Annotated in this window: 60 protein-coding genes and 1 tRNA gene (1 of these 61 cut by a window edge); 24 read left to right on the top strand and 37 right to left on the bottom strand. The window is 61.7% G+C overall.

What is annotated here, in order from left to right:
• The 4 genes from VLJ37_10740 to VLJ37_10725 form a co-directional block, all read left to right on the top strand.
• Positions 1-1,968, top strand: the 3' portion of a protein-coding gene (locus VLJ37_10740; protein HSA60148.1) for a copper-translocating P-type ATPase. The gene continues 165 nt to the left of window position 1, outside the view; 1,968 of the gene's 2,133 nt are visible here — the last part of the coding sequence; the start codon falls outside the window, past its left edge; the stop codon is at positions 1,966-1,968.
• A 63-nt stretch (positions 1,969-2,031) separates the two neighbouring features.
• Entirely contained in the window at positions 2,032-2,790 is a 759-nt protein-coding gene (locus VLJ37_10735) for a class I SAM-dependent methyltransferase (protein HSA60147.1), read from the top strand.
• Positions 2,787-3,278, top strand: a complete 492-nt coding sequence (locus VLJ37_10730; GenBank protein ID HSA60146.1) for a GyrI-like domain-containing protein — start codon at positions 2,787-2,789, stop codon at positions 3,276-3,278. Before VLJ37_10735 ends, VLJ37_10730 begins: the two co-directional genes overlap by 4 nt.
• Before the next feature lie 9 nt (positions 3,279-3,287).
• Positions 3,288-4,445, top strand: coding sequence for a C45 family peptidase (locus VLJ37_10725; GenBank protein HSA60145.1), 1,158 nt, complete (start codon positions 3,288-3,290; stop codon positions 4,443-4,445).
• Here VLJ37_10725 and VLJ37_10720 read toward each other — a convergent pair.
• Both VLJ37_10720 and VLJ37_10715 read right to left on the bottom strand, forming a co-directional pair.
• Positions 4,360-4,962 carry a hypothetical protein gene (locus VLJ37_10720; protein HSA60144.1) on the bottom strand — a complete coding sequence of 201 codons (603 nt, stop codon included), beginning with the start codon at positions 4,960-4,962 and terminating at the stop codon, positions 4,360-4,362. The genes VLJ37_10725 and VLJ37_10720 overlap by 86 nt on opposite strands.
• Positions 4,963-5,121: 159 nt before the next feature.
• Entirely contained in the window at positions 5,122-5,298 is a 177-nt protein-coding gene (locus VLJ37_10715; protein HSA60143.1) for a CPXCG motif-containing cysteine-rich protein, read from the bottom strand.
• A gap of 152 nt (positions 5,299-5,450) precedes the next feature.
• On the opposite strand from VLJ37_10715, the gene VLJ37_10710 reads away from it, so the two are divergent.
• A complete protein-coding gene (locus tag VLJ37_10710) occupies positions 5,451-7,208 on the top strand; it encodes an acyl-CoA dehydrogenase (protein HSA60142.1) in 1,758 nt (585 codons plus the stop codon).
• 1 nt (position 7,209) lies between these two features.
• Here the strand turns inward: VLJ37_10710 and VLJ37_10705 are convergent, their stop codons facing one another.
• Complete coding sequence (locus tag VLJ37_10705) at positions 7,210-7,980, bottom strand: exodeoxyribonuclease III (protein HSA60141.1); 771 nt, start codon at positions 7,978-7,980, stop codon at positions 7,210-7,212.
• A 91-nt stretch (positions 7,981-8,071) separates the two neighbouring features.
• Here VLJ37_10705 and VLJ37_10700 point away from each other — a divergent pair, with 91 nt between their 5' ends.
• Positions 8,072-9,532 carry a hypothetical protein gene (locus tag VLJ37_10700; GenBank protein HSA60140.1) on the top strand — a complete coding sequence of 487 codons (1,461 nt, stop codon included), beginning with the start codon at positions 8,072-8,074 and terminating at the stop codon, positions 9,530-9,532.
• A 5-nt stretch (positions 9,533-9,537) separates the two neighbouring features.
• Here the strand turns inward: VLJ37_10700 and VLJ37_10695 are convergent, their stop codons facing one another.
• The gene (locus VLJ37_10695; GenBank protein ID HSA60139.1) at positions 9,538-10,749 is read right to left on the bottom strand and encodes a patatin-like phospholipase family protein; all 1,212 of its coding nucleotides are present in this window, start codon (positions 10,747-10,749) and stop codon (positions 9,538-9,540) included.
• A 225-nt stretch (positions 10,750-10,974) separates the two neighbouring features.
• Between VLJ37_10695 and VLJ37_10690 the strand changes: the two genes are divergently transcribed.
• Entirely contained in the window at positions 10,975-11,325 is a 351-nt protein-coding gene (locus VLJ37_10690; protein ID HSA60138.1) for a hypothetical protein, read from the top strand.
• A 24-nt stretch (positions 11,326-11,349) separates the two neighbouring features.
• Here VLJ37_10690 and hpnH read toward each other — a convergent pair whose 3' ends face one another.
• A complete protein-coding gene (gene hpnH / locus VLJ37_10685; protein HSA60137.1) occupies positions 11,350-12,417 on the bottom strand; it encodes an adenosyl-hopene transferase HpnH in 1,068 nt (355 codons plus the stop codon).
• A gap of 193 nt (positions 12,418-12,610) precedes the next feature.
• Here hpnH and VLJ37_10680 point away from each other — a divergent pair, with 193 nt between their 5' ends.
• Complete coding sequence (locus VLJ37_10680) at positions 12,611-12,997, top strand: hypothetical protein (protein HSA60136.1); 387 nt, start codon at positions 12,611-12,613, stop codon at positions 12,995-12,997.
• On the opposite strand, the gene VLJ37_10675 is transcribed toward VLJ37_10680, so the two are convergent.
• Positions 12,994-13,761, bottom strand: a complete 768-nt coding sequence (locus VLJ37_10675) for a hypothetical protein (protein HSA60135.1) — start codon at positions 13,759-13,761, stop codon at positions 12,994-12,996. The genes VLJ37_10680 and VLJ37_10675 overlap by 4 nt on opposite strands.
• Positions 13,762-13,794: 33 nt before the next feature.
• On the opposite strand from VLJ37_10675, the gene hemL reads away from it, so the two are divergent.
• From hemL to atpE, 5 genes are all read left to right on the top strand, one after another.
• On the top strand, positions 13,795-15,087 hold the full coding sequence (gene hemL / locus VLJ37_10670) for a glutamate-1-semialdehyde 2,1-aminomutase (GenBank protein ID HSA60134.1): 1,293 nt from the start codon (positions 13,795-13,797) through the stop codon (positions 15,085-15,087).
• A complete protein-coding gene (locus VLJ37_10665) occupies positions 15,065-15,334 on the top strand; it encodes an AtpZ/AtpI family protein (GenBank protein ID HSA60133.1) in 270 nt (89 codons plus the stop codon). The genes hemL and VLJ37_10665 overlap by 23 nt, the downstream gene beginning before the upstream one ends.
• Positions 15,331-15,630: an ATP synthase subunit I gene (locus VLJ37_10660; GenBank protein ID HSA60132.1), complete on the top strand. Its 300-nt coding sequence runs from the start codon at positions 15,331-15,333 to the stop codon at positions 15,628-15,630. The genes VLJ37_10665 and VLJ37_10660 overlap by 4 nt, the downstream gene beginning before the upstream one ends.
• A gap of 18 nt (positions 15,631-15,648) precedes the next feature.
• On the top strand, positions 15,649-16,383 hold the full coding sequence (gene atpB / locus VLJ37_10655) for a F0F1 ATP synthase subunit A (GenBank protein HSA60131.1): 735 nt from the start codon (positions 15,649-15,651) through the stop codon (positions 16,381-16,383).
• 94 nt (positions 16,384-16,477) lie between these two features.
• Positions 16,478-16,804, top strand: a complete 327-nt coding sequence (atpE, locus tag VLJ37_10650; protein HSA60130.1) for an ATP synthase F0 subunit C — start codon at positions 16,478-16,480, stop codon at positions 16,802-16,804.
• 57 nt (positions 16,805-16,861) lie between these two features.
• Here atpE and VLJ37_10645 read toward each other — a convergent pair whose 3' ends face one another.
• The 14 genes from VLJ37_10645 to VLJ37_10580 all read right to left on the bottom strand — a co-directional run bounded on the left by VLJ37_10645 (position 16,862) and on the right by VLJ37_10580 (position 30,944).
• Positions 16,862-18,328, bottom strand: a complete 1,467-nt coding sequence (locus VLJ37_10645; GenBank protein ID HSA60129.1) for an NADH-quinone oxidoreductase subunit N — start codon at positions 18,326-18,328, stop codon at positions 16,862-16,864.
• Positions 18,301-19,782, bottom strand: coding sequence for an NADH-quinone oxidoreductase subunit M (locus VLJ37_10640; GenBank protein ID HSA60128.1), 1,482 nt, complete (start codon positions 19,780-19,782; stop codon positions 18,301-18,303). Before VLJ37_10640 ends, VLJ37_10645 begins: the two co-directional genes overlap by 28 nt.
• A 34-nt stretch (positions 19,783-19,816) precedes the next feature.
• The gene (gene nuoL, locus VLJ37_10635) at positions 19,817-21,790 is read right to left on the bottom strand and encodes an NADH-quinone oxidoreductase subunit L (protein ID HSA60127.1); all 1,974 of its coding nucleotides are present in this window, start codon (positions 21,788-21,790) and stop codon (positions 19,817-19,819) included.
• Entirely contained in the window at positions 21,790-22,092 is a 303-nt protein-coding gene (gene nuoK, locus VLJ37_10630) for an NADH-quinone oxidoreductase subunit NuoK (GenBank protein ID HSA60126.1), read from the bottom strand. The genes nuoL (VLJ37_10635) and nuoK (VLJ37_10630) overlap by 1 nt, the downstream gene beginning before the upstream one ends.
• Positions 22,089-22,580, bottom strand: coding sequence for an NADH-quinone oxidoreductase subunit J (locus tag VLJ37_10625; GenBank protein ID HSA60125.1), 492 nt, complete (start codon positions 22,578-22,580; stop codon positions 22,089-22,091). Before VLJ37_10625 ends, nuoK (VLJ37_10630) begins: the two co-directional genes overlap by 4 nt.
• A 43-nt stretch (positions 22,581-22,623) precedes the next feature.
• Positions 22,624-23,373, bottom strand: a complete 750-nt coding sequence (locus VLJ37_10620) for a 1-acyl-sn-glycerol-3-phosphate acyltransferase (GenBank protein HSA60124.1) — start codon at positions 23,371-23,373, stop codon at positions 22,624-22,626.
• Positions 23,374-23,487: 114 nt separating this feature from the next.
• Positions 23,488-24,759: a complex I subunit 1 family protein gene (locus VLJ37_10615; GenBank protein ID HSA60123.1), complete on the bottom strand. Its 1,272-nt coding sequence runs from the start codon at positions 24,757-24,759 to the stop codon at positions 23,488-23,490.
• On the bottom strand, positions 24,756-26,192 hold the full coding sequence (locus tag VLJ37_10610) for a 2Fe-2S iron-sulfur cluster-binding protein (GenBank protein HSA60122.1): 1,437 nt from the start codon (positions 26,190-26,192) through the stop codon (positions 24,756-24,758). Before VLJ37_10610 ends, VLJ37_10615 begins: the two co-directional genes overlap by 4 nt.
• The gene (gene nuoF, locus VLJ37_10605; protein ID HSA60121.1) at positions 26,174-27,445 is read right to left on the bottom strand and encodes an NADH-quinone oxidoreductase subunit NuoF; all 1,272 of its coding nucleotides are present in this window, start codon (positions 27,443-27,445) and stop codon (positions 26,174-26,176) included. Before nuoF ends, VLJ37_10610 begins: the two co-directional genes overlap by 19 nt.
• A 29-nt stretch (positions 27,446-27,474) precedes the next feature.
• Positions 27,475-27,954 (bottom strand): NAD(P)H-dependent oxidoreductase subunit E, encoded by a 480-nt coding sequence (locus VLJ37_10600; protein HSA60120.1) that lies wholly within the window; start codon positions 27,952-27,954, stop codon positions 27,475-27,477.
• Positions 27,951-29,132, bottom strand: coding sequence for an NADH dehydrogenase (quinone) subunit D (gene nuoD / locus VLJ37_10595; protein ID HSA60119.1), 1,182 nt, complete (start codon positions 29,130-29,132; stop codon positions 27,951-27,953). The genes VLJ37_10600 and nuoD overlap by 4 nt, the downstream gene beginning before the upstream one ends.
• Entirely contained in the window at positions 29,129-29,614 is a 486-nt protein-coding gene (locus tag VLJ37_10590) for an NADH-quinone oxidoreductase subunit C (GenBank protein HSA60118.1), read from the bottom strand. Before VLJ37_10590 ends, nuoD begins: the two co-directional genes overlap by 4 nt.
• A gap of 36 nt (positions 29,615-29,650) precedes the next feature.
• Positions 29,651-30,469, bottom strand: a complete 819-nt coding sequence (locus tag VLJ37_10585) for a hypothetical protein (GenBank protein ID HSA60117.1) — start codon at positions 30,467-30,469, stop codon at positions 29,651-29,653.
• On the bottom strand, positions 30,444-30,944 hold the full coding sequence (locus VLJ37_10580) for an NADH-quinone oxidoreductase subunit B (GenBank protein HSA60116.1): 501 nt from the start codon (positions 30,942-30,944) through the stop codon (positions 30,444-30,446). The genes VLJ37_10585 and VLJ37_10580 overlap by 26 nt, the downstream gene beginning before the upstream one ends.
• 72 nt (positions 30,945-31,016) lie before the next feature.
• Between VLJ37_10580 and VLJ37_10575 the strand changes: the two genes are divergently transcribed.
• The 3 genes from VLJ37_10575 (at position 31,017) to VLJ37_10565 (ending at position 33,826) form a co-directional block, all read left to right on the top strand.
• A complete protein-coding gene (locus VLJ37_10575; protein HSA60115.1) occupies positions 31,017-31,529 on the top strand; it encodes a LemA family protein in 513 nt (170 codons plus the stop codon).
• The gene (locus tag VLJ37_10570) at positions 31,516-33,459 is read left to right on the top strand and encodes a DUF2207 domain-containing protein (GenBank protein ID HSA60114.1); all 1,944 of its coding nucleotides are present in this window, start codon (positions 31,516-31,518) and stop codon (positions 33,457-33,459) included. The genes VLJ37_10575 and VLJ37_10570 overlap by 14 nt, the downstream gene beginning before the upstream one ends.
• Before the next feature lie 91 nt (positions 33,460-33,550).
• Entirely contained in the window at positions 33,551-33,826 is a 276-nt protein-coding gene (locus VLJ37_10565) for a translation initiation factor (GenBank protein HSA60113.1), read from the top strand.
• Between the two features lie 110 nt (positions 33,827-33,936).
• On the opposite strand, the gene VLJ37_10560 is transcribed toward VLJ37_10565, so the two are convergent.
• A complete protein-coding gene (locus VLJ37_10560; GenBank protein HSA60112.1) occupies positions 33,937-35,028 on the bottom strand; it encodes a hypothetical protein in 1,092 nt (363 codons plus the stop codon).
• Between the two features lie 259 nt (positions 35,029-35,287).
• On the opposite strand from VLJ37_10560, the gene VLJ37_10555 reads away from it, so the two are divergent.
• Together VLJ37_10555 and VLJ37_10550 are read left to right on the top strand one after the other, a co-directional pair.
• Positions 35,288-35,638: a hypothetical protein gene (locus tag VLJ37_10555; GenBank protein ID HSA60111.1), complete on the top strand. Its 351-nt coding sequence runs from the start codon at positions 35,288-35,290 to the stop codon at positions 35,636-35,638.
• 108 nt (positions 35,639-35,746) lie between these two features.
• On the top strand, positions 35,747-36,106 hold the full coding sequence (locus VLJ37_10550; protein HSA60110.1) for a DUF1428 domain-containing protein: 360 nt from the start codon (positions 35,747-35,749) through the stop codon (positions 36,104-36,106).
• Between the two features lie 15 nt (positions 36,107-36,121).
• Here the strand turns inward: VLJ37_10550 and VLJ37_10545 are convergent, their stop codons facing one another.
• Genes VLJ37_10545 through VLJ37_10490 form a run of 12 tightly spaced genes read right to left on the bottom strand, consistent with a single transcriptional unit; the run spans position 36,122 to position 46,802 of the window.
• A complete protein-coding gene (locus tag VLJ37_10545; GenBank protein HSA60109.1) occupies positions 36,122-36,490 on the bottom strand; it encodes an NADH-quinone oxidoreductase subunit A in 369 nt (122 codons plus the stop codon).
• Complete coding sequence (locus VLJ37_10540; GenBank protein HSA60108.1) at positions 36,487-38,070, bottom strand: NADH-quinone oxidoreductase subunit N; 1,584 nt, start codon at positions 38,068-38,070, stop codon at positions 36,487-36,489. Before VLJ37_10540 ends, VLJ37_10545 begins: the two co-directional genes overlap by 4 nt.
• A 2-nt stretch (positions 38,071-38,072) precedes the next feature.
• Entirely contained in the window at positions 38,073-39,572 is a 1,500-nt protein-coding gene (locus VLJ37_10535; GenBank protein ID HSA60107.1) for an NADH-quinone oxidoreductase subunit M, read from the bottom strand.
• Between the two features lie 18 nt (positions 39,573-39,590).
• Positions 39,591-41,666: an NADH-quinone oxidoreductase subunit L gene (gene nuoL, locus VLJ37_10530; protein ID HSA60106.1), complete on the bottom strand. Its 2,076-nt coding sequence runs from the start codon at positions 41,664-41,666 to the stop codon at positions 39,591-39,593.
• A gap of 8 nt (positions 41,667-41,674) precedes the next feature.
• Positions 41,675-41,980: an NADH-quinone oxidoreductase subunit NuoK gene (nuoK, locus tag VLJ37_10525; GenBank protein ID HSA60105.1), complete on the bottom strand. Its 306-nt coding sequence runs from the start codon at positions 41,978-41,980 to the stop codon at positions 41,675-41,677.
• Positions 41,977-42,489, bottom strand: coding sequence for an NADH-quinone oxidoreductase subunit J (locus tag VLJ37_10520; GenBank protein ID HSA60104.1), 513 nt, complete (start codon positions 42,487-42,489; stop codon positions 41,977-41,979). The genes nuoK (VLJ37_10525) and VLJ37_10520 overlap by 4 nt, the downstream gene beginning before the upstream one ends.
• On the bottom strand, positions 42,486-42,989 hold the full coding sequence (locus tag VLJ37_10515) for an NADH-quinone oxidoreductase subunit I (GenBank protein HSA60103.1): 504 nt from the start codon (positions 42,987-42,989) through the stop codon (positions 42,486-42,488). Before VLJ37_10515 ends, VLJ37_10520 begins: the two co-directional genes overlap by 4 nt.
• Positions 42,986-44,206, bottom strand: a complete 1,221-nt coding sequence (gene nuoH / locus VLJ37_10510) for an NADH-quinone oxidoreductase subunit NuoH (GenBank protein ID HSA60102.1) — start codon at positions 44,204-44,206, stop codon at positions 42,986-42,988. Before nuoH ends, VLJ37_10515 begins: the two co-directional genes overlap by 4 nt.
• 7 nt (positions 44,207-44,213) lie before the next feature.
• Positions 44,214-45,329 carry an NADH-quinone oxidoreductase subunit D gene (locus VLJ37_10505; GenBank protein ID HSA60101.1) on the bottom strand — a complete coding sequence of 372 codons (1,116 nt, stop codon included), beginning with the start codon at positions 45,327-45,329 and terminating at the stop codon, positions 44,214-44,216.
• Positions 45,330-45,331: 2 nt separating this feature from the next.
• Positions 45,332-45,853, bottom strand: coding sequence for an NADH-quinone oxidoreductase subunit C (locus tag VLJ37_10500; protein ID HSA60100.1), 522 nt, complete (start codon positions 45,851-45,853; stop codon positions 45,332-45,334).
• Positions 45,854-45,867: 14 nt separating this feature from the next.
• Positions 45,868-46,365, bottom strand: a complete 498-nt coding sequence (locus tag VLJ37_10495; protein HSA60099.1) for an NADH-quinone oxidoreductase subunit B family protein — start codon at positions 46,363-46,365, stop codon at positions 45,868-45,870.
• Positions 46,366-46,367: 2 nt separating this feature from the next.
• Positions 46,368-46,802 carry an NADH-quinone oxidoreductase subunit A gene (locus VLJ37_10490; protein HSA60098.1) on the bottom strand — a complete coding sequence of 145 codons (435 nt, stop codon included), beginning with the start codon at positions 46,800-46,802 and terminating at the stop codon, positions 46,368-46,370.
• A 104-nt stretch (positions 46,803-46,906) separates the two neighbouring features.
• Between VLJ37_10490 and VLJ37_10485 the strand changes: the two genes are divergently transcribed.
• The 5 genes from VLJ37_10485 (at position 46,907) to VLJ37_10465 (ending at position 48,921) form a co-directional block, all read left to right on the top strand.
• Positions 46,907-47,104, top strand: a complete 198-nt coding sequence (locus tag VLJ37_10485; protein ID HSA60097.1) for a hypothetical protein — start codon at positions 46,907-46,909, stop codon at positions 47,102-47,104.
• Positions 47,105-47,174: 70 nt separating this feature from the next.
• Positions 47,175-47,456, top strand: coding sequence for a hypothetical protein (locus tag VLJ37_10480; GenBank protein ID HSA60096.1), 282 nt, complete (start codon positions 47,175-47,177; stop codon positions 47,454-47,456).
• Between the two features lie 71 nt (positions 47,457-47,527).
• Positions 47,528-48,085, top strand: a complete 558-nt coding sequence (locus VLJ37_10475) for a hypothetical protein (protein ID HSA60095.1) — start codon at positions 47,528-47,530, stop codon at positions 48,083-48,085.
• Positions 48,086-48,205: 120 nt separating this feature from the next.
• Positions 48,206-48,279: transfer RNA gene (locus VLJ37_10470), tRNA-Arg, on the top strand.
• Between the two features lie 6 nt (positions 48,280-48,285).
• Entirely contained in the window at positions 48,286-48,921 is a 636-nt protein-coding gene (locus VLJ37_10465) for a hypothetical protein (GenBank protein HSA60094.1), read from the top strand.
• Here VLJ37_10465 and VLJ37_10460 read toward each other — a convergent pair whose 3' ends face one another.
• Genes VLJ37_10460 through tmk form a run of 4 tightly spaced genes read right to left on the bottom strand, consistent with a single transcriptional unit; the run spans position 48,922 to position 53,993 of the window.
• On the bottom strand, positions 48,922-50,637 hold the full coding sequence (locus VLJ37_10460; protein HSA60093.1) for a protein phosphatase 2C domain-containing protein: 1,716 nt from the start codon (positions 50,635-50,637) through the stop codon (positions 48,922-48,924).
• A gap of 41 nt (positions 50,638-50,678) precedes the next feature.
• The gene (metG, locus tag VLJ37_10455) at positions 50,679-52,613 is read right to left on the bottom strand and encodes a methionine--tRNA ligase (GenBank protein HSA60092.1); all 1,935 of its coding nucleotides are present in this window, start codon (positions 52,611-52,613) and stop codon (positions 50,679-50,681) included.
• A 2-nt stretch (positions 52,614-52,615) separates the two neighbouring features.
• Complete coding sequence (locus VLJ37_10450; GenBank protein ID HSA60091.1) at positions 52,616-53,356, bottom strand: AAA family ATPase; 741 nt, start codon at positions 53,354-53,356, stop codon at positions 52,616-52,618.
• Entirely contained in the window at positions 53,292-53,993 is a 702-nt protein-coding gene (gene tmk / locus VLJ37_10445) for a dTMP kinase (GenBank protein ID HSA60090.1), read from the bottom strand. Before tmk ends, VLJ37_10450 begins: the two co-directional genes overlap by 65 nt.
• A gap of 208 nt (positions 53,994-54,201) precedes the next feature.
• Between tmk and VLJ37_10440 the strand changes: the two genes are divergently transcribed.
• Positions 54,202-54,420 (top strand): hypothetical protein, encoded by a 219-nt coding sequence (locus VLJ37_10440; protein ID HSA60089.1) that lies wholly within the window; start codon positions 54,202-54,204, stop codon positions 54,418-54,420.
• Positions 54,421-54,673 lie beyond the last annotated feature (253 nt).

Below are 54,673 nucleotides of genomic sequence, written 5' to 3'. Positions count from 1 at the left end.
CCGGAGGAACGGCCGGATCACGACCGGATGGGCCTGCGTTTCTGGATCTCGCTCGCCCTGACGGTTCCCGTTTTTCTCTTGGCGATGGTTGGGATGACGCTCCGCATCCCCCATCCCATTTCCATCGTCGCTCAACTCATTCTCTCGACCCCCGTCGTCCTCTGGTGTGGATTTCCGATCTTCGAACGCGCCTTTGATTCCATCCGTCATCGGAGTCCCAACATGTTCACGCTGATCGGCATCGGAACGGGGACGGCCTATTTCTACAGCGTGGCCGCGATGATCCTGAAGCGGCACGACGTGTATTTCGAATCCGCCGCCGTCATCACGACCTTGGTGCTCTTGGGGCAAGTCCTGGAGCTCAAGGCCCGGAGCAAGACCTCGAGCGCGATCCGGGCCTTGTTGGAGCTGGCCCCCAAGACGGCGCGCCGCGTGAGAGCGGATGGTTCCGAGGAGGATGTGCCCCTGGACCGCGTTCAACCGGGAGACCGCTTGCGCGTGCGTCCCGGCGAGAAGGTGCCGGTGGACGGGATGGTTGCGGAGGGGGAGAGCACCGTCGACGAATCGATGGTGACGGGCGAGCCGATCCCCGTGGAGAAAGTCGCGGAAAGCCGGGTCACCGGAGGAACGATCAACGGGACCGGAACCTTCGTGATGAAGGCCGAAAGGGTCGGGAGCGAGACCCTACTGGCCCAGATCGTGAGGATGGTCGCCGAGGCCCAGCGGACCCGCGCGCCGATCCAAAGTTTGGCCGACGTCGTCTCGAGCTGGTTTGTTCCCGCCGTCGTTGTCGTGGCCCTGCTTGCGTTCGCCGCCTGGTCCCTCTGGGGACCCGACCCGAGGTTGACCCACGCCCTGGTCAACGCCGTGGCCGTTCTCATCATCGCGTGCCCGTGCGCCCTGGGGTTGGCCACGCCCATGTCGATCATGGTGGGGACGGGACGGGGCGCCATGGCCGGAGTCCTGATCAAGGACGCCGAGGCGCTCGAAACCCTCGAGAAGATCGACACGCTGGTGGTCGACAAGACCGGCACCTTGACCCAAGGCAAGCCGGTCCTCGACGCGATCCTGCCCAACTCGGGATTCACCAAAGAGGGGCTCTTGAAACTCGCCGCATCGTTGGAGGCCGGCAGCGAGCATCCCCTGGCGGCCGCCATCGCCCAAGCCGCGCGGCGCGACGGCATCGTCCCGGACGAGGTGGAAAAGTTTAAGTCGTATACGGGGCAGGGAGTGACGGGCGAGATCGGCGGGAAATTCGCGGCCCTCGGCAACGACCGGCTCTTGGCCACGCTCAAGATCGATTTCTTTGTGAATGAGATGTTTCAGAAGTGCATGCAGTCGCTGCGTGAGGACGGGTACACGGCCGTGTATGTGGTGCACGACAATAAGTTGGCCGGTCTCATGGGCGTGAAGGATCCCATCAAGGAGGGCGCGCGCGAGGCGTTGGCGGACTTGAAGGCGATGGGCCTGCGCATCGTGATGCTCACCGGCGATAATCCCGTGACCGCGAAGGCCGTGGCGAAGGAGCTGGCCCTCGATGACGTGATAGCGGGGGTGCTCCCCGATCAAAAAGGACGCGCCATCGAGCATCTCCAGGACATGGGGTGCCGCGTGGCCATGGCGGGCGACGGCGTCAACGACGCCCCGGCGCTGGCGGAAGCCGACGTGGGCATCGCCATGGGCACGGGCGCCGACATCGCGATGGAAAGCGCGGGTGTCACGCTGGTGAAGGGCGACTTGCGCGGCATCGTGCGGGCGATTCACCTGAGCCGTTCGGTGATGAGCAACATCCGGCAGAACCTCTTCTTTGCCTTCGTCTACAACGCCTTGGGCGTGCCGGTCGCCGCGGGCGTTCTGTATCCCTTCTTCGGCATTCTGCTCTCGCCGATGATCGCCGCCGCGGCGATGAGCTTGAGCTCGGTGTCCGTGATCGGAAACGCCCTCCGGCTGCGCAATGTGCGGTTGTGAGAGCCGTCGAATCCCCGTAGGATGTGGCCATGTCGCACCCGATGGTGAAGAGTGTGCTCTGACATGGCCCAAGACCATTTTTCCAAACTGGCCGCCGCTTACGCCAAGAGCCGGCCGACGTATCCCGAAGCCCTCTACGATTTTTTGGCGTCGTTGCCCGCGCGCCGCGAGGTTGTCTGGGACTGCGCCTGCGGAAACGGCCAGGCGTCGGTCTCGCTGGCCATGCGGTTTCAAAAAGTGATTGCGACGGACCTGAGCGCGTCGCAGATTGCCCAGGCGGTGCCCCGCGACACGATCACCTACCGTGTGGCCGCCGCCGAGAACTCCGGCCTTCCCGGGGCAAGCGTCGACATGATTGCGGTGGCCCAGGCCTTTCATTGGCTGGATTTCGACAAATTCTTCGCCGAGGTGAGACGCGTGAGCCGCCCGGGGGCGGTCCTGGCGGTGTGGGGCTACGGCCGGCATTCCGTTTCGCCGGAAATCGATCCGGTGTTGGAAAAATATTTCGCGGGCATCGTGGGCCCTTACTGGCCGCCGGACGCGAAATGGCTGGTGGAAAAATACCAGACCATTCCCTTCCCGTTCGAGGAGATCGCGGCGCCCCGTTTTCGGATGGAGTTGGAGTGGAACCTCAATCAAATGTTGGCCTATTGGGAATCGTGGTCGGCAACGCAACGCTATCGGGAGGCGACGGGAAATGACCCGATGGATTTGATCTTGCCCGAGCTCAAGAAGGTTTGGGGACCTTCGGAAACGACGAAGACGGTTGTTTGGCCCCTCTATTTGAGGGTAGGACGCGTGCAAGAGGAGCGATCTTCATGAAAGAACCGGTCTTGGTCGAACTGGACGAGTTTTTCGTGATGGGAATCGAAGTCACCACCTCGGAGGCTTTGGAAGCGGGGTTGGGGACGGCGCGCATCCCGCTTCTATGGCGCACTTTTTTTGCCGAGAAGGTCGAGGAAAAAATTGCCAACCGGAGGGATCCGAACGAGCATGTCGGCGTCTGCACCGATTACAATCGCGATCCCAAGAGCCGGGAATACGGATCCTATGCGGCCCTGGCCGGATGCGAGGTCACCGAAGTGGGCGACGACGTGCCGGAGGGCCTGGTCGCGATGTCGGTTCCCGCCGGTTCCTACCTTCTCTTTGAGGCCCGCGGCCCGATGCCGGACGCCGTGATGCGCACGTGGGACGAGATCAAGAGATACTTTGAAACAGGCTCACCCTATGAGCGCGCGTTCACGGCCGACTTCGACCTCTACCGGAATGATCAGCCGGAGGCGGTCGATATCTTCGTTTCCGTCAAGTAGGGGCCATCCATGGGCAGGCGAAATTCGGCATTCCAGAGGGCGCCCTTGGAGGTCGTCGAACTGTCGGGCGACCCCTTTGAAGTCGCCCATCAGCTCGGCAAGAAACGCTCGGCCGTGATCGCCCGCCGGGTGGACTACTGGAACCGCCTGCTGGCGCGCGTCTATCGGGGCAAGAAGGACCGGCTCCGGTCGCTCGAAAGGGGATTCCTCGCCGCCGCGCGCGCCGTGCCCCGTTATCTCGGGGAGGTTCGCGCCCTGGCGGAAGGGGCCGGTCTTCCGTTCGCCGATCTCTTCCGTCTCAATCTGACCGAGCTGCAGGCCTACGCGGACAAATGCACGACGCTCGTTCTTCCTTTTGAAACGCCGCGAGGCCCCGGGATCTTGATCGCGCACAACGAGGACTGGGACCCGAGGCGGAACGACGTCTTCGTGCTCAAGGCGAGGCTTCCCGAATGCGCCTACGCCATCCTCGCGTACGACGGCTACCTCCCGGGGCTTTCCTCGGGCGTCAATTCCTTCGGGCTTGGGCACGCGATCAACTACCTCGCGCCCCCCGACCGTCGAGTCGGCGTCCCGCGGATCTTCATCACGCGGCATCTGGTGACCGCGCGGAATTTCGAGGACGTCGTGAACTGGGCCAAGAGGCACGCCCGCGCCTTTGGCCAGGGGATCCATCTGGCCCAGGGCTCGCAATATTTGGGGCTGGAGCTCACCTCCAAGAAGGTTGCCTTCTGGCGGCCGAGGCTTCCCGCCGTCCACGCCAATCACTACCTGGACGCGGGCTTGAGACGATCCGCCCCTCCGCCGGGCATCTCCTCGCTGGCGCGTTACCATGCGGCGAAGGCCCTGTTGGATGAGGAGGCGCGGCGACGGCGGGAAGCCTGGACAAGAACGGAGGCCGTCCGCGCGGCGCGAAGGATCCTCTCGGACCGCTCCGGCCTCCCTTACGCCGTCTGGAGGGAGGCGGACTCGACGGATGAGACCGGGGCGACGGTCGCCTGCGCCTTGATCGACACCGGGCATCTGACGTTGGAGGTCTTTCGCAAGAGGCCCGACGAGACTTCGCCTGGGATGAGTCTTCTTACGCAAACACGCTGGCGATCGACTTCCAGGCGGAGGTCATCGCGTGGGGGGCCGTGTTCGAGAAGAAATTCTGGACCCCGCTGACCATGGAATCCCAAGCCTCGCCGATGGGATCGGGCTGTGGGGCCCCCGGTGCCGCCGGCGGCGTTGACGCGTAGGGAGGGACCGTGCCCGGATAGATCGTCACCCGGCCGTGTTCCCATCGGAGGGTCACTTCGACGTCGCGCACGGCCGTCGCTGTCTCTTGAAAGAACAAGAAACCCGCCGGTCGACTGTAGCTTTCCTCCAGGTGGAGGGTGACCCGGCGGGTCGTCCCATCGGGGACGTCGTAACGGTCCACGCCGTCCAGGCGCCAGGGCTGGAGATAGACCTCGTTGATTCCTCCCAGCCCGCCCAGGCCGAGGGGGCCGCCTTCGCCGTGAATCTGGCTATTGATGCCATCTTGGAGTTGCGCAAGGGCGTGATCGCGCTCGGTATTGGTGATCTCGCCGTCATTTGAGAAGGGACCGGCCCAGCCGTTCTCGAATCCTTCCCCGAAATGCGCCTCGGCCAGGGGGCTCCCTTCCGGATTCTTGGGATCGGTGATGAAGACTCGGCTCATGGTCGCTCGAGTCATTATTTTCGCCTGAATTCAGGAGGGTGTAAAGAGCATCATAATAATGCATTTGTTTGATAATAATGATTCTTAATTTTAATTAGTATTTATGAATTAGCATGTTAAAAGACAAACATATCTGTCCGCCACGAAGCACCTCAGCCGTCATTCCCGAGCCACCACGACGTCGCTTCCCTCCTCGGAATACGTGACGGTGATGAGGATGGGCCGGCAACAGACGTGGCAATCCTCCACGTACTCAACCGGGTCGTCGGAGGGCTCCGGTTCGATGACAAAGGTCTCGCTGCAATAGGGGCAGGCGACGGTGATTTCCTCGTTCATAGGAGGATGTTCAGCCAAACGGCCGCGAGGGTCAAGGTGAGCAGCGTGACACGAGGGTCGGCCCTGTCAAAGAGAGCGGATCGAGGCTTCGCCCTTGCCAGGAGCGGATTGGGCCGATAATGGAAGGGTTCTTTTCAGATGAGGAGGATTCGATGGAATACAAAGTCGATTTTGAAGACGTCCTTTTCACCCTTTTTGATTTTCTCAAGCCCGACCAGCTCGCGAATTTTCCCCGCTTTCAGGGACAGACCTCCGACATGTACCGGCAGATCCTGGAGGAAGGCCTCAAATTCGCCAAGAACGAGCTCGCGCCCTTGAACGAAAAGGGCGATCGCATCGGCGCCAAGGTCGTCGACGGGCGCGTGAGGATGCCGGAAGGGTTCAAGGAGGCGCTGGCCCGGTTCGGACAGAACGGATTCATGTCGATCGACCTGAATCCCGAATACGGCGGCATGGGACTCCCGACCCTCATCAATACGGCCCTGTCCGAATTCATCATGGGGGCGTGCACGAGCTTCGCCTTCTTTCACCTCCTGACCCGCGGGGATTGCAACATGATGCAGGCCTTCGCCTCGCCGGAGTTGACTCGGATCTACCTGCCCAAGATGACGTCGGGCGAATGGTGCGGCACGATGTGTCTGACCGAGCCGCAGGCCGGATCCGCGGTCGGCGACCTGACGACGACGGCTAGGAAGAACGCCGACGGTTCGTATTCGATTCAGGGCACGAAGATCTTCATCACCTCCGGCGATCATGACCTCACGCCGAACATCGTTCATCTCGTCCTCGCGCGGATCGAAGGCGACCCGGCGGGCACCAAGGGCATCTCGCTCTTCGTCGTGCCGGCCAGGCGCGTGAACGCCGACGGCGGCCTGGACGCCGACAACGACGTCAAGCTCGTCTCGATCGAGCACAAGATGGGCATCAAGGCCTCGCCCACGTGTCTCCTCGAATTCGGCGACAAGGGCCAATGCCAGGGCTTCCTCGTCGGAAAACCCATGGAGGGCATGAAGTACATGTTCCAGCTGATGAACGAGGCGAGGCTCGCCGTCGGCCAACAGGGCGTGTCGATCGCCGGGCCCGCCTACGAGCACGCGCTCGGTTACGCCAAGGAGCGCACGCAGGGCGGCAAAACGCTCATCGTCGAATACCCGGACGTTCGCCGGATGCTCATGACGATGAAGGCTTACGTGGAAGGTTTGCGATGCCTGATCTTGGAGGCCGGTCTCTTCGTCGACATCGGCTGGCACCATCCGGATGCGCATGTGCGCGAAGAATATGAAAGCTACCTGGGCCTCATGACCCCCGTGTGCAAGGCCTTCGGGTCCGACATGGGCTTCCGGGTGACCGAGCTCGCGATCCAGACGTACGGCGGTTACGGCTATGTTTCCGATTATCCGGTCGAGCAATACATGAGGGACTTGAAGATCGCCTCGCTTTACGAGGGGACGAACGGCATCCAGGCCATGGACCTGATCGGACGGAAGTTCCTCAAGAACGCCGGAGAAAACCTGAAGCGCTACCTGGCGCATGTCGTCGGCCAGTTGAAGAAGGCGGGTGAATCTGCCGAACTGAAACCGTCGGTCGACAAGTGCCTGGCGGCGATCGACCGTTTCGGCAAGGCGGCCCTGCACATCGGGAAAAGCGCCGGCGACCAGGCCTACGTGGGCCTTGCGGCGACGCCGTTCCTGCGGGCCTTCGGCGACGCGATCTGCGCCCAACTCCTCGTGCGCCGCGCCGCCGTCGCGGTGGAACAATTGGCCAAAAAACCGACTCCTGAGCGGACGAAGTTTCTCCAGGGCAAAATTGAGGTGGCGAGGTTCTACGTCGAACAGCTCCTCCCCGAGATGGACGTGAATATCGCGCGCATCCAGACGGGCGACAGATCCGCTCTCGCGGACGTCCTTTAATTCATTTGAGCTCTAGGCCGACGGGGCAGTGGTCCGATCCCAGGAGGTCGGGATGGATCGTGGCCGTTTTCATTGCCGGCCGGAGGTCTTTGGAAATGCAAAAGTAGTCGATCCGCCACCCCACGTTCCGGGACCGGGCTCCCATGCGGTAGGTCCACCAGGTGTATTTTTTTGGGCTTTGGTCGATCTCTCGGAAGGTATCGAGGAAGCCGGATTCGAGCAGCTTGGTGAACTCCGCCCTTTCTTCATCGGTGAATCCCGAATTCCCCCGATTGGCCGCCGGATGCTCCAGATCGATTTCCTTGTGGGCGACGTTCAAATCGCCGCAAAGAACGACCGGCTTCTTCTTCTCCAGGCCTTTCAAGTAGGCCCGGAAGTCCTTTTCCCATTGGAGGCGATAGGGCAGCCGCTTCAGCTCCTCGCCCGCGTTCGGCGTGTAGACGTTCACCAAGAAATATTCGGGGAACTCGCAGGTGATCACCCGGCCTTCGGCGTCGTGTTCCTTCATGCCGATGCCCAACCGCACGTCCGCGGGTTTCACGCGTGTGAACACGGCCGTCCCGGAGTAGCCGGGGCGGTCGGCGGGGTTCCAAATGGCCTCGTATGGTTCGAAAGCGGCGAGATCGTCCGACTCGACCTGCTCCGGTCGGGCCTTGATCTCCTGCAGGCAGAAGACGTCCGGGGCGAGGGAGAGGATCGATTTTGCGAAATCCTTTTTGAGGACCGCCCGGATGCCGTTTACGTTCCAGGAGACGAGTTTTTGGGTCTGCATCGCCATTGTTCAATAGAATTCCTACCTTATTTTGGCAACTTTTGTATCGGAGCGGCGACATGAGACCCACTTTTATCGAGGAGGCCTGCTCATGAATCTCGGTGTCAATCTTCCGGTCCGTTCCGCGACGGCGCTCTTTCAGACGATCCTGGCGGGGGCCGCGGAGGCCTATCCGGCCCTCGCGGCGCACGTGGAGGGGATCAGCGCCCGCAATTTCGGCGAGCGGTTGATTCGCTTCGAGGCGGAGCGCGCCGCCCTGGAGAGCCCAGGCCGCGTCGACTCGGCGTTCCTGATGACCCGGCTTGCCGCCGAGCAGATTGTTTATGTCCAAGGGGACGGATCAAAGATCCCTCTCGCCCAGTTCATGCGGGAGAGGGCGGAACCCCTGTCCACGACGGTGCTGGAGGTGGGTACGCCCCGCGGGCTGGCGCCGCGGATCGCCTATGAAGGACGGATTCACGCCGGGGGAGAGATCGCCGAACTCGCACGGGACTTCCTCTCCCGTCGCACGATCACGCCCGCGGCGGCCGACGCCCTCGCTTGGGTCGCTCGGCAGAGGGCGATCGACCTCGCGGGGCGGAAATTCGTCATGATGGGCGCGGGCGCGGAATTGGCCCCGACCGAGCTCCTTCTGAATGCCGGGGCGACGGTCCTCTTTCTGGACCTGTCGTCCGCGGAGAAATACGTCGCCGACCGCGCCCTCCAGAGCGGGACGGTCGTCCATGCGCCGGGAGGGGCGAACCTCCTGACCCAACCGCGGGAGATCGCCGCGACGATCGAGGCCTTCGCCGCGGGCGATCCCGTCCACATCGGGGCCTTCGCCTACGTCGGCGGCCATGCGATGGAATGGCGCCTGACCGCCTCGATGAACGCCGTCCTCCGGAGCCTCGACCCGGCCCTCGTCGGGTCCATCGGACTCTACATCTCACCCACGGCCCCGGCCGAGGCCCAGCGGGAGGATGCGGTCGCCTCCCTGGGCGGTTTCGCCGATCCCCGCTTTGCGGACCGGAAATGGAGGGGGCTGGGAGTCCTGAGGAAAAACCTCCACGAACACGAAGGGACCTTCTGGCCCCGCAACATCGTTTCTCTCCAAGGCGCGAGCTATTTGGCGGCCCAGTACGTCGAGAAACGGCTCGCGGCCGAGGTCTTCGCGGCGCGAGGGACAGGGGACGGCAAGGGCCGTCCGGTGACGGTCTCCGCGAACGTGGCGGGCATCACGAGGACGCGCTCCATGCAGATCCCGACCTTTCAAGCGGGATTTCTCGGGGCGCCGAGCTTGGGGCTGGAAACCTATGACCCCGCGACGACGCGCTGGCTCTCGGGGCTGCTCTTTCTTCAGGGTGTCTTGGATCCGGATGCCGTGGGGTCCGCGACCAGTCCGTTCGAGGACGAAAACGAAAAGGTCCGCCGCCTCTCCTCGCTCCAGGTCCACGGGGCGGTCTACTCTCATCCCTACGCCGTCGAGGGGGCCATCACCCGCGCGGCCTTGATCGGACTCGGCAAAAGGCCCCGGCTGATTCCGGGATTCGTCCGGAGCCTATTCAAAAAGTAATGGTCTCAGGTTCCTGTTGGCGCGGTTGCGGCATCCGTCTGAGGCCAGTCGCTCCGCGTCCGGGCCGGGTACAGATCCAGAACGCCCTGCTGTAGCGCGCGTTCCGCGGCGCGGACGCCCATATCGTAGATCCCGCCGAAGACTTCGGGACGTGACTCGAAGAAACGGTTCACCGGGAAGCTCACGCGGTCCGGGTGGATCACATGGATCGCGCGGTCGGGGTACCGATTCCTCAAGGAGTCGAGGTCCAGGGGACGGGGATCGGGGACGAGACCGTCGAGCTTGGCGAGTTCGCCCAAGCTTTCCCGGAGGCGCTTCACGGCGGGGCCCGACGGAAGTCTCCGTGCCGCCTTGTCGGCGGAGCCCAGGAGGGCATGGAGCCCCCGCTGGAACAGGCTCTGGACCGGCTTGGGAAAGACGTTGCCCCTCTTGCTGCTCGTCACGACAAAGACCGTGCGGGCCCCCAATTCGAGGGCCAGCTCGACCGGGGCGTTGTCGGCGAAGACACCGTCGATCAAGAGTCCGTCCGCCAATTCGATCGGTTTTCCATACAGGTAGGGGATCCGGGACGAGGCCTCGACCGCCTGCCGCAGATGGGCGGGGCCGTCGACGACGGTCCAGTGCTCGCGACGGTCGGCCTTTTCGATTTGGGCCCGTTCCGGCAACGAGGGCTTGTTCGTGAAGTAATGGGGGGCGAAGAGAAGCCCGCCCGTTTCGACCAGGATCGCGGCATTCACCGCGAGGCGCTCGCAGGTCTTTTCGCAGGGGCCGGCCAGGAAGAGGGCGAGGCTCGCCCCCAAGACCGCGGCCGCCTCCTCGCGCAGGTGCCTGAGCCCCAAGGGGTCGTAGTTCGCGGCGGTCAGGACGACCTGTGTGTCGCTCCCGAAGGCCCGGCTCGTGTCGACCAGGCCGCGATCGAAGACCTCTCGTAAGGCCGCCGGATGCGGGTTGAGCCTCTTGCGGGTGACCTTGGAGGCCAGCCCGAAGTCGATCCAGGCGTTCCTCGCGAAGTCGTGATCAAAGGGGGCCCCGGCCGCCGCGACGGTGGCCACCAGACTTCCGGAGGAACTGCCGACCGTTAAGGCATAGGGCTGGTCCCCGAAACCGGCCTCCCGGAGCCGGGCGCCCATCTGGATGACGAACCCCGTTTGAAAGGCCCCCCACATGGCCTCACCGGGCAGGACAAGGGCGATGGAATTTGGGATTAAAGTTGGCATATGCCAAATATGCCGCTTCCCGCGGCACAGCTGTCGCTAAGCTCCTAATGGAAGCTAGTCGACACGATGCGTCAGAGGTTGTCAAGTAATTATGCGCTGCGTTAAAAACCTGTGGATAAGTCGATTATTAAAATAAAATTAAGGTCTTATATGGCTGGGAATCAACAATTGACATTCGGAGTCTAATCCTGCGAGATCGCCAATGACTAACCAAGGGAGGATCCCATGAAGCGTCTCCGTGTTGTTGCCTCACTGTTAGCCCTGCCCCTAATGCTGGCCGTTACCGGCTGCCAGAAGGCCGAAGAGCCGGCCAAGCCCGAGGTCAAGGCGGCCCCCAAGGCGGCCGAAAGGCCGGCGGCCAGACCCGCCGAAAGACCCGCCTCTCAGATCGAGAAGGACACCTTGGAAGCCTGCCTCAAGCGGAATCCCGACAATGCAGCCTACTGCCGATGCTACGCGAGCGAGTTGGGCAAGCGTTATGCCGAAAAGGCCAAATCGGGGGACGTCTCGGTCCAGGAGCGCGGGCAGATGGCCGTCCAATCCGCCCTTGCCTGCAAGCAAACCAATAAGAAGTAAAAAAGCGCGGAATAACGTCGATTCTTAGGCGGCCTTGCGAGCTGGGGAGGTTGAGGGCGCCTGGCTGGCCGGGGTCGTCTCTTTGCCGGGAAAGAGCGTGTAGCGGAGCGTCTTGAAAAATCCCTTCCACGAGCTGAAGGTGTCGTCGACGGCCGAGGGTTCGTAGCCGCAATGGACCATGCAGTCGGCGCATTTTTCGTTCCGGCCGGTCCCGTACCGGTCCCATTCCGTCGTTTCCATCATCTCCTTAAAAGAGGAGGCGTAACCCTCGCCCAGGAGGTAGCACGGTTTCTGCCATCCGAAGACGTTGTAGGCGGGACTCCCCCACGGCGTGCACTGATAGTTCTCCTGGCCCTGCAGGAAGCGCAGAAAGAGCGGTGATTGATTGAACTTCCAGCTTTTTTTCGGATTCCCGAAAATCTTCGAAAAGAGCTCATGGGCCCGGTTCCTCTTGAGGAAGTGCTCCTGGTCCGGGGCCTTTTCGTAGCTGTAGCCGGGGGAGACCATCATGCCTTCGACCCCGAGCTCGGTGGCGAGGTCGAAAAACTGCCGTACCCGGTCGGGATTGGCCCCGTCGAAGAGGGTTGTGTTCGTCGTGACACGGAACCCCCTGGCCTTGGCGTCCTGGATCGCCTTGACCGCCACGTCAAAGATGCCTTCGCGGCAGACCGCGTGGTCGTGTTCTTCCTTAAGACCGTCCAGATGGATGCTGAACGTGAGATATTTCGAGGGTTTGAAGAGGTGGATCTTCCGTTCAAGCATGATGGCGTTGGTGCAGAGGTACACATAGCGCTTGCGGGCCACCAGTCCCTCGACGATCTCCTGTATCTCAGGATGAATGAGGGGCTCACCGCCCGGGATGCTCACCATGGGGGCCCCGCACTCCTCCACGGCCCGGAAGCACTGCTCGGGGGTCAGGCGCTTGTTCAGGATTTCTTCCGGAAACTGGATCTTGCCGCAGCCGGCGCATTCGAGATTGCAGCGGAAGAGGGGTTCGAGCATGAGGACCAAGGGATAGCGCTTCCTCCCCCGGATTTTTTGGGAGAGGACGTAGCTCATCACGCGCAGGGCCTGGGAAACGGGAACCGACATATATAGTGGGGCGCGAGACTACCCTTGCCGGCAAAAGGGGGGCAAGGGATTTTCTTTCAAAATTTCGCACCGGGGCTTGGAAAGGGTACGTCGAGGGCGTATATTTGGACTGCATGCGGATCGTGACCATCCAATTTCTTTTCCTGCATCTTCAGCCATCCCAAAAAGTACAAATGAAAACAGGGGGTTCCTTATGAACCGGAGGGAGAACGGGCTTCACTACGATTTTGTCGGCATTCGTGACCGCGGCGACGGAGTCATCGGGCCTACGGACCTCATTATTGTCCGCGATGAGGACGGGGCGCGTCACGAATACTATTTGGGGGACGACCAGGCCCGCCGTTTTCTGCGAGGCATGGGGACCGAGGTCGAGGAGATCGAGGGCCTCCCCTGGGGTCAGGCCCAGAGCCGGCTTGCCTACCTCCACCACATGCGGTGCGCGATGCGGAAGGCCCAGGCCGGCGACGCCGCCGGTTTGGACGAGGAGCTCCGCCAAGCCGAGGAGTGCGCGCGCATGGCCGAGATGAATTTCGACATGGAAAAGGCTCAGGAGGTGCGCTCTCTCCTGAGTCAGCATTAAAGGGATTTCAGCCGCAGGACCATCCCGCCGACGACCGCGAAATGGAACAGGAAGGCCCGCGACGCCAGCGTCCCGAGAGGGAAGGCGTCGAGAGACGCCGAGAGCCGGTAGCCGGCCAGTCCCGCGCATCCCAGGATCACGTCGAAGAGCCCCGAAAGGCCGAGATAGACGCCCGGAACGCCGGCCAGACCCGCCAGCGGGAGAAAACGCACGACCGCCCAGACCTTCAACAACCCGACGGCGATCCGGCCGAGCCTGAGACCCGTCTCTCTCCACGAAAGGCCGGTCCGGTGTTCGGTCGTGAGGTTCTTGCGGAACTCGTCCAGGCGCTCCAAAGGCCCGATGAAGAAGGTCGGAAAGAAAAAGGCGTAAACGAAGAATTCGAGGGGGTCGGACGGCAGAGGACGTCCGCTCCCGACTCCCTGCGCGACCCACAGGAGACGGAATCCGAGAAAGACCGCAGCCGCCCCTTCCCGAGGGATGAAAATGACAAGCGCGATGAGTCCTGCGGCTAGGCCGACGTTGAGGATCCGGCAGAAAATGGCCTTCCGCGGATTCCACTGGAGCCAGAAGAGACCGTAGTAAACGAGGCCGGTCACGGCGACCAGGCCGAAGGTGAAGAAGGGAGTGGTGTAGATCTCGATCACCGCCAGGGACGCCAGCACGAGCGTCAGGTTCCGCGCGAAGTCCGGGAGGAGGCGGATCAAGAGAAGCAGGACGGTGAAAAGTCCCAGGCCCGTCAGAAATTCGTTGAGTCCGCTCATCGGAGGCATTACCCGTATCCCCACGGCGGACCCATGAAAAGAACCAAATCCAAACGACTGTTTGACGAAGCGCTCCGCCGGATCCCCGGCGGCGTGGACTCGCCCGTCCGCGCCTTCAAGGCCGTGGGCGGGGAGCCGCTCTTCATTCGATCCGCGAAGGGTTCGAAGCTCGTCGACGCGGACGCGAACGTTTTCATCGACTACGTTGGGTCGTGGGGGCCGATGATTTTGGGACACGCGCATCCGCGGGTGTTGAAGGCCGTCGGTGAGGCGATGAGGCGTGGCACGAGTTTCGGCGCCCCCTGCGAGTTGGAGGTCCAACTCGCCGGCGAGGTGATCCGAGCCGTGCCTTCGATACAAAAGGTGCGCTTCGTTTCGAGCGGCACCGAGGCGGTCATGGGGGCCGTGCGCGCGGCGCGCGGGTTCACGGGCCGCAAGAAAATCATCAAGTTCGACGGTTGCTACCATGGCCACGCGGATTACCTGCTGGTCAAGGCGGGTTCCGGGGCTCAGACGCTGGGCCAACCGGACAGCGCCGGGGTTCCGAGCGAGTTCACGGAGCAGACCTTGGTCGCGAGGTTCAACGACCTCGACAGCGTGGAAGTTCTGTTCAAGGCCTGCCCCGGGGAGATCGCCGCGGTCATCTTGGAGCCGGTCGTCGGCAACATGGGCGTGATCCTCCCCCGCGACGGTTTTTTGCAAAACGTTCGGGAGCTTTGCAACCGCGAGGAGGCGCTGCTGATCTTTGACGAGGTCATGACGGGGTTCCGGCTTGCTTACGGCGGGGCGCAGGAGGTCTACGGCGTGAAGCCGGACCTGACGACCTTGGGAAAGATCATCGGCGGCGGGATGCCCGTGGGGGCTTACGGCGGCCGGGCCGAGGTCATGGACATGGTGGCTCCCGCCGGGCCCGTTTACCAGGCCGGGACGCTCTCGGGGAACCCGATGGCGATGGCGGCGGGACTCGAGACGCTCAAGATCCTCAAGGCGGCGAAGCCCTACCGGACGCTGGAGAAAAAAGTCGGCGCGCTCTGCAACGGCTTGAGGGAGGCGGCGAAAAAGGCGGGCGTGCCCGTGACCGTCGCCCAGGCAGGGTCGATGTTCACCGTCTTCTTCGCCGAAGGCGGGATCAAAAACGCGGACGACGCCCGGCGTTGCGACGCGGAGCGCTTCGCGAAATTCTTCCGGGCCATGCTGGAACGACGGGTCTACCTCGCCCCATCCCAGTTCGAGGCCTGCTTCGTTTCCGCGGCCCATTCCGAAAAAGACTTCCGTTTGACCGTCAAAGCCGCGGAGGAGGCCTTTGAAGAAATCGTCCGAACCTAAGAACGGCGACCCCTTCCTCATCGCCTGGGGCATCTACGGCGCGGTGGGGTTCCAGCTCGCGGCCACGGTCGTGGGGGGGCTCCTCTTGGGCATGTGGCTGGACAAGAAGTGGGGCTTGAGCCCGTGGCTCACGCTCGCGGGGATGGTCGTCGGCATGGTTGGAGGGTTCTACAACCTCATCCGCATCACGACCTGGAACGAGTCGCGCAGAGAAAAAAAATTCGGCAGGAAGGGAAAGGGCGCATGACGATCGATTCCCGGATCTGGCAAGGGGTCCTCGCGGGCCTCGCCTTCGGGGCCGTCAATTTCTGGCTTCTCATCCGGATCGTGCGCGGGATGGTGGAGTCCCAGAAGATCAAGCCCTGGAAAACCTTCCTCTCTTTCGCCGTGAAAATCGCGCTCTTGGCCCTCACAATCGGCTTGCTCCTCAAAAAGGGCTATGTTAGTCCGCTCCCGTTTATTGCGGGGTTCACGGTCAGCCTGGTTTTGGGAGTCGCTGTCATCGCCCTCAAGACTTCCAAAAATTCCCCGGAAAACCCGTAAATTAAAGAGGTAGGGACGATGGAGCATCATTTCAGCTGGCTGGGATTTCTGACCAACGAACACTTCGCCCATCAATACGGCCATACGGTGACGGCAGGTCTCATCGTCCTCTTTCTCATTTTCGCGACGCTCCTCGTCTGCCGGAAATTGCGCCGGACGGAGGAAAGGCTCATTCCCGGGCCGAAGACCACGCTCACGAATATTTTTGAGGTGGCCGTCGAGAACATCTTGGGGCTCTTGGAAGGGATCGTCGGTCCGGACGCCAAGAAGTATTTCCCCTTGATCGGCACCATCTTCATTTACATATTCTTATGCAACGCGGTGGGCTTGATCCCCGGGGTCTCGCCGCCGACGGACAACATCAATACGAACGCCTCCATCGCGCTGACGGTTTTCATTTATTACAACGTCATGGGCATCAAGGCGCACGGCCTCCGCGCCTATCTCAAGCATTTCATGGGCCCCATTCTTTGGCTGGGGCCGCTCGTGGCGGTCATCGAGGTGATCGGTCACGCGGTTCGGCCCGTGTCGCTTTCGCTCCGTCTGTTGGGGAACATCACGGGAGATCATCTCGTGATCGGGATTTTCTCGGATCTCGTGCCGCTCTTGATTCCGGTCGTTTTTATGGCCCTCGGGCTCTTCGTCTCCTTTATCCAGGCGTTCGTGTTCAGCCTGCTGTCGACGATCTACATCGGACTCGCGACGGCGCATGAGCATGAAGCCCATGAAGCTAGAGAAGGACACGCGCACTAGATAAATGCGGCGATCTCTCTCTCCGCCCAGGGCGGAGAGATCTCTCGACACCAGTGCGAGCAGAGGGACTTTTGAGGAAAGGAGGAAAATACATATGAAGAAACTGATTTCTTTCTTCGGAGTCCTGTTCGCGTCCTTGTTCGCGACAGCGGCGGCTTTCGCCCAGGAACACGGCGCGGCGGCCTCGACGGACAGCCCCAAGTCGGTGCTCGCGATCTCGGCCGGCATCGCCATCGCCATCGCGGCGTTCGGCGGCGCGCTCGGCCAGAGCCGGGCGGCGGCGGCGGCCCTCGAGGGCATCGCCCGTAATCCGGGCGCCTCGGGCAAGGTCCAGACGCCGATGATCATCGCGCTCGCCCTGATCGAGTCGCTGGTCATCTACGCGTTCGTCATCGCGATCCTGTTGCAGGGGAAAATTTAAATTCCCCTCACCCTGACCCTCTCCCCCGTGACGGGGGAGAGGGCATGGGAGAGGGGCTTAAAACACGATCTGTCGGACGGACTCGCGGGCCATGAGGAAGACGTTCGAGGGGAAGAGTCCCAGGTAGAGGATGACGAAGACGCAAAGAAAGATCGTCCCCAGCAGGGTATAGGAAAGCGGCGGGAGGGCGTAGTCCTTCTGCTTTTGGAAGTACATCTTCACGATCGGTCCCAGGTAGTAATAGGCGGAAACCGCGCTGTTCAACACCCCCACGACGACCAGTCCATAGAGCCCCGCTTCGATCGCGCCGGAGAACAGGTAGAACTTGCCCACGAAGCCGATCGTCGGCGGCATGCCGGTGAGCGAGAAGAGAAACAGGGCCATGGCGCCTGCCAGGAACGGATGCCTTTCGGAAAGTCCGGCGTAGTCGGTCAACTCCTCGGCCTGATCGCCCCGGCGGCCGATGGCGATGACCACCGCGAAGGCCCCGATCGTCATGAGGGAGTAGGCGAAGAGGTAGAAGAGGACCGAGGCGATCGTCGATTCCGCGAGGACGTTTTTTTGAAGTGCGGCCGTGACGCCCACGAGGACGTAGCCGGCGTGCGCGATCGACGAGTAGGCGAGCATCCGTTTGATGTTGTGCTGGCGGATGGCCACCAGGTTGCCGACCGTCATCGTCAGGGCGGAGAGCGTCCAGAGGATCGGAGTCCAAGGGATCTGGGGAATGTGCCCGACCGAAAGGGCGATGCGGATCAGCGCCGCGAACCCCGCCGTCTTGATCGCGGTCGCCATGAAGGCGGTGACGGACGTCGGCGCGCCTTCATAGACGTCCGGCGACCAGAGGTGGAAAGGAACCGCCGCGATCTTGAAGCCCACGCCCACGAGGATCAGCGCCACGGCCAGCATGACCAAGACCGGCTCGGCCGGCGGGATCGAAAGCTGTTGGAGTTTCGCAAAGGACGTCGACCCCGCGGCCCCGTAGGCCATCGCGATGCCGTATACCAGGAATCCCGAAGCGATCGAGCCCATGATGAAATACTTGAGGGACGCCTCGTACGACTTGACCACGTTCCGTTTCATGCCGCAGAGGACGTAGGCCGAAAGCGAGGCGATCTCGAGGCCCAAAAAGAGGACGATCAGGTCCGCCGCGTGCGCGATGATCATGCCTCCGGCGGTGGCGAAGAGGACGAGGGCGTAGTACTCGCCGTCCCGGATGTTCTCCTCGGGCAGGTAGTCCTTGGAGAGGAAAATCGTCAGGAGCGCCGCCAGGAGCAGGACGAAATCGAAGGCGTAGGCCATCCGGTCGAAGAGAAGGAGACCCAGGGACAGGGGTGCGCCCGAGAGCCATCCGCCCCAGGAGGCCAGCAGCGCGGAAACGATCGCGAGCGCGCTCAAGATCAATATGAGGACGGAAAAGACCTTTCTCGCGAGCGGAGCGAGAAGGAGAATCAAGAGGCCCGCGCCCAGGAGAATTAGGACCGGGGTCGCGAGGGCCGTCAGCGTTGACCAATCGACAGTTGCCATTGTGTTCTCTCAATGAACTTCGTGACGGATTTTTCCATCTTACTGGTCAAGAATCCGGGACCCACGCCGATCCAGAAGATCAGGACGATCAAGGGCGCCATGACCGCGACCTCCCGGAAGGAGAGATCGGCGAGCGCCTTGTTCTCCTCCTGCGTGACGGGGCCGAAAAAGACTTTTTTGACCATCCACAGCATGGTGGCCGCCCCGAAGACGACGCCCGTCGCGGCGAGCGCCGCCGTGACCGGGTTTGACTTGTAAGACCCCATGAGGATCAGAAATTCGCCGACGAAGCCGTTCGTGGCCGGCAGGGCGATCGAAGAAACGGTGACGATCAGGAAGAGGACCGCGTAGAACGGCATGGGCGTCGCCAGCCCGCCGAAGGCGGCGATTGCGCGCGTATGCCGGCGTTCGTAGATCATTCCGACCAGGAGAAAGAGGGCGCCCGTCGAAATGCCGTGGTTGATCATCTGCACCGAGGCGCCCATGACACCCTGGGGGGTGAGGGACATGAGCCCCAGCATGACGAACCCCAAATGGGCGACGGAGGTGTAAGCGACGAGCTTTTTCAGGTCCGGCTGGACCATCGCGACGAGCGACCCGTAGATGACGCCGATGACGGCGAGCGCCGCGATCGCCGGGGCGAACGCGGCGGAGGCCTGCGGAAAGAGGGGCATCGCGAACCGGACGAAGCCGTAGGTGCCCATCTTGAGGAGGACGCCGGCCAGGAGCACGCTGCCGCCGGTGGGCGCCTCGACGTGCGCGTCGGGGAGCCAGGTATGGAACGGGAACAGCGGCACCTTGATGGCGAAGGCCAGCGCGAAGGCGCCGAAGAGAAACATCTGGGCCTTGTTCGGAAGGTTCAGCCCGTAGAGGTCCGCGAGATTGAACGATCCCCCGGCCGAATAGAGATAAAGAATCGCGGCCAGCATGAGCAGGCTCCCCACCATCGTGTAGAGGACGAACTTGATCGCCGCGTAGATGCGCCGCTCCCCGCCCCAGCCGCCGATCAGGAAGTACATCGGGACGAGCATCGCCTCCCAGAAGACGTAGAAGAGGAAGAGATCCAGGGCGGAAAAGACACCGATCAGTCCCGTCTCCAAGACCAGGAGAAAGACCAGGAAGCCCCGGATTTTACCGGAATGGTCCTTCCAGGATTGCAGGATGACGAGGGGGATGAGCAGGGCCGTCAGGACGATCAGCGGCGCGCTGAAGCCGTCCACGCCCAGCCGGTAGTCCACCTTGAAACCCTGAAGCCACGGGACGATTTCCTGGAATTCAAACTCGCCGGTGCCCCGGAACCGGTCGAAGAGGACGCACGAAAGGACGAGCGGCACGAGCGAAGCGGCGAACGCCGACGCGCGCAGGACCGTCTCCCGGCCGCGCGGGATCAGCGCCAGGGGGATCAGCCCGAGCAGGGGGGAAAAAATCGTCCAAGAGAGAATATGTGCGATCATAAATGGTGTAGGGGCGAATCTCGTATTCGCCCTTTTACAATACGAATGCCCCGATCAGCGCGATCGCCCCGACCGCGAAGAGCAGGGCGTAGGTCTGGATCAAACCCGATTGCATGAGCCCCAGCGCCCGCCCGAAAAGACCCACGGTCTGGGCCGAGCCTTCCACGAGGAGGGTATCGACCACCTTCTGGTCCGCGAAGCGCCACAGGATCCTGTCCGAGAACCAGACGACCGGCTTCACGAACAGAAAACGGTAGATCTCATCCACGTAGAACTTGTTTTCGATGACGGTCCGCACGCGGACCATTCTTTCGGCCAGTTTCTGCATGCGTCCCAGTTTTTGCGAATAGAGGACGTTCGCGAACAGGCTCAGATGAACCACCCAAAGCATCGTCGCGACCATGAGCAGTAGCTCCAGCCCGTGCCCGCGCGCGTGCAGCTTGGCGAAGAACTCCTCGTAGGCGAAGATCGGGGCGAACCAGCGGAAGAAATGATCGTGCCCCTTGACCGCCTCGGGGATGCCCACCCAGCCGCCGGCCACCGCCAGAATCCCCAGGACGGCGAGGGGAATCGTCATCGAGACGGGCGACTCATGGGCGTGGTCATGAAGATGCTCGTCCCTCGGCTGGCCCAGAAACACCGCCGCGAAAAGCCGGTTCATGTAAAACGCCGTGAGCCCCGACGTGAGAAAGCCCACCGCCCACAGAACCGTATGTCCCGTCGCGAACCCCTGCCAGAGGATGGCGTCCTTGGAAAAAAAGCCCGCGAAGGGCGCGATGCCGGAGATGGCCAGGACCGACACCGCGAAGGTATAGAACGTGACCGGCATCTTCCGTCTCAGTCCCCCCATCTTCCAGATGTCCTGTTCGCCGTTCATCGCGTGGATGACCGAGCCCGCGCCGAGGAAGAGGCAGGCCTTGAAGAAGGCGTGCGTCATCAGGTGGAAGATCGCGGCGGAAAAGGCGCCCACGCCGACGGCGAAAATCATGTAGCCCAACTGGCTCACGGTGGAATAGGCGAGCACCTTCTTGATGTCGTTCTGGACGAGGGCGATGACGGCGGCGAAGAGGGCGGTCGCCATGCCCACCACGGCGACCGTTTGCATGGCGACCGGCGACAGGGTGTAGAGAAAATGCATCCGGGCGATCATGTAGACGCCCGCCGTCACCATCGTGGCCGCGTGGATGAGCGCCGAAACGGGCGTCGGACCCGCCATGGCGTCCGGCAGCCACACGTAGAGGGGGATCTGCGCCGACTTGCCGACCGCCCCGATGAAGAGCAGGAGGCAGACCGGCGTCGCGATCAGGAAGAGTTCGCCCTTGTACTGCTCCAGCACCTCGAAGGAGAGAAGACCCCCCGGCGCCTGCACGCCTTTGGCCGAGAGGTGGGCGTAGATCAGGAACATGCCCAGGAGGAAACCCAGGTCGCCGATCCGGTTGACCAGGAACGCCTTCATCCCCGCCGCCGCCTTGGCCGGGTCCTCGAACCAAAAGCCGATCAGGAGGTAGGAGCACAGTCCCACGCCCTCCCAGCCCACGAAGAGGAGGGGGAGGCTGGAGCCGAAGACGAGGACCAGCATCGAGAAGAGAAAGAGGTTCAGATACGCGAAGTAGCGGGCGAATCCGTGGTCGTGGCTCATGTATCCCAGGGAGTAGACGTGGATGAGCGAGCCCACGCCCGTGACGACCAGGCCCATCAGGAGGGAGAGACGGTCGACCTTGAACGCGAGGGGGGCGATGAAGTCGCCCGAGGCGATCCAGCGCCAAAGGGGCGGCGTCGTGAAGCCGGTGGCCGGGTCCTTCGCGAGCAAGAAGAGATAAACGACGAGCCCGAAAGAGAGGAGCGGCATCAGGACGCCGATGACGCCCACCAGGGGTTTCGGCACCGCGCGCCTGCGGCTGCGGCAGACGAGGGCGATGAAGCCGTTCAGGAGGGCGCCCAAAAGCGGCAGGCCCGGGATGAGGGCGACCAGGGCGCCGATGGAGATGCCGAAAAGGAGGTTGTCCATTAGCCCTTCAAAAACCGCATGTTCCCCACGTCGATCGTTCCCTGCTTGCGGAAGATCGCGACGATAATCGCGAGACCGACGGCCACTTCCGCCGCCGCCAGCGCAATGACGAAAAAGGCGATCACCTGACCGTCCGTCCGGCCCTGATGCCGGGCGAACGCGATGAACGCCAAATTCGCCGCGTTGAGCATGAGTTCGATCGACATGAAGATCACCAGCGCGTTCCGCCGGCAGACGACGCCCGTCAGGCCGATCGCGAAGAGAATGGCGCTCAGCGTGATGTAATGGGCCAGCGTGGTCACGCGTCCCTCCGCGCCAGGACCACAACGCCCACGATCGCGATCAGGAGCAAGAACGACGCGAGTTCGAAGGGGACCAGGTACTCCGAGAACATCAGGCGTCCGACGTCCTTGATCGTGCCGAAGGCTATTCCGGACGGCCCGAAGGGATCCGACAGAGTGCCCAGCCGCAACACCAGAATCGTCGCGAGGTAACCCCCGATCAGGATCCCGACCACGCCCGCAAACGACATCTTGATCTTCAAGATCTCCTCGCGTCCGAGGTTCATCAGCATGATGACGAAGAGAAAGAGCACCATGACGGCGCCGGCATAGACCAGCACCTGCATGGCGGCCAAGAAGTGCGCCTCGAGCAGGGCGTAGAGGCAGGCCACGCCGAAGAGGGTGAGGACCAGGGCGAAGGCGGAGGACAGGGTATTTCGAAACGCGATGACGGCAATGGCGGAAAGAACCGTCAAGATGGCGAAAACATAGAAAAAAACGAGCGACATCGCGCGGGTTCTCTAGCGTGCGAGGTCGGTCAAATCAAGGAATTTAGATCAGCGCGGTATCGCGATCGTGCTGGGCGCGGACCCGTTTGTTATGGAGGGAGGTACGGAACTCGTTCGTGAGCTTGCCTATTTTTCGCTCGGTTCTCAGGTCTTGAAGGGTGAGCCTCACCGGCATTCCCCACTGCATGTAGACCTTGGCCGGCAGGAGGAAGGGCACCTTGGGGAATGCAAAGTAGGGATAGTTCACGATCGGACGGATGACCTTGTCCATGAAAATCCGGTTGCGGATGACCCAGACCTTGAGGGCGTTCTCGAAGCCGGCATGGCCGATGGGGACGACGCAAACCGATTTCTTTCCCGATTCTTGCAGGTATTTTCGCGCCATCCTCAGAAAACCCCGATGGAAGGGGGGCACCCGGTGGGGGTTCACGAACCCGCCGATGAAATCCATCCCCTCCGGAAAGAGCAGGATGTGGCGTTTCTTCAGGCATTCCGCGCCTTTTTCCACGGAAATCGGCTGGCATTGGCAGCTTCGGAAAAATTCACGGACCAGCGGCAGCTTAAAGGCCTCCCGGAAGACCAATGTCGATACCTTGCCCGCCCCGTGCGTCATCAGGAAAAAATTGAGCAGGGCGGCTTCGAGCATGACCGCGTGATTCATGATAAAAATCACATGCTCCTTCCGGGCGAGGTCCAGGCCTTCCTGCATGTAGCCCCGGTGTTCGACGCGGTGATAATAATCATGGAAAAAGCGGACCCACCGTCCGTGTCCCTCGTACACTCGGTCGGCCATCGGACGGTCGTCATAGTGAAAGGAAAGGATTTTTCTTAGGGCTGAAATCTTCGATAGGAGCGTCATGAGGGTGACGCGTAGTTTACCCAAGAGCGGGGGTATCCGGAAGAAAAATCAGGACGCCGAACGCAGAATCAGGAGGGCCGTGAGGACCAAGTTGGCGAGCGACAGGGGGAGCATGCCCTTCCAGCCGAAACTCATGAGCTGGTCGTACCGGAACCGCGGGAGGGTCCAGCGCACCCAGATGAAGAAAAAGCAGCAAAAGAAGACCTTGGCCAGGTACGTCGCCACCTGGACCGCCGCCGCGAAGACCGGTCCGGCCCAGGAGGGCAGAAGGGAGGGATCGTAGGCCGGCATCAGGGCCACCACGGCCAAACCGGCGGCGAGGGCAGGCACCCCCAAGACGAGCACTTCATAGCGCCGGGCGTCCTTGTACTTGGACGGACGGAAGCGCGACACGAGGAAGCCCCCGGCCAGGATCGAAACGGCGGCGAATCCAAGTCCGACGAGCTTGAGGTACTCCGGGGCCCCTCCGATCAAGTCCTGCGTGCTCAAAAAAGGGACCTGCCATCCGCCGAAGAACAGGGCGACGATCACGGCCGATGCGACCATGATGGCGATGTATTCCCCCATCATGAAGAGGGCGAACTTCATGCTCGAATACTCCAGGTGATACCCCGCGACGATTTCCGATTCGCCCTCCGGCAGGTCGAAGGGCGTCCGGTTGGTCTCGGCGAACGAGGCCGTCAGAAAGAGCAGGAAGGCGAGCGGCTGGCGGATCACGTTCCAGGTGAGGACGTCTGTGCCCTGATTCCGCACGATGTCGTTCAAATCCACCGATCCCGCCAGCATGAAGAGGCTGATGACGGAGAGCCCGAGCGCGAGCTCATAGCTGATCATCTGCGAAGAGGCCCGGAGCCCCCCCAGGAAGGAGTACTTGTTGTTGGAGGACCAGCCCGCCAGCATGACCCCGTAGACAGCGAGTGACGCCATCGAAAAGATGTAGAGGACGCCCACGTTCAAGTCGGCGATGCGGAGCGTGATCGTCATCTGATTGATCGTCAGGTCGTCCCCCAGGGGGATCACCGCCGCGGTGATGAAGTAGACGAACATGACGATGAAAGGGGCGAGGATGAAGTAGAACCGGTTGGCCCCCTTCGGGAAAAATTCCTCCTTCGTGATCAGCTTGATCGCATCCGCCACACTGTTGATCATGCCGCCGAGACGGACGCCCAAGATCGCCGCCCGGTTCGGGCCCCGCCGGTCCTGGATGTAGGCCGCGGCCTTCCGTTCCATCCAGATCATGACGGGCACGAAGCTGAGGAGGATCATCAGGACGGCCGCGATCTTGGCGGCGGATATCGCGAGTTCGAGGGCGAGGCTCATGCGGTCATCCCCTTCAAAGCCGGCCGCCAGGCCTTGTCGAACTCCTCCATCCACTGGCCGACACGGAGCGATTCCCCCGGGGGCGGGAAGGCGGGTGCGATGTTTTGGACCCTGTTTTGCCGGTTCGTGTAGGTGCCCTCGTCCTCCGCCCAGGCGGCGGTGGGAAAGACGAAGTCGGCGTATTCAATCTCCGGAACTTCGTGCGTCGTCAAGAGAATGACCTTGCGGTTCTTCTCAAAGGCGATCTTCTGGATCTTGGAGAAAGGGAGGGGGCCTAGGGCAAAGAAGACCTGATAGCGCCGGTCCTCCGCCAACGGCTTGAAGCCCAGGGCCTCGACGCCGGCCCGGTTGGGATTCTTGTCCGCGGAGATCAGAAAAACGTCGTGCGAGGGGTTCGCGACCTCGTTCGCGTGATAGACGAAGTCCTTCACGCCCAAAATGTCCTTGAGAAAGCCCAGGAAGGCCTGATTCGCCTCGTTCGTAAACTGGGCCGAGCCGATGCCGAGGATCGCGTTGCCGGAAACGCCCTCGAGGCTTCTCTTGAGCTCCGCGACGGCCAGATCCCTTCGCATCTTCCCGTTCCTGCCGTCCCGCTTGACCACCGGGTGCCGGAGCCGGTTTTCGGCGTTCACCGGCTTGTAGGTGAGGCGCCCTTCGTCGCACATCCACACCTGGTTGACCGCCTCGTTCTCGCGCGGGGTCAGGCGGTAGGCGGCGCCCTTGTTGTGCCAGAGTCTGACGTTGCAGCCGGTCGAACACCCCGGGCAGACCGTGTCGGCCGTCTTCAGGAACCAGACCCGTTGCTTGAACCGGAAATCGACGCTGGTCAGGGCCCCGACGGGGCAGATGTCCACCGTGTTCACCGAATACGGATTCTTGAGTTCCCGGCCGGGGTAGGTCGTGAGCTCCGTATGATCGCCCCTTTGCGTGAAGCAGAGCTCGTCTTGATGGGCGACCTCCTGGCAGAAACGGATGCAGCGCGAGCAGAGGATGCAGCGCTCCATGTCGAGCATGACGTTCGGCCCGAGCTTCACGGCCTTGTCCTTCTGCACCTTCTCCTCCTCCATGCGGGAGGGCTTGCGGTCGAGCTGCATGTAATATTGCTGGAGCTTGCATTCGCCCGCCTGGTCGCAGACCGGGCAGTCGATGGGGTGGTTGACGAGGATGAATTCCAGGACCGACTGCCGGCCTTCCTCCACCTTGGGACCCGTGGTGCGGACGACCATGCCCTCGGCCACCTTCGTGTTGCAGGCGATCTGGAGCTTGGGCTGCTTTTCGATCTCCACCAGGCAGATGCGGCAGTTGCCGGCGATCGAGAGCTTGGGGTGGTAGCAGTAGTGGGGAACGGACGCCCCCGCGAGTTTGGCGGCCTCGATCAGGTTCATCCCGGCCGGGACCTCGATTTCTTTTCCGTCTATCGTGACTTTTGGCATTGCGAACAATTTCCTTTCACGTGCGCCTCAAACTCGCCCCGGAATTTGCCGATGTAGCTCGCGATCGGCATGGAGAGGGAGTCGGCCAGGACGCAAATCGTTTTACCGGCCATTTTTTGGCCGATGTCCAGGAGGAGCTCGATGTCCTCCTTCTTCGACTCGCCGTGCACCATCCTCTTGAGGATCTTGTACGACCAGCCGGTGCCCTCGCGGCAGGGAGAACACTGGCCGCAGGATTCGTGGGAGTAGAAGTGGGCGAGGTTTTCCAGGGCCCAGACCATGCAAGTGTCCTCGTCGAGGACGATCATGCCACCGGAACCCAGGAGGGAGCCCTTCGAGGCGATCGACTCGTAGTCGAGGTTCACTTCCTCCACTTCCTGGGCGGTCAGTACGGGCATCGAGGATCCGCCGGGGATGACGGCCTTGAGGACCTTGCCGGGGCGCATCCAGCCGACGTCTTCGTGGAGAAACTTGCGCATGGGATACCCCATTTCCACCTCGTAGACCCCCGGATGCATGACGGGGCCGGAGACGGAGAAGAGTTTCGTGCCGGGGCTCTTCTCGGTGCCGATCTTCTTGTAGCCCGCCGCGCCGTGCTCGATGATGTAAGGGACGGCGGCCAGGGTCTCGACGTTGTTCACCACCGTCGGGCATTTGAAGAGGCCTTCGATGGCGGGGAAGGGCGGCTTGATGCGGGGATACCCGCGATTGCCCTCGAGGGAATTGAGCAGGGCCGTCTCCTCGCCGCAGATGTAGGCCCCCGCGCCCCGGTGGACGAACACGTCGCAGTCGTAACCGGAGCCCAGGATGTTCCTGCCCGCATAACCTTTCGAGTACGCCTCTTGGACGGCGGCGTTGAGGCGACGCGTGGGAAGGTCGAATTCGCCCCGAATGTAGACGTAGGCCGTCTTGGCGCCGATCGCGTAGGCCGCGATGAGCGAACCTTCGATCATCCGGTGCGGGTCTTTTTCCAGGATCGCCCGGTCTTTAAACGTGCCCGGTTCGCCCTCGTCCGCGTTGACGCAAAGATAGACCGGCTTGCCGGTGTTTTTGGGCACGAAGCTCCACTTCATGCCCGCCGGAAACCCGGCGCCGCCGCGCCCGCGGAGGCCGGAACCCTTCACCTCCTCCGTGACCTGCTCCGGTTTCATGCCGAGGGCCTTCTTCAGGGCGGCGTAGCCGCCGGTCTTCTCATACACCTGGAGGGTGTAGGATTCGGGGAGGTTGAAATTTTTCGTCAGTATCAATTCCATACCATTTAGGGGCGAACCTCGTGTTCGCCCTATTTATTGAATTCCCCCAGCAACCGGTCGATCTCCGCCTCGGTCAGGTTTTCGTAATACGTTTCGTTCACCCGCATGGCCGGAGCCGTCCCGCACGAGGCCAGGCACTCGACCGCCGAGAGCTTGAAGCGCCGGTCCTTGGTCGTCTCGCCGGGCTTGATCCCCAGACGGTTCTCCAGGTGGGCGATGACCTTCCCGCACCCCATCATGGCGCAGGGGAGGGTCTGGCAGACCTGGATGTGGTACTGGGCCGGCGGCTCCTTCTGGTACATCGTGTAGAAGGTCGCGACGCCGTAGACATGGGCGGGCGAGACGTCGAGCCGGCGCGCCACGAGCTCCATGACCTCCGGAGAGATCCAGCCGAACTCGCGCTCGGCGACCCAGAGGACCGGCAGCAAGGCGGCCTGCTTGGTGGGGTAGTGCGAGAGGAGTTCCTGAATTTCTCGCTCACTGTTATCGTTGAATTTGTCCGCCTTCATCGATCCAGCTCTCCGACAATAATATTGAGGCTCCCCAACACCGCGATCGCGTCCGCGATCATGCCGCCCTCCACCAACGCCACAAAGGCCGAACAGAGGGGAAAGCAGGGAGGCCGGCAATGAATACGATACGGGCGCTGCTCCCCGTCGCTGATAATGTAAAACCCCAATTCCCCGTTGGCCGCTTCGATGGCGCCGTAGACCTCGCCCTTGGGCGGCTTGATGCCGTCGATCAGGAGCATGAAGTGATTCATCAGGCCTTCGATCGACCCGTACACGCGCTCCTTGGGGGGCAGGGCGATCTTGGGATCCCCGGAGATGACGGGACCCGGCGGGATCCTCGTTAGGGCCTGTTCGATGATCCTCGCGCTCTGCCTCATCTCCTCGATGCGGACCATGAGCCGGTCGTAGGTGTCCCCGGCGGTCCCGACGGGGATCTCGAAGTCGTACGTGTCGTAATAATAATAAGGTTGGGCCTTTCGGAGGTCGTAAGGAATGCCGGTGGCGCGGAGACACGGGCCCGTGAAGCCCCAGCTCAAGGCGTCTTCTTTTGAGATCACCCCCACACCCTGGGTGCGGTCCATGAAGATGCGGTTCCGTTCGAGGAGGCGGGCGACGTCCCGGATGGCCCCGTTCAGGTCTTTCAAGACGCCGCGGATGCCGTCGGCGAAATCGGGGGAGAGATCGCGCATGACACCGCCGATGCGTGTGTAGTTGGTGGTGAGGCGTGCCCCGCAGAGCTTTTCGGTGAAATCATAGATCTTTTCGCGGACGTTGAAAAAATACCAGAAGTTGGAGAGTGCGCCCAGATCGACGGCCGCGGCGCCCACGCAGATCAGGTGATCCATGATCCGCGCGAGCTCCGAAACGATCACCCGGATGAACTTGGCCCGCTCCGGGATCTCCAAGTCCAAGAGTTTTTCGACGGCGAAACAGTAGCCGACGTTGTTCAGGAGAGAGGAACAGTAGTTCAGGCGGTCCGTATAGGGAATGACCTGGCTCCAGGTGCTGTGCTCGGAGTGCTTCTCGAAGGCCCGGTGGAGGTAGCCGATCTCGGTGGAGGCCTTGGCGATGGTCTCGCCGTCGAGTTCGACGAAGAGGCGGATCGCCCCGTGGGTCGCCGGATGGGCGGGTCCGACGTTCAAGACCATTCGTTCCGTGGGGCTGTTTTCGGTCACGTCGGCTTGTCCTCCGGTACGGGGATCTTCTGGCGCTTCTCCATCGGGTAGTCTTTGCGCAACGGATGTCCCTCGAATCCCTCGAACAGCAAGAGTCGTTTGAGATTCGGATGGCCGGCGAACTGAAAGCCGAACATGTCGAACGCCTCGCGCTCGTGCCAATCGGCGGACTTCCACAAGTCGGTCGCCGTCGGCAGCGTCATATCCTCTTCCGGGACCTTCACGCGCAGGCGAAGGCGGTGGTTCTTCGTCACCGAATACAGGTGATAGACGGCCTCGAAACGCGGATTCTCGCCCATCTTGAGGTAGTCGACGCCGCAGACGTCCATCAGAATCTCGAAAGAGAGCTCGGGGTCGCTCTTCAAGAACGCGAGGACGTCGTGAAGACGGGCTTTCTTGAGGAGGATCGTCAAATCGCCCTTGTCTTGATGGGTGCCGAGTATTTCGGCGGCGAAGAGGGACTGAAGCTTGTCGAGGATCATCGCGGCGGCAACAATTAGCGGGAAAGGGGCGTCAACTCAATAAGAAACTCCGTAGAAAATCCCGTCGTCCTGGCCGTTCTTGAGCAGGTCGTATTCCTTCCGTGCGGGCCCCGCCTCAGGGGACGAGCCGTATTTCTGAAAGACTTCCTGGAAGGCCTCCAACCCCTTGGCCTGGTACTTCGACCGCTCCATGGAGATCCGTCCCGGGTCGACCCGGCCGTTGACGACGATGAATCCGCCGCTCTTGAAGGTGACGAAGGCGTCGGCGTAGAGCCGGCCCAGGAGGAGAAGGGCCTTGGACCGGACGTTGCTGCTCGGGTACTTGTCCAGCCAGCCGATGACCTTGTTGATGCCGTAGTTCGGGTCGTCCGAGACGAGCGCGCCGCCCCTCAGGAGGGCCAGGCTCGCCTCGCCCTCGTAGGGGCTCCCCGGAAACTCGTCGAGCACCTTTTTGAAGTGCGTGCCGTTGTAGGTGAACTGGACCTGGTCGCCGTGGTAGCTGAAGGACCCTTCGCCGTACCGGCGGTTCAAGTCGGCGACGGCCGCCTCGAAACACTCGGGACGGGCCTGGCGCTCGCTCTTCTTGCCCAGGTAGCACCGGCCGTCCGCCTCTTCGTAAAACTTGAGCTTCGCCGCGTCCAGGGCGCGCCCGGTCTTGATCAAGTTCTCCGCCGCGTTTTTGCCGCGCGGCTCGGCCTTATAGGCTGCATAGTAGCGATCGGCCTCGGCGCCCGCCTGGCCGCTGGTGGCGATCGCCTCGTCGCCTTCCCGGCTCTTTTCGGGGGCCCCGGCGAACGCGGTGGCTGAGAGAAGGAGAAAAAGGAAGGCGTTAAGCCGCCTGAATCTTGTTGTCACGTGCAACCCCCTTGGCCTCGTTCACGATCTTTTCCTGGATCTTCATGATCCCGTGCAGGATCGCCTCGGGCCGGGGCGGGCAGCCCGGCACGTAGACGTCGACCGGAAGGATCTCGTCGATCCCCTGGACCACGCTGTAGTTGTTGTAAAAACCGCCCGATGACGCGCAGGCGCCTGCCGAGATCACCCACTTGGGCTCGCACATCTGGTCGTAGATGCGTTTCAAGACCGGGGCCTGCTTGTAATTGATCGTGCCTAGGACGATCAGGAGATCCGCCTGACGGGGGGAGAAGCGCACAAGCTCGGCGCCAAACCGGGAGATGTCGAAATTGGAGGACACCGCCCCCATGAATTCGATTCCGCAACACGCGGTGGCGTAGGGCATGGGCCAGAGGGAATACTTGCGCCCCCAGGCCACGACTTCCTTGACCTTGGTCGCGATGACGGCTCCGGCGAATACATCGGTCATGGACATGTGAAAAACCTCGTGCGGATACTGTACGAGGGGGGAGACAAAACTGTCAAGGTGGCGTAAGACTTAGTCCTCATGACGATCACCCTGATGGCCGGGTCGGCCGGTCTTGCCGCCGCCCTCTTCGGCGTTCTTCTCTTCAACCGCCTCGTCCGCGACCGGAATCTCCTCAAAGAGGCCTGGAGCGGCGTCGACGTCCAGCTCAAGCGCCGCGCGGATCTGGTGCCCGCCCTGGTGGAGGCGGTGAAGGGCTACGCGGGCCACGAAAAGAGGCTCTTCACGGACGTCGCTTCTTTGCGGACGCCCAAAGAGGTCGTCGACGGACTCAAGGGGATCTTCGCCCTCGTGGAGAACTATCCCCAACTCAAGGCCGATACGAATTTCCTCGATCTCCAGAAGAACTTGGTCGACGTCGAGGACGACCTCCAGTACGCGCGGCGCTACTACAACGGCTGCGTCCGCAACTACAACACGCGCGTCCAGACCTTCCCCAGTCTGCTTCTCGCTAAGCCCTTTGGATTCAGGGAGGAGCCCTTCTTCGAGGTCGAGTACGTCACGGAGAGAAAGGCCCCCGATGTGGATTTTTAGGATCCTACTCCTCCTCGCTTCGTCGGCCGCCTTCGCGCAGGCGGGCGTCGTCGGTCTCTTGGACCAGTACGACCGGGAGCGGATCCTCTCCTATCGCTCGGAAATCCAGGTCAACGCCGACGCCTCCATGGAGGTGACGGAGACGATCCGGGTCGTCGCCCTGGGCGCCGACATCAAGCGGGGCATCTACCGGGATTTCCCGACCGAGTACCGGACGCCCTGGGGGTTCCGGACGAGCACCGGTTTCCGCGTGATCGAGGTCCTCCGGGACGGGCGGCCTGAGCCGTACCACACCGAGGCCCAATCCAACGGGATGAGGGTCTACGCCGGGGACAAGGACGTGCTGATCCCGCCGGGCGTCTACACCTATGTCTTCCGGTACCGCACCGACCGGCAGGTCGGGTTCTTTCCCGATCACGACGAGCTCTATTGGAACGTGACCGGCAACGGCTGGAAATTCCCCATCGACGAGGCGACGGCGCGCGTGAGGCTCCCCGCCGGGGTCGCGCGAAGCGACGTGAAGACCGAGGGGTACACGGGAGACCAGGGAGCCACGGAGAAGAATTTCACGGCCTCGGTCGAGGCCGGCGGGGCCGCCGTCTTCCGGACGACCGCCGCGCTGGAACCGTCTCAAGGGCTGACCATCGTCGTGACGTTTCCCAAGGGGGTCGTTCGCGAGCCCACCCAGCCCGAAAAGTGGGCCTTCTTTCTCAAGGAAAACCGGATGGAGGTCTTCGGCGCCCTGGGGCTCTTTGCGATCCTTTTCTATTATGTCCTGGTCTGGTTCCAGGTCGGACGCGACCCGCGTCCGGGGACGATCATCCCGCTCTTCGAGGCCCCGCAGAACCTCTCGCCGGCGGCCGCCCGGTTCATCCGGAGGATGGGCTACGACGACAAGGCCCTCGCCGCCTCCCTGATCCACCTGGCCGTCGCGAAGCGGATCAAGATCCTGGACGAGGGCGGGACCTACGTCCTCGAAAGGCTTTCGGGGGGCGAGTTCAAGCTCGCCTCCGAGGAGAACCGGCTTTTGCAAAATCTCCTGGGCGCCGATCCCCGTCTCGAGATCAAGCAGGCCCACCGGACGACGATCGTCGCGGCGGTGGAGGGCCTCAAGAAGGACCTGAAGGCGAGTTTTGAGAAGGCCTATTTTCTCACGAACCGGGGCTATTTCTTTGCCGGCCTGGGGGTGACCCTCATATCCCTCCTGTTCGCGCTCTTTCAAGGCGGGGCGGGGGCGACCGTCGGAGCCGGCTTCATGACGGTCTGGCTCACGGGATGGACCTTCGGCGTCGTTATGCTCGTCCGGCAGGCCCTGGCCGCGTGGAGGGCGGCCTGGAACGCGAGAGGGATCATCGAAAAGTCGTTCTCGTTCTTCGGGGCGGGTTTCACGACCCTCTTCGCCCTCCCGTTCCTCGCGGGCGAGGTCGTCGGCCTCTACATGTTCGGCCAGGCGACCTCGGCCTGGATGCTGGCCGTCCTCCTCGCGGCGGTCGCCATCAACCTGGTCTTTTTCAGCCTCCTCAAGGCCCCCACCCTGGGGGGGCGGAAGGTGCTGGACCGCATCGAAGGCCTCCGCATGTACCTCGGCACGGCCGAGCGGGACCGTTTGGAGGCCATGCATCCGCCCCAAAAGACCCCCGAGCTTTTCGAGCAGTTCCTGCCGTATGCGCTGGCCTTGGACGTGGAGAACGAATGGGCGGAGCAGTTCACGGGGGTGCTCACGGAGGCCGGCAAGCCGGTGACCGAATCGTCGCGCGCCTGGTATGCCGGCGCGGCGGGTCTCGGCACGGCGGCGTTCGCGTCGTCGCTCGGCTCCTCGCTCACGAGCGCGATCGCCTCGGCCTCGGTCTCGCCAAGTTCCCATTCGGGGAGCGGCGGCGGGGGGTCTTCAGGGGGTGGCGGCGGTGGCGGCGGCGGAGGGGGATGGTAGGAGAGAACAATGTCATGAACAACGATTCCCGCCTCGTTTACTCCACGGACCCGGAACGCAACCAAAAATGCCCCAAATGCCGGGAGATCCAATGCGTCTGCCCGGCCGAAGACCCCGCGACGGCCAGGTCACGGCCGTCCTCCGCATCGAGAAGACCGGTCGCGGGGGCAAAACGGTGACGGTGATCGACCGGCTGCCGCGGGCGGAGGCCTATCTGAAACAGCTCTGCACCGAGCTTAAGAAAAAGTGCGGCTCGGGAGGCACCTATCTGATCGGACCGAACGGCGGCGTGGTGGAGATTCAGGGGGACAAGAGGGAGATGGTGAAGGCGGCCCTTTTGAAGAAGGGGATGGGAGTGAGGGGATGACCTCTATATGACTCGTGGAGTTCGCTCTAAGCCGGGTACACTTAAATTTTCAAACAGAAGCGTTGCACTTAGTCTTTGAATCCACGGGCACCGGTCTTCCAAAAAATAGACTAAAGAACGTCAAGGACAGTAATCTTCGCGAGACCCTCCTCCGGTGTGTTATGCCAGATTTGGGAGAGAGTCGGGCTTAGGGCTTTCTTTTTTTCAAGCGCACCGTAGCAGGGGATTCGGATATCCATTCTCGGGTAGGTTTCTTCTGCATCGTACATGTCCTCTAATAACGGAGCATCTATGGTAATCGTAAACGGCTCTGGTCTTTCTGCATTTTCTGGTTCATCGAATGGATTCAGTGATGTTGAGAAGTTTTCCGCGAAGAGTTCTCCAGATTCCCAGTCAGGCGATTCGCATTCGGGCTCGTTCTGAAATTCCTCGTCTTCCAGGTCATGTAATGCCGTTTTCGAGAGTTTCCAGATGTCAGCTTCCCATTCCAGAGGATACCCGTTAAAAAATAGTTTACCCAATTCTTCTAGGGAGAATTGCTCTTCCAATATGAGGCGATTGGCGATTTCTAGTGTCAGCTCGAATAAAGAAGCATCGGGCAATCCTAAAACGTTTCGCACGGTAGCCACGCGCTCTTGGCCACGCAGCAATATTGTATAGCTTGCCCAATGAAGGCCACGTGGTGACACGTCAAATATCATGCTTTTGGCTCCTTCATAAAAGCCGAGGGCATAGGTGTTTTCCTGACCTGTGACGTTTTCATAGATAAGGGGGTTAAATAAGTTGATCAGTTTATCAGCTTGGCCATGATTGCGTTCAAGCCCGCATCTCACCTGAAAGCTAGAGGTATCTAAAAGCCAAGTGTCTGCAAAGGGCAGGGGTTTTGTTTTATATCGCTGGTCGTCCGCGAAATGGGCATCCCGTACGGCCTCAATTTCCGTTGTCGCAGCCGCATGAGCCTTCGCAAACGCGTCCGTGGACGTGTATCGAAATATCATATCGATCGAACGCCTAAAATCATCAAAGGTTGCCGGCACAAGTTGGACCGGTGCTTCCAGTTCCACTTCGTCCCTGAAAGAAGAGAGGCTCTGAGGAAGGGGACGAAAAACAATCGTACCATCCTGTGGGACAGGCGTCAGATGATTGAGAAAACGGGCTACTGTTAGTGCAAACGGCGTGGGAACACCTGCTATTTGAGACATGATGGACTCCTTTTGGTGGCCAAGGCCGTTTGGAAGAATTCTTCGGGATCAAGTGTCCTTGGGCCCGTTTTCGCCGGAAGAGAGGCGGGGTTGCGAGCAGGCAGAAATGCAACATCGAATTATACAAGTCGTTCGTCGCAGGTCTAAATGAAAGCTCGATCGCGCAACCTTTTACTGCCTGGAGTTCTATCAGGAACATTACGAAGTCGTCGCCTCGCTCGGAGCGGCCTTTGTCTATGGCCTGCGCCACGCGAACGAAGTGACCCTCCACCGAACTGGAAGCCTCGAGCAAGCGATGGAGTACGACGCAAGGCACCGCGAAGTGGATCAGTGCGTGGCGGAGGAGGGCATGACGCCCGCCTGCCTGGCCTTGAAGCGCGACATCATGTTCCCCCTCAGGGAGTCCTGGGCCACGGACTATCTCCTCGATTTTCTCCGATCGCGGCCCGAGGGCTCTTCTCCCGAAGTCGTTTTAGCCTTCGGCGGCGGCCATACCTTCTGCGACGATTTCTTCCGCGCCGACTATCGCGTTGACATGCAATCGATTTGGATCCGCCAACGGGAAAGCCTCCGCCACATCGCAACCCCGTCACCCGAGCCCTGCGAATAGTTCGTACGCTGATCTCGACGCGTGCCTGGCACCGTCTTCTACAAAAAAATCGGGTGGAAAACTGTCGATTTGGTATCCTTCCCCCTTCGTCTCACCAAAGGAGGCCCCATGAAATACATCGACGGCTTCGTGATCCCCGTCCCCAAGAAGAACCTGGCCCTCTACCGCCGCATGGCGGCCGTGACCGGCAAGGTTTGGAAAAAATACGGCGCCCTGGAATACGTGGAAGGCGTGGCCGACGACGTCAAACCGGGCAAACGGACGTCCTTTCCGCAAAGCGTGAAGTTGAAGAAGGGGGAGACGGTGGTCTTCGCCTATGTCGTCTACAAGTCGCGCGCCCACCGGGACCGGATCATGGCCAAGGTGATGAAGGACGAAAGCCTGATGAAGATGTGGAACGCGAACAAGCTCCCCTTCGACGGCATGCGCATGTTCTGGGGCGGGTTCAAGGCGATCGTCGACCTGTAGAAAGCGGAAGAGTTGTTACTTCCAATCCAGCGCCTTGCGCGCGTAGACGTAGGCGAGTCCGATCACGAGGATTCCGAGAAAAATCCCCATCTCGATCATCAGGAAGGGCCCCAATCCCGTCTGTGCGGATTCCTTGAAGAGGACGGCCCAGGGGTAGAGGAAGACCACCTCGACGTCGAAGAGAATGAAGAGCATCGCGACGAGGTAGAACTTGACCGAAAAGCGGTGGCGCGAATCGCCGATCGGGTCGAAGCCGCATTCATAGGTCTGCATTTTTGCGGCGGAGTCCTTCTTGGGGCTGACGAGATGCGAAAGGGCCAGGATGATGACGCCCAGGAGGCCGACGAAACCAAAGAGCATCAAGAGGGGGATGTAGGGATTCATTGAGGCGGAGGCGTTGGAGCCGCCGGCGCCGGAGTCGTCGCCGGAACCGGCGCGGTTGGTGGTGATTCCGGCGTCACTGGCGCGACCACCGGTGGCGGAACGAAGGCCGCCGCGTGCAGCCCCGTCGACTTGACGGTGACCGTCGCCAGGCCGTTCCAAAAGAGGCCCAGGTAGAGTGTCAAGGCCGCGAGCCCCCCGACCAGCCAGGTCTGGGAGACGGCGGGGAGGGCCAACGCGCGGGCGTCATCCGGGGCGTCGAAGAACATGACCTTCACGACGCGCACGTAATAGTAAAGGGAGACGACGCTGTTCAAGACGCCCGCGATGGCGAGCCCGTAGAGCCCGGCCTTAAGCACCACTCCGAAGAGATAGAACTTGCCGATGAAACCCGCCAGGGGCGGGATGCCGGTCAGCGAGAACATGAAGACTGTCATGACCAGCGCGAGAAACGTCCCCTTGCCTCCGCGCCGGCCGAGCCCCTTGTAGCCGCCGATGTCCTCGACGCCCAATTGGTTGGCGATCATCAGAACGACCAGGAAGGCCCCGATGTTCATGATGAGGTAGACCACCAGGTAAAAGAGGATGGCGTTCAAGGCCTCCGTATTCAGCGCCGCGAAGCCCATGAGCAGGTAGCCCGCGTGGGCGATCGAGGAATAGGCGAGCAGCCGTTTCATGTTGTTCTGCCATAACGCCGCTAGGTTCCCGATCGTCATCGTGGCGATGGCCAGGACGGTCAGGAGTTCCACGAGGCCCACCGGCTTGACCGGCAAAAAGCCCGACGCCCCCGCCTGGGTGAGTGCCACCACGAAGAAGCGGATCAAGGCCGCGAATCCCGCCGCCTTGGGTCCGACCGAGAGGAAGGCCGTGAACGGAGTCGGCGCGCCTTCGTAGACGTCCGGACACCACATGTGGAAGGGGAAGGAGGCGATCTTGAACCCTATCCCGCCCATAATGAGGAGGATCGCCGTAAAGAGGGCCGGCCGAGAGACGGCGTTCGCCTTGAGAAAGGCGGCGATCTCGGGGAACGCCATCGTCCCCGTCATGCCGTAGAGGAGCGAGAGTCCGTACGCCATGATGCCGGAGGCGACGCCGCCGTAAATCACGTACTTCAAGGCCGCTTCGGAGGACCGCCGCACGCCGCGGAGCGATCCCGTCAAAATGTAAGAGAGGACCGAGACCATCTCGAGCGAGAGGTACAGCATGAGAAGGTGGTTGGCCGAACCCAGGAGCATCATGCCGAGAACCAAGGCCGTCAGCAGGGTATAGTAGCTCGCCTGATCCGCCTTCTCGACCTCGGGGGAACGCAGGGAGAGGACGACGCCCAAGATCCCCGAGACGCCGAAGATGTATTTGAAGAACCGGCCGATGGCGTCGGCGGAAACCATCCCGTCGAAGAAGGTCGCGGCCGGCAGATTCGCGGTGCCGGCGACCGCCACCATCATCCCCGACATTCCCGCGAAGGCCAGAACGGCGTAGAGTCCCTTCTTTTTCGCCCCGTTGAAGAAATCGGCCACGAGCAGAAGCAGGATCGTCCCGATCAGGACGAGTTCCGGGAGAAAATAATGGAAGTTCAGTTTCACCGTTAAAGTCCCGCCAGCGATCTCGATTCGACGACCTTCGAAAGGGCCGTCATCGACGTGTTCAGGAGATCGAGCGCAAATTTCGGATAGACACCCACCAAGACCGTGATGATCGCCAAAGGAACCAGCGTGGCCAATTCGCGGGCGTTGATCTCCGGGAGCGCCTTGTACTTCTCGTTCACCTGGCCCAGGAAGACCCTTTGGTAGGTCCAGAGCATGTAGGCGGCGGTCAGGACCACGCCCGAGACCGAGACGATCGTGTAGAGCCTGAACGTCTTGAAGCCGCCCATGAAACAGAGCACCTCGGAGACGAATCCCGAGAGGCCCGGAAGCCCCAGCGCCGCGAAGAAGGCCAGGGAAGTCATGGTGGCGTAGCGCGGCATGGACTTGGCCAGGCCCCCGAAACCTGCGATCTCGCGGTGGTGGGCCCGGTCGTAGATGACGCCGACGAGCAAGAAGAGCTGGGCCGTGATGATTCCGTGGTTGAACATCTGCAGCACCGCCCCGTTCAATCCCTCCGGGGTGAAGGACGCCATGCCCAAGAGGCAGAATCCCATGTGGCTGACGGAGGAATAGGCGATCAGTTTCTTGAAATCCTTTTGCGCCATCGCGCAGAGGGCCCCATAGACGATTCCGATCATGCCGATCGCCGCGATCATGTTCGAGAAGTACACCGTGGTGTCCGAAAGGATGGGGTAGTTGATTCTCAAGATGCCGTAGACGCCCATCTTCAGGAGGACGGCCGCCAGGATGACGGAAATGGCCGTGGGGGCCTCGACGTGCGCATCCGGCAACCACGTGTGAAACGGCACGATGGGCACCTTGATCGCGAAGCAGATGAAGAGGCCGATCCAGCACGCGATGCGGAAATTGGGATCGAGCAGGGGGCCCTGAAGCACACCCGGCTGGGCGAGGGTGACGAGATTGAAGGTGTGGCCGTCGCTGTAGAAATAGAAGGCCAGCATGACAAGGAGCATGAGGACCGAGCCCAGGAGGGTGTAGAGAAAGAACTTGATCGCCGCGTATTCGCGCCTCGGCCCGCCCCAGATGCCGATCAGGAAGTACATGGGCAACAGCATGACCTCCCAGAAGACGTAGAAGAGGAAGAAATCCAGAGCGCAGAAGACGCCGAACATGCCGGTAATGAGCAGGAGCAGGAGGGAGAAATACCCCTTCACCTGCTTGTCGATCCCCCAGGACGCGAGCACCGAGATCGTCGAAATGAGGGCGGTCAGAAGGACCATCGAGACGGAGAGACCGTCGATGCCCATGTAGTACTGGATGTTGAAGGATTGGATCCAGTTGTACGGGCCTTCCACGAATTGCAGGCCCACGCTCGTCCGGTCGAACGAGAGGAAGATCTTCACGGCGGCCGCCAGCGGCGGCAGCGTGGAGATCAGGGCGATGTTCTTGACCAGACCGTCCTTGCCCCTGGGCAGGATCGCGATGAGGACCGCGCCCACGAGCGGAAAGAAGGTCATGAGTGAGAGGTACGGAAACATAGCTTCTCCTAAATTGATCTACAAAAGCCGGTACAGCACCACCAGGAGGACGCCCCCCACGGTGTAATACAGATAGGTCTGAATTTGTCCCGACTGGAGGCGCCGGACGCCCGCGCCGCCCCAGCGCGTGATGTTGGCGACCAGGTTGACCAGCCCGTCCACGAAAATGCGGTCGAACCCGCCCGAGATGTAGGCCCCCACCTTGGTGAGGAAACCCGCGAGGTTCACGATGCCGTCCACCACCCTGAGGTCGAATTTCGCCAAAAAGTCGTTCAGGCGGAGGAGATTGTTCACGAAGACCGCCTGGTAGATCTCGTCCACGTAGAACTTGTTTTGCATCGCCCGGTGGAGGCCGGGGAACCTGGCCGCCAAGGCCTCCGGGATGTCGGAAGCCCTTCCGAGGCTGTCGACGCCCTCGGCCCGCTTGGAAAAGAGGGTGTACCCGATCAGGCAGCCGACGATCGCGACGGCGAGCGAGAGGACCATGAGTCCGTACTCGACGGCGTGGGGGGCCATGGCCGGCGCCTTCGGGAGCACGAAGGCGGGCTCGAGCCACCGCTCCAAGAGATTGCTGTGATGCCAGCCGACGAGATGGCCCAGAGCTTCCGGGACGCCCAAGAAACCGCCCGCGACCGACAGGGCCGCGAGCACGATCAGGGGGATCGTCATCGTGGCCGGGGACTCGTGCAGGTGGTGCTTGGTATGCTCGTCCGCCCGGCACTTGCCGAAGAACGTGAGGGTCACCATCCGGAACATATAGATCGCCGTGCCCGCGGCGGTGACGAGGCCCACGGTCCACAGGACCTTGTACTGGTTGAACGTCTGCCAGAGGATCTCGTCCTTGGAGAAGAAGCCCGCGAACGGGAAGATGCCCGCGATGGCGAGCGTCGCGAGAAGAAAGGTCTTGTAGGTGATGGGCATGTGCTCCTTGAGGCCGCCCATCTTCTGAATGTCCTGCTCGCCGCGCATGGCGTGAATCACCGAACCGGATCCAAGGAACAAACAGGCCTTGAAAAACGCGTGGGTCACGAGGTGGAAGATGCCGGCCGCGTACATGCCGGTGCCCATCGCCCCGAACATAAAGCCCAACTGGGAGACGGTGGAATAGGCGAGCACCTTTTTGATGTCGTTCTGGGCGAAGGCGATCACGGCGGCGAACATCGCCGTGGAGAAGCCGATCGTCGAGACGATCATGCGCGTCTCCGGCGCGAGCGAGTAGAGGCCGCTCATCCGTCCGATCATGTAGACGCCCGCCGTGACCATGGTGGCCGCGTGGATCAGGGCGGAGACCGGCGTCGGACCCGCCATGGCGTCCGGGAGCCACGTGTAGAGGGGGATCTGGGCCGATTTGCCGGTGGCGCCCACGAAGAAGAGGAGGGTCACCAGCACGAGGACGGGCACCCCGTTCCAGGTCTTGCCGACGAGCATGGGTGCGGCGTCGCGGATCTCCGTGAAGGTGACCGTCGGGGTGCCCAGGGAATAAAGGGTCCAATACAGCAGGAGGAACCCGACAAGGAAGGCGAAGTCGCCGATGCGGTTGACGATGAAGGCCTTCATGCCGGCCGCCGCCTTTTCCTGGTCCGTGAACCAGAAGCCGATGAGGAGGTAGGAGCACAGACCCACGCCTTCCCAGCCGACGAACAGCATGGGCACGTTCGCGCCCATGACCAGGGTCAGCATCGCGAAGCAGAAGAGGTTCAAATAGCTGAAGTAGCGCGAGAAGCCCGGATCGTCGTGCATGTAGCCGACGGAATAGAGATGAATGAGAGAGCCGACGCCGGTCACCACCAGCATCATCGTGAGGGCCAGCGGGTCGATCAGAAAGGCCACGTCGGCCTTGAAACCGCCCAGGTCGATCCAGGGAAAGAGGGTGATGGTGATCTCCCGCGCCTCTTCGGGGAGGCCGGTCACGTACAGGAAGGTGCCCGCCGAGATCAGGAAGGCCGCGAAGAGCGAACCGCAGGCGATGAAGGCGGTGAGTCCCTTGGGCACCTTCCGGCCGAGAAAGGTGAGGAAGCCGTTCACGATCGCGCCCAAGAGAGGCAGGATCGGCACCAGGTGAACGAGGCTGAAGCAAATCTTGGCGAATCCCATCGGTTTCGTTATCCCTTCAATGAATCAGCCTCGTCGGCGTTGATGGTCCCGAACTGCTTGTAGATCGAGACGACGATGGCCAGGGCGACGGCCGCCTCCGACGCCGCCAGGACGATCAGAAAAAGCGAAAAGACGTTGCCGCCGACGTGATTGCCGTTGAAGTGCGAGAAGGCGACAAAGTTGATCGAGGCCGCGTTGAGGATCAACTCCACGCCCATGAGCAGGCCCACGGCGTTCTTGCGGGTCATGACGTTGTAGAGACCGAGGGCGAAGAGGATCGCCGTGACGGCCAAGCAGGAATTCAAGGTGATCATTTCACCTCCCGCCGGACGATCACCATCGCGCCCACCAGGGCGCCCAAGAGGACGATCGAAACGACCTCGAACGGCAGAAGATATTCCTTCAAAAGGGCGTTTCCGATCGGGGCGACCATGGACGTGTATGGGGAGGCGCCGGGGGCATCCTTTTCCACCCAAACCCCGGAGGTCAACGTCGAGATCAGGAAGATCGCCAGGGCGACGGAGATGGGGACCGCGACCTTGTAGTTCACCACCTGGTTGGTGAGCTTCACGTCGCCGATCTTGTTCGTGAGCATGACGGCGAAGATGATCAGGATGAGGATGCCTCCCACGTAGATGAGGACCTGCGTGACGGCGATGAAATCGCTCGAAAGGAGAATGAAGAACCCCGCCGCGCCGGCCAACGTCCCCAAGAGGGAAAATGCCGAATAAAGGACCTTGCGCGAGAAAGCGACGCCCGCCGCGGAGACGATCGTGAATCCGGCGATGAGGAGAAACGCCGCGTCCTTGAGGTCGGGCATCATGTGGCTTCCGCCTCCTCGGCGGCTCCGGCGCCGGCGGCTTCCTTCTTGGGGGCCTTGTACGGAACGATCACCTGGCCCTCCGGCACGAACTTGAAGAGCAGGTCGTTGATGTCCTCGGTCGCCCGCTCGAACTCCCGGGTGAAGTGGATGGCGCCCGTCGGGCAAGGCTCCGTGCAGAGGCCGCAGTACATGCACTTGGCCAAGTCGATGTCGAACTGGGTGAGCACGCGCTCTTTCGTCGGGGACGTCTCGTCCTTCTTGGTCTTGATGAGGATGCAGTCGATGGGGCAGTCGTTCATGCACGCGAGGCAGGCCGTGCAGATCTCCATGTCCACCTTGAGGAAGCCGCGGAACCGGTCCGGCAGCATCTCCGAGAGCGGCCGCTCGGTCTTGTCGGGATATTGGATCGTCACCGGTTTGCGGAAGAGGTGCGAAAACGTGATCGACATCCCCTCAAAGACGGTCGTCGCGGTCTCAACAATGTTTCTTAGATAGGTCATACAAACGGATTCACGTGAACCGGTTGCCGGCTATACCAAACCTGATAGGCGACGCGATAGAAAAAGTACAAAAGGGTCAAGGCCGCCCCCGCGCACAGCGCGTAGCGAACCGCCGTCACGCCCTGAGGAAAGAGGACCATCCAGATCGCCACACCCAGCGACGCGGCGAACCCGAACGGAGTGAGGTACTTCCAGCACAGGCTCATGAGCTGGTCGACGCGGATGCGAGGCAGCGTCCAACGGATCCAAATGACGACGAAGACGATGACGGCCGCCTTGAGGAAGAACGTCGCGAATTCGAGCGCGTGCGGGAGAACCAGTCCGACGCCTCCGCCGAAGGCGGAGGCCCAGGTCTTGACCTCGGGAGGGATCTGCCAACCTCCGAGGAACAGGGCGGTCCCGACGGCGGCGATGAGGTAAATATTCGCCCATTCCTCGAAGTAGAAGAACACGAAGCGCATGCCGCTGTACTCCGTGGAGTAGCCGGAAACGAGTTCGCTCTCCGCCTCCGGGATGTCGAAAGGCGTCCGGTTGCCCTCGGCGAGCGACGCGATGAAGAGGGAGAGAAAGGCGACGGGCATGAACGGGTTGTCGAAGAGGTACCACTGCCAGGGGTAGGCGCCCTGGCCTTTGATGATGTCCTGGATCGAGAGCGATCCCGTCAGGAAGACGACGACGAGGATCGCGAGCCCCGAGGGAATTTCGTAGGAGACGATCTGCGCGGCCGACCGCATGCCGCCCAAGAGCGAATACTTGTTGTTCGAGGCCCAGCCGGACATGAGGATGCCGACGACGACGATCGAGGTCACGGCGATCAGGTAAAAGATTCCGACGTTCAGGTCCGCGATGATGAGCCCGCTGGAGAAGGGCACCGTTACGAAAGCCGCGAACATGCCGGCGAAGACGAGGTAAGGCGCGAGCCGGAACAGGATCGGGTCCGCCGCCGTCGGGATGATGTCTTCCTTGAGGATCGACTTGATGCCGTCCGCAATCCACTGGAAGAATCCCTGGGGCCCCACGCGGTTGGGTCCCACGCGGTCCATCATGCGGGCCGCGACGCGCCGTTCGACCCAGGAGATGATTCCCGCGAAGGGCGCCACGAAGGCCATGAGCATGACGAGGGCAAAGACGACCTGGACGGCCAGATACACGAAATCCGCCGGGATCGACTGCAGGGCCGGAATCTTCTGAATGAGGAGGTCTGCGAGCTTTTGCATAATTGTCTTAACGATCGATTTCGGGGGCGACGATGTCCAAGCTCGCGATGAAGGCGATCAAGTCCGCCACCATCATGCCCCGGCTGATCTTCTCCACGATGCTCATGGCGTTGAACGATCCGCAGCGGAATTTCACACGGCAGGCCTTGTCGCTTCCGTCGCTGACGAGGTAAACCCCCAGGTCGCCGCGCGTGCTTTCGGTCCGCACGTAGGTGTCGCCCGCGGGCGGGCGGATCTTCTTGGGGACCTTGACCTGGTGCTCGCCCGCCGGAATGCGCTCGAAGCACTGGCGCAGGATCTTCACCGACTCGCGCATCTCCTTCATGCGGACGTTGTAACGGTCGAAACAATCGCCGAGGGCGCCGGCCTCGCCGGTTCCGACGGGAATCTCAAAATCGAGCTCGGGGTAGACCGAGTACGGCATGTCCTTACGCAGGTCGAACATGATGCCCGATCCGCGCAGGTTCGGGCCCACGAGGTTGTAGTTGATCGCGTCCTCGGCCGTGACGACGCCGATCCCTCCCAGACGTTTTCTGAGGATCTTGGCGTCGGTCAAAAGCCGGTCGAATTCGTTCACCAGGGGTTCGAACTGGTCCAGGAAGGCCAGGACTTTCTTGTCCCAGTTGGGCGTCATGTCGTAGATGACGCCGCCGATCCGGGCGTAGTTGTAGGTGAGCCGCTGGCCGCACAGCTCTTCGATGAGGTCGTTCGCTTTTTCGCGCTCGCGGAGCGCGTGAACGAAGGGCGTGTAAGCCCCGACGTCCATGCCGAGCGAGCCCACCGCGAGCAGGTGGGAGATGATGCGGTTCAACTCCATCGCGATCACGCGCAGGTACTCCGCTCGGCGGGAGATCTCGATGCCCGCCAGCTTTTCCACGGCCATAGCGTACGCGACGTTGCAGTTCATGGCGGCCAGGTAGTCCACGCGGTCAGTCCACGGCATGAACCCGTTGTAGGTGGCCTTTTCCGCGATCTTCTCGATGGAGCGGTGCAGATAGCCGATGTCGGGCACAGCCGCGTTCATGACCTCTCCGTCCGTCTTCACCACGAAGCGGATGACGCCGTGGGTGGAGGGGTGCTGCGGCCCCATGTTGAGCAACATTTCTTCCGTGTTCAATTCCATCTTTATGACGACAACAACGACGGTCTCGTCGTTGAAATCCCGTGGTAGTCCTCTTCCTCTTTATAGTCCTTGCGCAACGGATGCCCGATCCAGTCGTCCGGGAGCATGATCCGCCGGAGGTCGGAGTGGTTGTCAAACTTGATCCCGAAGAGGTCGTAGACCTCGCGCTCCAGCCAGTTGGCGCAGCCCCATAGGTCTTCCAAGGTTTCGACGTGGGCCGAATCTTCGCGAGGGAGGATTGCCTTCAAGGTCAAAGAATGGCGGTGCTTGTAAGAAAAGAGATGATAGACGACCTCGAACTTGTCCTTCCGGTCGACGGCGGTGAGGTTCGAGAGGCAGTCGAAGGAGAACTGTTCGATCGTCTTGAGCGTCTTGCAAACGTCCTTGATCTTGTCGGCCGGCACCACGAGGCAGGAATCGCCCGTCTGGGCCTGCGAGACGGGATTTTTCGCGCCCTCGACGAGCTCGATCGGCACGCCCTTGAAGAATTCGGAAAGCTTCCTTTGGATGTGCTCCAATGTCATGGGATCGTTCTTTCTTAGGCGACCAGACTGTCCTTTTTCACCAGGAATTTCTCCCGCCTCATCTTTTCCTGGATTTTCAACAAGCCCTCTGTGAGTGCCTCTGGGCGGGGCGGGCAGCCCGGAACGTAGACGTCCACCGGGATGATCTTGTCCACGCCCTTGACCACGGAGTAGGCCGGCTGGAAGAGGCCGCCGCAGTTGGCGCAACTGCCCATCGAGATCACATATTTGGGTTCCGGCATCTGATCGTAGAGGACCTTGGTTCGGAGGGCCATCTTGTAGGTGAGCGTGCCGGCGACGATCATCAAGTCGGACTGACGCGGCGAGGCGCGGGGCACGCTCCCGAAGCGGTCGAGGTCGGCGCGCGGGCCGCCGGTCTGCATCATCTCGATGCCGCAACAGGCGAGCCCGAAGAGCATGTACCAGAGCGACGAGGCGCGCCCCCAGTTGAGGAGGTCGTCCACCTTCGTGGTGATGACGGAGGCCGGGAGCTGGTTCTTAAGCGTCAGCATAGTTACACCTTCGATGACCGGGGCATCACTTGGAGACCGATATTCTTGTCCCCGGCCTCGACCGTCTTGATCCATTCCAAATCCCCCTTGGTCCAGGCATAGACAAGGCCCAAGAGGAGGATGCCCACGAACACGGCGATTTCGGTGAGAGCGAGAACCCCATGGCCGTCGCGGATCCACTGTTTGAAGACCGCTCCCACGGGGAACATGAAGGCGATTTCGACGTCAAAGATGATAAACAGAAGCGCCAAGAGATAAAAGCGCATATTAAAATTGACCCAGGCGTTTTCCGCGGGGAGCTCGCCGCACTCGTAGGTGGTCAACTTTTCAGGAAACGGGACCTTCGGACGAAGGATGTGCCCCAGGGTCAGGGACACGAAGACGAAGCCGCACGCGACGAGCAAAAAAATGAGTACATTCGCGAAGTTAAACAGCATTTTTGTCCCTCAAATCGCGGCGACTATGTTCAAAACGGCGCATAGCTGTCAAGGAGAAAACCCGTTTGACTCGGCGTGTCGAATGAAATACGGCGTGCGAAATCATGCAAGATGAAGTATCCGCATCCAAGCTCAAGACGGCGGTCGGAAAGAAGGTCGAAATCCACGCCTTCGGCATCTCCTACGTGGGAAAACTCACCAAGGTGGATGTCCGATCGGGCCTGGTCCGCGTCGAGGATGGAGACGATTATGTCCTTCTGGAGATCGAAAGGATCGATCATTTTAGGATCGTTCGCCGTTAGTCTGGTTGGATTCCTTCTGGCAGGCGCGTCGGCCGCGGCCCAAGCCGGCTTGGAGGAAACCCATCGCGAGGTGACCGTCGATTTGGCCGTCACCCTGTCCGGCATCACGTCCTTTCAGGATTTCCAGGAACTCCGCGCCGGACTCCTCAAGTCGGAGGGCGTTTCCAAGGTGAATTTGGTCTCCGAGGCCCCGGGGCTCATCACCCTGAACGTCACCTACGCCGGCGAGGCGGTGAGCCTCATCGACAAGCTCTCCAGCTTCTTCCCGAAGAAATACAACATGAAGGAAAAACGCCTGCCGGGAGGAGGGACCGAGGTGAGCGTCACCTACCGCCAGGGCCCCGCCGGTTGATCGCCAATCCGGACGAAACCTTTCAGCTCCGAATCCGATAAGTGCGGTTCCTAATGACGGGAGGGCCATTCATGAACGTCTCGGTTTCCCAAAACATCCTGTTCAGCCACGTGGCCAATCTTTGCGGTGGATTCGGCGTCTCTTATCAAGCCGGCCAGGAGAGCGGTTTTTTCTCCTCCCTGCACCGCGAGGGGGTGCTCGAACGTGACCTGGCCACCTTGGACCGGCTCCTGCGCGGTCGGCCCGTCAAGTTGGAGGACTATCGGGGCGTCGTAAGGGGGTTAACACGCCTCCGCGATGAGCGCGTTGCCGATGACGCCATTCAGAGGCGATTCGAAGCGGCCGGCCACCGCTTCGCGCGATGTCATGACTCGGCCATGGCCGCCCTCGAGGAGCGCGGGCTCACCGACCGGTTTGTCGGCTTCGCCATCGAACTTCAGCCTCTCTTGTTCCAGCAAGGGTACCGCCCGGCGGGCGGTCCCCGCGACGTCGCCTACGAATTCCGGCACTTCGTCGAAGACGAGTCGTTGATCGATCTCTTGGACTTGGCGCGGCGCTACGCCATGGCCTCCGGCGCTTTGAGATTGGAGAAAGAGCTTTGGGAGGCGCTGCGGGTGGCAAAACGGTGATTGACCTCCCTTTTCGGCGTGGATACTTTGTAAGAAAGCGCCTGCCCCAAAAGGCGTTGCCTTTTGGGACGGGCGCTTGTAACAGCAGCGGCCGCACACCTCACGGCCGCTGCTTAACAAGCGCCTGTAGCTCAGTGGATTAGAGCATCAGACTACGAATCTGAGGGTCGCAGGTTCGAATCCTGCCAGGCGCACACTTCATGCTCAAGGGATTCGACGATTTCATGTCCGACAGCCGCGACCGCGGGCACGTGCTCGGGACGTGGGGCTTCCATTCCAACATCGACTTCACCCGCATGCGGCCCGAAGAGACCAACGTCTGGTTCTTCGAGCAGATCTTCAACTTTCTCCGCGCCTTCTTCGGCCTCGTTCTTCCGGATTCCCTGGAGGTCATCACCTACAACGCGACCCAGCGGATCGAGAAGAAGGGCCTCGACCAGATGACGTTCCTGGACGAGCTCATGCTCATCATGAAGAAGCTGAAGGAGCCCATGTGGACGGCGCGGTTGAACCTCAACATCATCGGCTTCCTCCGCACCTCTCACGACCCCGAGCATCCCATCCGGCTTCAAATCCAGGAGCCGACCTCGTTCATCTGCTGGGGAGGCCCGGACGAGACGGGGTTTCAGAACTTCTCCATCGGCTACACCCTCTTCTCCAGCACGGTGCTCGCCGGCGAGCACATGGAGCTCTGGTCGATGAACCAGCCCATTCTGGAAAAGGCCCTCCGCAAGTGGGAGGAGCAGACGGGTCGCATGATCGAGGTCGTCGACTCGACCGGCGGGGCGCCGGTCCACAAATACGGCTTCGGCCGCGGCGGGGGCGGAAGGCGCTAGTCAGATCCCATTGAAGCGCAAAAAGGTCTTGTGCGTGAGACGGATCAGATCGCCGGGCCGGACCGGATGGCGCGAGCCCTTGCGAAGGATCGCGGCGATTTTGTTGTCGTGCTTGTCGAAGAGGACGATGCGGCCGCGGCCGACGAGTTTCTCCACGAAGAAGAGGACTTCCGGGTTGCCGCCTTCCCTCACGATGCGGGCGTGGAGGGGTTCCAGCTTTTCGTCCGGGAGGACCATCATCGGGAGACCGCCGGGGTGAGGGCTGCGACCGATGGAGATCTCGGAGAGCGCGGGCGTCATCTGGACGCGGAAGATCCGTGAGTCGTAGACGTATTGGTCCCCGGGGAAAACGCGGTTCAGGTCGGCGTAGTGTCCCGGCGCCAGGAAGGGATCGCGGGAAATGTCCTCTCCCCAATGAGAGGCCAGGGCGGTCTTGTTATCAAATTCGCAGGTGATCGGGCCGAGGCCGGGGATTTCACTTCTCCCCATCGAGCTATCAAAGAGCGCCTGAGCGACGCCGGCGGGCGGCGTGTGGCGGAGGATGTGATTCAGGTTGTGCAGCAGCCTTTGCTCGGGACGGGGCGTGCCGCCTTCGTAGCGCAGGAACGAGGAAAAACGCGTCTTAAAGCCTTGCATGAGGCTTCCGAAAAGCCCGTCGCTCCCCAGGCAGAGCCAGCTTCCCGGCCTCATGCGGACCTGGCAGAGACGCACCGGCCCTTCCAGGAGGGTCGAGTAGACGCCGTGGTCGCTGTAGGCGTCCACCTCCGAGCAGCCGGCGGTGACGACATTGCCGCTTTCGTCCCTGAAGCTGTAGGTGACGAGAAAATCCCCGGCCGTCGCGACGGTCGCCAGGTCGTCGACCAAGACGGCGATCGCGATGACCGTATTGGGCTCCGCATTTTTCTGGAACGGCCGTTCACGCGCCGATTCAAGGGCGTTGACGCGATCGACCAGGGCTGTGCGCGCGTCTTCGAAAAGGTCCCCGGCCAGCGGGATCCTGTTCTCCGCGAGGGCCCGGATGACACCGGCTTGGACGCCCAAAAGGGCCGCCTTCGACGCCTCTTCTCCCAGCGCGGCTCCGCCCAGCCCATCGGCGCCCGCCAGGATGCGGACGGTGCGTCCGTCGCCTGTCCGGAAGCGGGCCAAATACAGGCCATCCTCCTGGTTGACCCCGTCCCCGAGGGAGGTCACGCCGGAGAGCATGGAGGCGGCGTCGCTCACCGTACCCTCGGCGCCGCCGCAGACGACGTGGTCCCATCCCGCCTCCCTTCCGGCCGCATTGCGGAGGGACCGTCGTTCGTTGCGCGCGGGGGACGGCGGGAAGAGGGAGGCGTGCTCCGGACACAGGGCCGCCAGGGCCCCCAGCGTGATCGGATCATCGACGGGTTGGTCGAAAGAAAGGCGGTCGGCGTCGAAACCCTCCGGCAGGAGGACGAGGCGGCCGTGGGGCGTGGTGCACAAGAGGCCGACGCCGGTGTCCTGGCCGCTTTCGGACCAGCGGGTCCACAGGATGGATTGGGGAGGGAGGGCGGTATCACCCGAAATTTTCCGGAGGACGGACTGGGCCGCGTCCCGCAGGGCCAGCAGGTCTTCCTGGGGACCCCGCCCCTCGAGGGCCAGATTGGCGCTCTGCACCAGGGAGATCTGATCGGGCGCCGGGAGGCGGGAGACTTCGGTCAAAAAGGATTGGAGATGGACGAAGGGGGTCGCCGGCATGGGGGAGCCTTTCGGCGGTCTTTGGGGGCGGTTGCGGCCTTTTACTTCACCTTGGCGCCGCTGGCGAGGCCCAGGCGGTCGAGGGTCACCACGGAGAGCCCGTTCTCGTCGCTGGCGGCGAGGAGCATGCCGTTCGATTCCACGCCGCGGATCTTGGCGGGCTTCAAATTGGCCACGACCACCACTTTTTTGCCCACGATCTCTTCGGGCGTGTAGTGCTGCGCGATGCCCGCGACGATCTGCCGGGGCACACCGCCGATCTCGACTTGGAGCTTCAAGAGCTTGTCGGCCCCTTCGACCTTTTCGGCCTGCTTCACCTCGGCGACGCGGAGATCGACCTTCGCGAAGTCGGCGATGTCCAAGAGGCCATCGGCGGGTGCGGCGGTGGTTGCCATTTTCTTGTCTCCTGTTTTCGTTTCGGGCGGTTCGATGCGGGGGAAGATGGGCGTCCCCTCCGTGACGTTCGTATCCGGGGTCTTTCCCCAGGCGACGTTTTCAAAGGTCTGCTTTTCGAAATCGAGCGTGCGGGTGAGCCCCAGCTGTTCCCAAATCTTCCTGGCCGCCGCAGGGATGAAGGGGCTGATCAGAAGGGCGACGTTCCGCAGCGTGTCGGCGACGTTGTAAAGCACGCGGCCGATTTCGGCGGTCTTGCCGTCCTTCGCGAGTTTCCAGGGCGCCGAGGTGTCTATGTACTTGTCCGCCGCGGCGATGACTTCCCAAACGGAGGCGAGGGCCGTGTGAAAATCGACGTCGCCCTGGGCGGCATAATCCATTTCCGTTCGCACCTTGCTCAAAACACCCGCAACGACCTCGCGCAAAGGCTTTTCCTCCTCTTGTTCGGGGACCGTCGGGCGCCGGATCACTCCGCTCAAATACCGATTGGCCATCCCCAGCGTCCGGTTGAGAAGGTTGCCGACGTCGTTCGCCAGGTCGCTGTTGTACCGCTTGATGAAATTGTCCCAGGTGAAATCGCCGTCGGAACCGAAGCTCGACTCCCGCAGCAAATAGTAGCGGAGTGCGTCCGCGCCGAACCGGGGCACGATGTCGAGGGGCGTGAGCACGTTCCCCAGGCTCTTGCTCATCTTCTCTCCCTTGAGAAAGACGAAGCCGTGCCCGAAGACGGTCTTGGGAATCGGGAGCCCCGCGCTCATCAGCATCGCCGGCCAGATCACGCAGTGAAAACGCGTAATGTCCTTGCCGACCACGTGAAGGTCCGCCGGCCACAGCCTCCGGCTGTCTCCTTTTTTCGGATCGCCGAAACCGATGGCGCTCAGGTAGTTCACCAGGGCGTCGAACCAGACGTAAACGACGTGCGTCGGATCGTTCGGGAACGGGATGCCCCAGGGAAAACTCGCGCGGGAGACGCTGATGTCCTGGAGCTCTGTCTCGACGAAACGGACCACCTCGTTCCTGCGGATTTCAGGCAGGATGAACTCGGGATGGTCCTTGTAATGTTTCAGAAGTTTTTCCCGATAGGCCGAGAGACGGAAGAAGTAATTTCTCTCCTTGAGCCATTTCGGGGTCGTCTTGTGGTTGGGGCATTTGCCGTCCACCAGGTCCTTCTCCGTCTGGAAGGCCTCGCACGATTCGCAGTACCAACCCTCATATTCTTTTTCGAAGAGATCGTTCGGGCTGTTCTTCCGGACGAGCTCGATGAAGGCCGTGACGCCCCGGTGGTGCCGCGGCTCGGAGGTCTGGATGAAGTCGTCATAGGAAATCTCCAGCGACTTCCAGATCGCCTCGAATTTGACCCTCATCTCGTCGCAATATTTCTTGGCGTCGATCCCGCGCTTGTCGGCCTCCTTCTTGACGTTGGCGCTGTGCTCGTCGTTGCCCATCTGAAAATGGACGTCGTAGCCTTCCATCCGCTTGAAGCGCGCGATGGCATCGGCCGCGATCTTTTCGTAGGCCGTCCCCAGGTGGGGCAGGCTGTTCACGTAATCGATCGCCGTCGTGATGTAGAATTTTCCGCGCATGTTCAGGCGATCAATTTATAGAAGAGGCGTTCGAGGGCAAGCGTCTTGTTGACGTTTCCATCCAAGGCCCGCTCGGTCTCAAGAATGAGATCCATCTCCTCAAAAAGCCGGTCCGTGCTCTTACGGGCGATGAGCGTCTCCAATCGGCTTCGGGCTCCGGGAACAACCAACGCGCGGACGTCTCCCGCCGCCAGGACAGCGGCGTCGTGCCAGAGGGCACGGAGAAGATCCAAGAGGGGATAGAGCCGGTCGGCTTGAGCGGCCAGGGACTCCGTCAATTTCGAGGCCGTTGCGAACGGGGAGCGGGGCACGGGCCAAAGCGGCGTGAGATCCGTTTCGAACGAGGCGTAGAGGGCCTCGAGCCGTTCACGCAAGGCCTGCGGGGGGATCTGAAACCGCACGCGCTGGCAACGGGAGCGGATCGTCGCGGGCAATTCCTCCGGACGCTCGGTGAGGAGGAGAAACAGGACGTACGGAGGAGGTTCCTCCAGGGTCTTGAGGAGGGCGTTCGCGGCGCCGGTCGTCATCGCGTCCGCCTCCTCCACGATGACGACGATCTTTCCCGCCGTGACGGGCTTGAGCGCCACGCGGCCGATGAGGTCACGCACGGATTCGATCTTGATCGCGTTTTTTTCCGGGGCGATGCGGATCAGGTCGGGGTGGTTTTCCGCTTCGCTCTCAAGGACGTCGCGCGCGACGGCCTCCGCCGCGGCCTTTTTGCCCGACCCCTCGGGACCGGCCAGCAGCAGGGCGTGCGCGCGCTTGGAGGAGCTTCTCCACCTCGCGATGAATTTCCCGGAAGATGATGTCTCGGGGGCGGTCGGCATGGAGGATCCGGAACCTTTTCTTGTCGTTTCGGGCGAGCGCGAGATAGCCGCGTCTCACCTTTTCGTGAAAGGTTTGCGACTCGCGGTCGAATCTGTCGAGCTTTTTCTTGCGCGTCTCGGCCCTCCGGAGGCCCGTCGCGACGGGGAGGTCGAAGAGAAACGTCCGGTCGGGCCTGAGACCGCCGGTGGCGATCCGGTTCAGCCACTCGATCTTCCGCAGGGGCAGACCCCGTGCGTAGCCCTGGTAGGCGACCGTGGCGTCCGTGAACCGGTCGCAGAGGACCACAGCCCCGCGCTTCAGGGCGGGGCGCACGACTTCCTCCACATGGTCACGCCGGGCGAGCTCGTAGAGCAGGAGCTCGGTGGCGGGCGCCATGCCCACGGACTTTTGAGCGAGGAGGGTCTCCCGGATGGCGTCCGCCAGGGGGGTCCCTCCCGGCTCCCGAGTCAGGACCACCTCCGCCGATCCGCTCAAGGCGCGGGCCAAGGCCTGAATCTGGGTGGTTTTCCCGGACCCTTCGATGCCCTCAAAGGTGATAAAAAGACCCTTCATTTTGACTCACCGCATGAGACACGCTGCGTTAAAAAATGTAATAAAATCAATGGTTTTTGCTTTACAGAGGGGGCCGCCGGGTGTTTAGCCTTTCAATGACGGCCAAATTAACATAAAATTTGCGGGTAGCAATCCGCAACTTGGGGGGACCCAGGTGGCGATAATAGTCTCCAGAGGGCGAAAAAGGGAGAAGAAGATGGCGGGTGATGTGAGACTTTTCAGGGTGCCGGCGGCATTCGCTAAGGCCAACAACTATCCGATCATTCGGGAGACCGAAGCCCCCGCCGGACGCCCCGCGGAAAGGGTCGCCTCACGGACCGATACCAAGGAAGCGACGGCGGTTCCGCCCGGTGACGAGCACGTGGTCACGGCGAAGTTCACAAGTCTCTTGGGCGGCAGTGGAAGCCGACGAACCGTTGTGACCTGAGCCGTCATAAGAGTAACAAGATGCGGGAACGAAAAGGCCGCCTTGGGGTAAAACCCGGGACGGCTTTTTTATTGACTCAATGCCGATCCGCAAAGATCGGCCGGCAAAGAAAGATCCCCGAGACCAGATTGAAGACCGGCGCGAGAAAGATGGCGGCGCGCGAAAGGGGGGAAGCCCCGGCCGCGAGCGTCCCGTAGACGAGGTCGGCGGGGACGTCCAGGAGCCTCAAAAGGCCCACCGCGAAGAACCAGAG

The organism is bacterium, from assembly GCA_035454885.1.
GTDB lineage: Bacteria > UBA10199 > UBA10199 > JACPAL01.
Note: the sequence above shows the minus strand (reverse complement) of the source record. Positions and strands in the feature narration are given on the sequence as shown.

Coding starts and splice junctions, on each gene's coding strand:
- VLJ37_10705 (HSA60141.1), bottom strand. CDS start 7,980: ATGCAGACCCAAAAACTCGTCTCCTGGAACGTAAACGGCATCCGGGCG.
- VLJ37_10690 (HSA60138.1), top strand. CDS start 10,975: ATGAAGCGTCTCCGTGTTGTTGCCTCACTGTTAGCCCTGCCCCTAATG.
- VLJ37_10640 (HSA60128.1), bottom strand. CDS start 19,782: ATGATCGCACATATTCTCTCTTGGACGATTTTTTCCCCCCTGCTCGGG.
- VLJ37_10535 (HSA60107.1), bottom strand. CDS start 39,572: ATGTTTCCGTACCTCTCACTCATGACCTTCTTTCCGCTCGTGGGCGCG.
- VLJ37_10645 (HSA60129.1), bottom strand. CDS start 18,328: ATGGCAACTGTCGATTGGTCAACGCTGACGGCCCTCGCGACCCCGGTC.
- VLJ37_10520 (HSA60104.1), bottom strand. CDS start 42,489: ATGATGCCCGACCTCAAGGACGCGGCGTTTCTCCTCATCGCCGGATTC.
- VLJ37_10680 (HSA60136.1), top strand. CDS start 12,611: ATGAACCGGAGGGAGAACGGGCTTCACTACGATTTTGTCGGCATTCGT.
- nuoF (HSA60121.1), bottom strand. CDS start 27,445: ATGGAATTGATACTGACGAAAAATTTCAACCTCCCCGAATCCTACACC.
- hpnH (HSA60137.1), bottom strand. CDS start 12,417: ATGTCGGTTCCCGTTTCCCAGGCCCTGCGCGTGATGAGCTACGTCCTC.
- tmk (HSA60090.1), bottom strand. CDS start 53,993: ATGAAGGGTCTTTTTATCACCTTTGAGGGCATCGAAGGGTCCGGGAAA.
- VLJ37_10565 (HSA60113.1), top strand. CDS start 33,551: ATGCGTCTGCCCGGCCGAAGACCCCGCGACGGCCAGGTCACGGCCGTC.
- VLJ37_10720 (HSA60144.1), bottom strand. CDS start 4,962: ATGAGCCGAGTCTTCATCACCGATCCCAAGAATCCGGAAGGGAGCCCC.
- VLJ37_10495 (HSA60099.1), bottom strand. CDS start 46,365: ATGCTGACGCTTAAGAACCAGCTCCCGGCCTCCGTCATCACCACGAAG.
- VLJ37_10515 (HSA60103.1), bottom strand. CDS start 42,989: ATGACCTATCTAAGAAACATTGTTGAGACCGCGACGACCGTCTTTGAG.
- VLJ37_10730 (HSA60146.1), top strand. CDS start 2,787: ATGAAAGAACCGGTCTTGGTCGAACTGGACGAGTTTTTCGTGATGGGA.
- nuoK (HSA60105.1), bottom strand. CDS start 41,980: ATGATCACCTTGAATTCCTGCTTGGCCGTCACGGCGATCCTCTTCGCC.
- VLJ37_10560 (HSA60112.1), bottom strand. CDS start 35,028: ATGTCTCAAATAGCAGGTGTTCCCACGCCGTTTGCACTAACAGTAGCC.
- VLJ37_10710 (HSA60142.1), top strand. CDS start 5,451: ATGGAATACAAAGTCGATTTTGAAGACGTCCTTTTCACCCTTTTTGAT.
- VLJ37_10475 (HSA60095.1), top strand. CDS start 47,528: ATGAACGTCTCGGTTTCCCAAAACATCCTGTTCAGCCACGTGGCCAAT.
- nuoL (HSA60106.1), bottom strand. CDS start 41,666: ATGGGATTCGCCAAGATTTGCTTCAGCCTCGTTCACCTGGTGCCGATC.
- VLJ37_10715 (HSA60143.1), bottom strand. CDS start 5,298: ATGAACGAGGAAATCACCGTCGCCTGCCCCTATTGCAGCGAGACCTTT.
- VLJ37_10590 (HSA60118.1), bottom strand. CDS start 29,614: ATGATCCTCGACAAGCTTCAGTCCCTCTTCGCCGCCGAAATACTCGGC.
- VLJ37_10505 (HSA60101.1), bottom strand. CDS start 45,329: ATGGAATTGAACACGGAAGAAATGTTGCTCAACATGGGGCCGCAGCAC.
- VLJ37_10600 (HSA60120.1), bottom strand. CDS start 27,954: ATGAAGGCGGACAAATTCAACGATAACAGTGAGCGAGAAATTCAGGAA.
- VLJ37_10660 (HSA60132.1), top strand. CDS start 15,331: ATGACGATCGATTCCCGGATCTGGCAAGGGGTCCTCGCGGGCCTCGCC.
- hemL (HSA60134.1), top strand. CDS start 13,795: ATGAAAAGAACCAAATCCAAACGACTGTTTGACGAAGCGCTCCGCCGG.
- VLJ37_10580 (HSA60116.1), bottom strand. CDS start 30,944: ATGTCCATGACCGATGTATTCGCCGGAGCCGTCATCGCGACCAAGGTC.
- VLJ37_10675 (HSA60135.1), bottom strand. CDS start 13,761: ATGAGCGGACTCAACGAATTTCTGACGGGCCTGGGACTTTTCACCGTC.
- VLJ37_10550 (HSA60110.1), top strand. CDS start 35,747: ATGAAATACATCGACGGCTTCGTGATCCCCGTCCCCAAGAAGAACCTG.
- VLJ37_10490 (HSA60098.1), bottom strand. CDS start 46,802: ATGCTGTTTAACTTCGCGAATGTACTCATTTTTTTGCTCGTCGCGTGC.
- atpB (HSA60131.1), top strand. CDS start 15,649: ATGGAGCATCATTTCAGCTGGCTGGGATTTCTGACCAACGAACACTTC.
- VLJ37_10735 (HSA60147.1), top strand. CDS start 2,032: ATGGCCCAAGACCATTTTTCCAAACTGGCCGCCGCTTACGCCAAGAGC.
- VLJ37_10625 (HSA60125.1), bottom strand. CDS start 22,580: ATGTCGCTCGTTTTTTTCTATGTTTTCGCCATCTTGACGGTTCTTTCC.
- VLJ37_10620 (HSA60124.1), bottom strand. CDS start 23,373: ATGGCCGACCGAGTGTACGAGGGACACGGACGGTGGGTCCGCTTTTTC.
- VLJ37_10465 (HSA60094.1), top strand. CDS start 48,286: ATGCTCAAGGGATTCGACGATTTCATGTCCGACAGCCGCGACCGCGGG.
- nuoL (HSA60127.1), bottom strand. CDS start 21,790: ATGGACAACCTCCTTTTCGGCATCTCCATCGGCGCCCTGGTCGCCCTC.
- VLJ37_10575 (HSA60115.1), top strand. CDS start 31,017: ATGACGATCACCCTGATGGCCGGGTCGGCCGGTCTTGCCGCCGCCCTC.
- atpE (HSA60130.1), top strand. CDS start 16,478: ATGAAGAAACTGATTTCTTTCTTCGGAGTCCTGTTCGCGTCCTTGTTC.
- nuoH (HSA60102.1), bottom strand. CDS start 44,206: ATGCAAAAGCTCGCAGACCTCCTCATTCAGAAGATTCCGGCCCTGCAG.
- VLJ37_10500 (HSA60100.1), bottom strand. CDS start 45,853: ATGACATTGGAGCACATCCAAAGGAAGCTTTCCGAATTCTTCAAGGGC.
- VLJ37_10695 (HSA60139.1), bottom strand. CDS start 10,749: ATGCCAACTTTAATCCCAAATTCCATCGCCCTTGTCCTGCCCGGTGAG.
- VLJ37_10615 (HSA60123.1), bottom strand. CDS start 24,759: ATGAGCCTCGCCCTCGAACTCGCGATATCCGCCGCCAAGATCGCGGCC.
- VLJ37_10460 (HSA60093.1), bottom strand. CDS start 50,637: ATGCCGGCGACCCCCTTCGTCCATCTCCAATCCTTTTTGACCGAAGTC.
- VLJ37_10725 (HSA60145.1), top strand. CDS start 3,288: ATGGGCAGGCGAAATTCGGCATTCCAGAGGGCGCCCTTGGAGGTCGTC.
- metG (HSA60092.1), bottom strand. CDS start 52,613: ATGCGCGGAAAATTCTACATCACGACGGCGATCGATTACGTGAACAGC.
- VLJ37_10700 (HSA60140.1), top strand. CDS start 8,072: ATGAATCTCGGTGTCAATCTTCCGGTCCGTTCCGCGACGGCGCTCTTT.
- VLJ37_10610 (HSA60122.1), bottom strand. CDS start 26,192: ATGCCAAAAGTCACGATAGACGGAAAAGAAATCGAGGTCCCGGCCGGG.
- VLJ37_10545 (HSA60109.1), bottom strand. CDS start 36,490: ATGAATCCCTACATCCCCCTCTTGATGCTCTTTGGTTTCGTCGGCCTC.
- VLJ37_10570 (HSA60114.1), top strand. CDS start 31,516: ATGTGGATTTTTAGGATCCTACTCCTCCTCGCTTCGTCGGCCGCCTTC.
- VLJ37_10485 (HSA60097.1), top strand. CDS start 46,907: ATGCAAGATGAAGTATCCGCATCCAAGCTCAAGACGGCGGTCGGAAAG.